This window comes from Pseudomonas sp. SST3, assembly GCF_003325755.1.
On sequence record NZ_QORI02000028.1, the window covers coordinates 1 to 47,367 of the forward strand.

The window sequence follows — 47,367 nt, forward strand, 5'->3', positions numbered from 1 at the left end:
ATGCAGCACCGGCACCCCGCTCCAATCGCTCGGCCCGCTGACTGATACCGTCACGCGGTACGCAGCCAGCCCCGCGATTGCAGTTCCGAACGCATCGTGCGGCGCTTCCGAAAGGTCTGTGTAATCACGTACGTCGTTGTAGCAGGCGCGCGCAGGACTGCAGCCTGCATCTGGCTGCGAAGCGAATCCCTGGAGTTCGATCTCCTCCAGATACGCCTCAGCAATCGCCAGGCTCTGTTGGCGAAGCATGGGGTCGGCCGAGCGTCCAGTAATCGCAGCCATGGCCGAATAAAGCGCAGCTGCGGCGATACCGACGATAACGATGGTGATCACCAGCTCGACCAGCGTCATGCCGCGCTGACGCTTCATTGCACCAGTCCGGTTTCGGCGGTCACGCTGAAGCTGAACGCGCCAATGGTGGCGCTCGCCGCGCTGGACGGTCGGCCCAGCGAGTCGAACACCACGGGAAATTGGATCGCCGACACTGACACACCCGCAGGCACGTCGGTATTGGCAAAGGGAATTTGGCCGTCCGGCCCCTGCACTTCGGCGCTATACGCACCGGAGACGCAATTGGCCGCCCGACGCAGGCGATAACCGCCGGCGTCGAGGCTGACCTGGGTCAGGCAGCCGCTGGCCAGGGCCAGCTTCTGCGCGTAACGCACGGCCGAGACCGTTTCCTCGAAGAACAGACGTTCATCGAATACCTGCCGCTCGAAGAATCGCGGCCCCACCACAGCGGCGAGGATGCCGATGATGACGAGGGTCATGATCAGCTCGACGAGAGTGAAGCCGCGTATACGGATCATGGCTGGCTCACACCCAACATTAGTGCTACGTCAGCCGGCACTGCGCTAACCTTCCCAGATGGCGAAATCAAGTTCACAGTTAGCCGTCGCAACCATCAGTCTCAATTTCAACATCATGCGCTGCGGCAGCCACTACAGGCGGACCGGCATCCGCAACTACGGCCGGGGTGTAGGTCACGAAACAATCTGCTCCAGTGAAGCCATTTGGCGTAAAGACTGCCACTCCTCCCGTATAGTCAGTATCAAAACCATCAAGCTGAATGGCCGCGCCAATTCCATCGGCATCAGCAGTCGGATAGCCTCCTACCATCGTCACACCGCCGGCGCCCTCCAGGTCGACAGCAGCATTGTGAACCCCGCCCGCTGCTAGCTGCGCCGAGTGTGCAATTGCTGCAGCGGAACGAACTGTTCCTCCTAACGCGTTGATCGTCGAAGCCCTAGCGTCGCCGCCCAAGTTCGCAAACCTCGGCAAAGCAAAAGCCGCCAGAATCCCCAAAATCACAATCACCATGATCAGTTCAATCATGGTGAAACCGCTTTGTTGTTTCTTCATTTCTATGCCCCCAAGGCAGTTGGTGTTACGGATTGAAGGTGGTAACGACAGTACCCAACGCCGAGTCGTAAACGATCCGGTCGTTGTTACCTTGTCCTTGGTAGGTGTAAGTGCAGGCCTGGCCGGCGGAGCCGGTCAGTGTGGCCTCATAGTCCGGGTTGGTTCCGGTGATGGTCGGTGCGGAGCCTTGCAGCAGGTTGGTCCAGAGCGCCTGGCAGTCGGCAACCGAGCCAAGTGTGTTACCGCCATCGATACCTACCGGCCAACCACTGGTATTAACGTCGACGTTTCCAGCGCCAAAGCCCACGACGTTATCGTTCGACGTTATGCCCTTGCCCCGGTTAACTTCCCACTGTGCACGTGCGAGCATGACTGCGGACGCAAGCGCACCGCCGACGCCCCGCACGGAAGCCTCATGAGCATCATCTGCAACATCAATAAAACGCGGTAACGCGACCGCCGCCAGGATGCCGAGGATGGCAATCACCACCACCAGCTCGATCATTGTGAATCCATTTTGCCTGTTCATTTCCGCTCCTCATTTTCACGGTCATGCAGCCGTTCCATAGCCGAACCGTTTATTAAACCGACGTGCCTTCCGTGGTTCGTCAGTAATCTGTTAAGCCTGTTGTGGACGCTGGCACAGCGACTCAACGCCGATAAGTTGGCGTTTCTTTGTGGCCGAGTATCCACGGCGCGCTTCTAGCCAAAAGCACCTCACCCTCTCCCCTGCGCCGCGCTACCCAGTTCCCACATCGGCAAAAACACACCCAACGCCAGAATCAGCACCATCACGCCCATGCAGACGATAAGAATCGGTTCGATGGCGTCGGCCAGTTGCTTGAGGTCGTAGTCGACCTCCTGTTCGTAGAAATCAGCCACTTCGATGAAAAGGTCGTCCAGCGCACCGGTTTCTTCACCCACGGCCATCATCTGCAGCACTAATGGGGTAAACAGGCCGGAGTTGTGGGCCGAGCGGGTCAGCGCTTCGCCGCGTTCGACGCTCTCGCGGATGCCGAGAATGGCCTCGCCGATGTGCCGGTTGCCGACGCTGGCGCTGTTGATCGACAGGGTGTGCAACAACGGCACGCCGGCGCGGTACATCATCGCGAAGGTACGGGTGAAGCGCGCCAGGGCGATGCGTTCGAAGATGCCGCCGACAATGGGCAGGCGCAGCTTGATGCGGTCCCACTTGAGTCGACCGGCATCGGTCTCGATCCACTTGAAAAAACCGTAGAGCCCGCCGACGATGCCGAGCAGCAGCAACCACCACCAGTCGCGCATGAAGTTCGAGGTGCCGATCAGCACGCGGGTAGCCCAGGGCAACTGTGCGTGGAACTGGGCGAATACCTTTGCGAAAGCCGGAATCACCAGCAGGTTGATCACCGCGAGCGCGACACCCATCGCGACCAGGACGAAGATGGGATAACGGGTCGCCTGCTTGATGCGCTTGCGGGTTTCGCGCTCCAGTTCGAGGTAGGCCGACAGCTGTTTAAAGGCTTGATCGAGCTGACCGGTGTTTTCACCGACGCTGACCATGCTGACGAACAGGTCGTTGAACACTTTTGGGTGCGCGTTCAGCGCGACAGCCATCGACTGCCCGCTCTCGAGACTGGCGCGCACGTCCTGAAGAATTTGCCGGAAATACAGGTTTCGATTGGATTCGGCCAGGCCGCCGATGGCGCGAATGATCGGTACACCCGCCTTGCTCAGGCTGTACATCTGCCGGCTGAAGATGATCAGCTCGTCCAGGTCGACGCGTTTGCGTCGCAGCTTGTCGCGCAGCATGGCCAGCGCATCGCCACTGCCTGCCTGTGCCTCGTTGGCTTCGATGGTCAGCGGGGTGATCTGCCGAGAGAGCAATTCGCCTGCCACCGAGTCAACGCTGGCGCCTTCTAGCGCGCCGCTGACCTTGACGCCTTGGGCGTTTCGACCGGTATAGCGGAAGGCGGGCATCAGGCGCGCCCTCCAACTGTTTTTGAGGCCGACGGTTGCCGCCGTGCGCTATCCAGAAGCGCCCCTTCACCCCAACCCCCTCTCCGCAGGGGAGAGGGAGTTTCCGTGCTGACGTGGGGTTCAGTGATATCTGAGGGTTGCGAGCACGCCGTACCTACGTAGGGGCGAGCTTGCTCGCGAAAGCGACGCTCCGCCGGGCACTCTAGATTCGCCAGCAAGCTGGCTTGTATGTCGTAGAGTGATCGTTCCCATGCTTCGCGTGGGAACGCAGCCTGCAATGCTCCGCGTCGCTGGGATGCAGAGCGTCCCGCCCTGAGGTTCCACGCAGGAGTGTGGGAACCTTCAATGCGGCTCCCGTAGGAGCGAGCTTGCTCGCGAACACGCTTTTCCGTGCCGCTTTGGTTCGCGAGCAAGCTCGCTCCTACAAGAATGGGGTGACGGAGTCGCGAGGCAATCACGCCGTCACCTCATCATCCGCCAAGGTCGCGCAAACCTTGAGGACTTCATCGACACTGGTGATGCCGGCGATGGCGTAATCCAACGCGCACTCGGCCAGCGGCCGGTAGTGCGGTTGTTGACGTGCGGCTTCGGCGAAGCCCTGTGGATCACCGCGACGCAGTGCGGCGACCATCGGCTCGTCGAGCTCAAGCAGCTCGTAGACGCCGATCCGTCCGCTGTAACCACTGTTGTGGCATTGGTGGCAGCCGCTGCCTCGGCGGAAGCGCTTGTCAGCCAGCGATCCGCCATGCAGCGTCTCCAACCAGGCCAGCTGGCGCGGATCGGGTTGATGGTCTTCCTGGCAGTTTTCACAGACGCGGCGGATCAAGCGCTGCGCCAGCACCGCGTTGAGCGCGGTGGCGACGAGGAAGGGCTCCACGCCCATGTCGATCAGGCGCATGGCGGAGGTCAGCGCATCATTGGTGTGCAACGTGGACAGCACCAAGTGACCCGTGAGCGCGGCGCGCAGGCCGATCTCGGCGGTCTCCTGATCGCGGATCTCACCGACCAGCACGATGTCCGGGTCCTGGCGGAGTGCGGCGCGCAGCACGCGGGCGAAGGTCAGTTCGATCTTGGCGTTGACCTGCACCTGGTTGACCCGCGGTAGGCGGTATTCGACCGGGTCTTCAACGGTGATGATCTTCTTTTCCGGACTGTTCAGCTCCGAAAGGCCGGCGTACAGCGTAGTGGTCTTGCCCGAACCAGTCGGGCCGGTGACCAGCACCATGCCATGCGGTCTTTGTAGCAGCCGGCGGAAGCGTTCGAGCATGGCTGGTGGCATGCCGGTCCCTTCGAGCTTGAACATCGCACCGCTCTGGTCGAGCAAACGCATCACTACCGACTCGCCAAACTGAACAGGCATGGTCGAGACACGCACATCGAGGTTGCGGTTCTTCACCCGAATATTGAAGCGGCCATCCTGCGGCAGGCGTTTTTCAGAGATATCGAGACCCGACATGATCTTCAGGCGCATGACCAGCGCCGAGGCGACGCGGTGTTCCTTCATCACCTGCTCGTTGAGCACACCATCGATACGTTGACGAATCCGTACCACACCTTCATCAGGCTCGATGTGAATGTCGGACGCCTTCATCTGCACGGCATCTTCGAACAGTGTTTGCAGCAGACGCACCACTGGCGCATCGCTGTTGCTGTCCGCGCCGAGGCGGGACAGGTCGAAATCGCTGTCCTGCAGTTCGCCTTCCAGCTCACCGGCCAGCGACGCGATCTCACTGGTGCGTCGGTAGAGCTGATCGAGCGCGCCCAGTAGCTCGCTCTCACGAACCACCGCAGGGAATACCCGCTTGCCCAGCAGGCGCTCCATCTCGTCCTGAGCGAACAAATCGAGCGGATCGGTCATGCCGACCAGCAAGCCACCTGCCTGGCGTGACAGCACAATGACACGAAAGCGCCGGGCCACCGACTCGGGCAAGCTCTGCGTCAGTTGATTGTCGAACTTGTAATGCTTGAGCTCGACGAAAGGGATCTTCAATTGCTCGGACAAGGCCTGAAGCAGGCGGCCCTCATCGATGAAGCCAAGGTCGAGAACCGTGCGGCCCAGCTTCGAGCCGGTACGTTTCTGATCCTGCAGGGCAAGTTGCAACTGGGCGTCGCTGATCAGCCCGGCCTGGACCAGAACGTCGCCGAGGCGAATCTTGCGCTGGCGAATGTCCTGAGTCATCTCGCTCCTCCCAGGGAACCGGCGCGTTCGATGGCGAACTGACGCGCGCTGTCGTCCAGATCCTGCCCCTGCAGGGCGAGGCGATAGTGCCGACCGGCCTGTGCCGGCTGATCGAGTTGTTCCAGCGCGATCGCTAAACCCAGTTGCCAAGCGGCCTGACTCGGCCGTATCGAAGTGAGCTGATGGTAGGTCGCAGCGCTGGCAGACCAGTCACCGACCTGCTGATAAAGCGCCGCGAGTACGGCGTGATAGCCAGTGTTGCGCTGCAGTTCGGGGGCGTTCTGCTGCAGCGTGGCGATGGCTGCAGTTTGATCACCCACCTGCAGCTGCCCGCGAGCAAGCAGCTCTCGGAGTTCTGCATCGAAGGGCCGCGCCTGCAACTGAGCCGGCAACCAGCTCAGCAGCGCAGCGGTGTCACCTGCGCCAAGATAAGCTCGGGCCAGCCAGCGACTGATCTCCGGGTCGTCTGGTTGACCTAGATGAAGCGCCTGCAACTGTTGGATAGCCGACAGGTGATTACCCCTAGTCAGGGCCTGGCGCGCGCTGGCAAGGGCATCGGGTTGATGAGCGCCAATGCTTAGGCGCTTAGCGGCAGCCACGGGACGAGCCAGAGCTTGCTGCGCTGGGGCCTCTTCTGCGCGGGCTGACACTGCGGCCGGTTCAGCCGGCTGGGCCTCGCGCATCACCCAATCCGGCAGCTGCGCCTCGTCCAGATCAACCGACTCGGCCACCGGCATCGATATGGATTGCTCGTCATCCTCCGGTCCGCTCAGGGATATATCCAGCCACAGCTGCGAGCGACTACCCACTGACTCAAGCCGATCAGACACGTTCAGCCGATCACCAAAACCGACCACCAGTACGTTTATGCTGCCGCCCTGCGGCTCGACTCGCCAGGACAGGGTCTGGCCGTCTTTTTCGATGCGCCCCGTGCGCGTCTCGCCCGAGAACGCGACATCCTTAAGCTGAAAACTGACCGAGCCGGCGGTATCGATTCGCTGATAGCTGACGGGCCGATCCAGCAGAAGCTGCAGCACGAAGCGCCGACCATCGTTTTGCGGCAGTACGTCCAGCAGCTGCGTTTGGTTGAAAACCTCGGCGGTCGGCAAGGCCTGCTCGACCGTCTCTGGCGGAACCATTGCCGGTTCGGCACCGGCCCGCAGGCGATCGAATAGCAACACCAACGATATGGCCACCAGCACGGTTGCCGCGATTATCAACCACCCCCGGCGCAGACGCTTGGAACGCTTACGCCGACCCGCACCGGCTTCGTCCACCGCATGAATGCTACCCAGCTGCTGCCGCTCGGCCGGCGCGGCGCGGCGTGCTTCTAGATCACGCAGCATGTCGTTGACCAGGCTCACGGCAGCACCTCCGCGAGTTGCACCAACCAGGGCCAGGCGACTGCAATCAGCGCCAGCGATAGGCCGGTGCCGGTCAGGGTCCAGCCGAAGCGCCCCGTAAGGCTTAGCCAGAGAGGTCGGGCGCCTTCGGTGTCTTCCAGCGCACGGCGGACGTGAGGGACCAGGACCTGGCGCGTGCCCTCACCGAAGGCAACCATCAGGCACTTATTCGCCAGTATGTTCAGCAGGCGCGGAATACCGCCGCTGCCACGTACCAACAAACGTACCGCTGGAGCCTGGAACAGCGGTTCGCCACGGTAGCCTGCTACGGCGAGGCGCTCCTGCAGATACCGCGTGGCATCGCTGACATCCAGCGGCCGCAGGCTGTAGGAAAAGGTGATGCGTTGACGCAGCTGGCGGAAGTCCTCGCGTGCAAGTGTCGCGTCCAGTTCTGGCTGGCCGAACAGCACCACCTGCAGCAGCTTGCGGTGCTCGGTCTCCAGATTGGTCAACAGACGCAAGGCTTCCAGCGTTGCGGGCGGCAGCGCCTGCGCTTCGTCGATCAGCAGGACGGTGCTTTTGCCGTGCCCGGCCAGTTCGATCAGCCGCGCGTGCAGCGCAGTGAGCAAGCCGTGATTGTCCAGGTCCACCATGTTGGTGATATGTAACTCGTGCGCCAGCGCCTGGCGTAAGGCCATGGGCGTCAGCGTCGGATTGGGCAGCCACGCAACCTGATAGCGCTCGGTGTCCAGCTCGTTCAGCAAGGCGCGGCAAAGCAGCGTCTTCCCTGTGCCCACCTCGCCAGTGACCTTGATGAAGCCCTCACCCTCGCCCAGCGCCACGCGTAGCAGATTGAGGCAGGCCTGATAAGGCGCCAGCTGGACCAGAAAGCCGGTGTTCGGCGAAAGCGCGAACGGCTTTTCGCGTAGCCCAAAAAAAGCTTCGTACATGCCGGCCGTTACCTCGTCGACCGGAAGGATTCGGCGGACTTGCGCAGCTCATCCAGCCAGACCTGATCGTCCACCACTTGCGGCCGCATGAGGATGACCAGTTCGGTCTGCTGCAACGCCTTGCGCTGCTGCTGGAACAGCGTGCCTACCACTGGCAGCTTCGATGCCCAGGGAATGTTGGCATCGTTGTTGGTGCTGCGGTTTTCCAGCAGGCCGCCAATGACGACGACCTGGCCGCTACGAGCGCGCACGATCGAATCGGACTGGCGAGTGGTCGAGAGTGCCAACGGCAGATTGAAGACATTATCCGAGCCGCCCAGCTGGATGCTCTTGTTCTGGTCCTCCACGCGGCTCACGGTGGGCCGCACGTGCAGCGTGACCTGGCCGTTCTCGTCGATCTGCGGTGTAACGTCGAGAGAGATACCAGAGAAGAACGGCGTCAGAGTGATGTCCAGGTCCGGTGCGGTGGTGCCGCCCACGAGTGAAGTGGTGGTGGTCGATACATCGGTCACGAAGAACTCGTCGGTACCGACCTTGATGACTGCCTTCTGGTTGTTGAGAGTAGAGATCCGTGGGCTGGACAGCACGCGCACCTCGCCCTGAGTCTCCAACAGTTGCAGTACACCGGTGAAATCGCCGACCTGTACGGCAGCGCTGAACACGCCGCCGACATTGTTCGGGCCGCTCAAGGCATCGCCCTGCACGCCGAGACTGAAATCAGCGTTGCCCATGCTGCCGAGCTGCGCCCAGTTGATGCCGGACTGGAAGCCGTCGGATAGATTCACTTCGAGAATCTTCGTTTCGAGAATGACCTGACGCTGCAGATTACGCTGCGCCTGGGAGAGAAAGCGCTCCACCGCCTGCTGGTCTGCGCTGGCCGCACGTACCACGAGCAATCCGCTCTGCGGATTGACGACTACCTGATTACCCTCCTCGCCGCCGATCATCATCTCGATCACGGCGCGCACTTCGCTCCAGAAATCCACGTTACTGGTGGTCAGCAACTGGCTGGCATTGACGGTCGATGAGGTGCTACTGGTAGTGGTTCCGGCCGCGCCGACACCCGTGTTGTCGCTGCTGGTCACCTGACCCGAGCTGACCCGCGTGTCGGTCATGCCCTGGCGCTGAACGTTGAGATAATCCAGGTTGTAGGTTCGGGTGATCGCCTGATTCGGCTGGATCTGATAGCCATAAGCTGTGCGGCGGTAATCGTAGCCATAGCTGTCGCGAACAGCCGCCAGGGTTTCCTCCAGGGTCACGTTGCGCAGACTGAAGGTCACATTTCCGGTCACGTCAGGATGCACCAGCAGGTTCTCGCCGGCGCTATCCATCAGACTCAGGAAAAACTCACGAGCGGGCATATCGCTGACGGCCACATCAAAACGTGGTCCCGTCATGATGCGGCTGTCGCCCATCGTCAACGGTGGAATCAGGCCTGCCTGAACCGAGGCCGGCGGCGCGACCTTTCGCTGGCTCTGTTCCAGGCTTTCCTCGAAGAGGCGATTGCTCTGCTCGTACAGGCGTTTGTCACCGTCTTCAAAGGTTTGGCAAGCGGAAAGCAGGCAGAACAGGCTCAACACGCCGAAGCGAGACATCAGGGTCGGCATCATGGCTGGGTACGGCTCGATTGAATGATGGGGGCGCTCAGGCGCAGCTCTTGCTGCTGGCCGTGGCGATCAATGACGACGGAATGCGGGCGGATCGCGGAAATGCGGGCGTCGCCGAGGTGATCGCCTACCTTCAGGGTCTGCCCGTCGACCACCGCGTGAGCGCGACCTCCGCTGCGCAGAATGGCCTGCAAGCGCAACGCCGAGGTCACCTTGGCTTGCGCGTCGCTGGCGACTCGTCCGGCGGGCGGCTGGGTCGGGTCTAGTGCGAACACAGGTGCGGCGGCGACCACCAGCGACGCCAGGCCGAGGATCTTGACGGCAAACTTAAACACCAACCCACCCCGCATCGCGACTCAATGTATGTAGATCGAGGATGACGCGTGCTCGGCTGGCACCATCCTCGCCCACTTCGTAATGCAAACTGTCCCAATGCAAACGCCAGCCGCTGGCCTGGATCGCGTTGAGGTAGGTGAGCAGATCGAAATAGCCGCCCTCAAGCGTCAGGCGCAGGCCGTGGCGATAGAACACCACCGGCGGCGCTTTTTCGTTCGGTTCGGACACTGCAGATGTAGGCAGGGCGAGCGGTGCAGACGAGCTTTCAAGGGCAACCAGCTTGAGCTTCGCCTGATTGCGCAACAGATCCTGCAACAAGGCCTTCATCTTTGCCGGCGACACCAGCGTGCTGGTTTCCAAGTCGATGCGCTGCAGCAATTGGTCATGGTTGGCCTGTGCTGTCGCCAATGCCTGCTGGTAGCTCAGATTGGGATCGGTGGCGAGCTTGGCCTGGATCTCCAGCACGTAGTTCTCGGCCGTGATCTGGCGGGCATGTGCCTCCGTTTGCCGATTGATTTCAGCGGTAATTCGCAAACCCAATGGCTCGGCAACCAGCAGCAGGTAGAGCATGATGAGCAGAGCCAGACCCACACCGAACGTCAGCCATTGCTCGCGTGGCGCCAGGCTCTGCCAGTGGCGTGTGAGCTTATTCATCGCCCTGCTCCACTGCCTGTGAGGACAACCGGAAACGCAGCAGATCCTGCCCGTCTCGCTGAAGATCGAAATGAGCAAAGTCCCGGCCACGGAAGGCCGTACTCTGGCCGAGGCTTTGCAGATAAAGCGGCAGAAGCTCCTGGTCCTGGGTCAACCCCTGAAGCGCCAGATCGTCACCGCCAGCATGTAGGCGAATCTGCGTCAGCCAGAGTCCTTGTGGTGGGTGTCGATCAGCCAATCCTTGTAACAGAGCGGCAAAACCGCTGCTGCGCTGCGCATCCAGCGCTTTCAGATGATCGGCCAATCGTTGCAATTCACGATTCTCCGCCTCGCGCTCGGCCAGTTGCTGAGGTAACCGTGGATCGAGCGTAGGCTCACGAAAGTCAGCCTTGATCGCTTCGAGCGTGGCTTCGGCCTGCACAGCCTGTTGTTCGGCCAGCGTGGCGACACCTCGAGCCACATGCAGCTGCCAACCCTGCCAGACGCCATGGATGCTCAGCGCGGCGACAAGAAACGCTGCTCCAAGCCGCATCTGACGCGGCCGTGGTCCACCGCCCCGCCGGCGTTCGCGTTGATACAGATTGATGTTCTGCATCAACTCGCGTCCTGACGTAGGGCAGCGCCAACCGCGCCAATACAGAAGGCCTGGCTCGACTCGGGAAGATCGCTCGCCGGCTGGCCGGGAAATAGGTCACGCAGGTCCAGCCGCTGTAGATTGACCGCAAGTCCGGCGGCAAGGGCTTGATGCGTGCGTTCGCCATCCTGCTTCATGGGCAGTAGCAGCAGGCGGCTTATATAGCCCTTGCCCAACTGGCTTTCGTAGTAATCCAGTGAACGCTGTATTTCCAGCGTTACGCCGGACAGATCCTGTTCGGCCCGTGCCAGTCCGTGTTCCATGCGCCGCGCCATATAGAGCTCAGCGCTGTTCTGAACAGTGATGAGACCTTCACTGGTACGCAGGCGCAGCAGTGCCAAGTTCATCGCGTCCGCGCCAGCCAGCAGCCCCAGGTTGCGAAAGGCCATTTCGGTGATGTCGATGCTCGCCAGGGTCAACCCGGCGTGACGCACCAGCGAACGAACGTCGTTCATCCCGGATTTGCTCAGCACAACGCAGTACACCATGCGCGTGCGACCTCGATAGGCATCTTCGGGCAGGCTGAAACAGTCAAGAACAACGTCTTCCAGGGGCTCGCTGATCAGATCCTTGACACGCCAGCGCATCGCGTCACGCAGCTCATCGGCGGGAACTTCGGGCGCTTCCAGCAGGAACATTTGATAAGCGGAAGGATGCAGCAGGACGTTGACGGGCATGCCATTCAAGCCATGATCGGCAACGGCTTGTTTAAGCCGCTCGGCTTGAACCTCAGGCTTTCCTTCCAAATAGACGCAACGCTGCAACCGCGGCGCCTCACCATGAGCGCGCTGAATTTGTGCAAGCGCGATGCCTTGCGGCCCAGGCTCGATGCCTAGCAGACTGCCAGCAGCAGCTTTGCGACGCTTGAAAAACAAATCCATTGGCAAAGACACTCCAGGCACGACGCGGTGGTTCGGGTACGCGTAAGCAAGCGGTTCTTTGGCTAGCTTTCTGAGCTGATATCAAATAGCCATCGCCCAGCGAGCGAGACTCTAACAAAATGCATCGGCGAGTCCAAATAATGTCGCGCGCCAGATTCAGCGGCTGTTACGTCAAAAAATCAGCGTAACTGGCTGATATGCCGCCGGAACGATATCCACGGCTAACATTCGTCGCTCTGCAGCTAAAAGATTCGGTAGCCCATTGAGCGGCAAGGAATACGACGTCCGCTCCATTCGCGCCGCTTGGCGCGGCGCATAACAAGCGTGGGCATAGGTAGACGGAGCAGTAGCGGAAACGACCGGGGTGTCTAAAACAGCCGTAGCTGCTCGAACCCGCCGCGCAGATCGATCAGCCGCACGCCGACACCGATCAGCCGCACCGGGCGCTTGCCTCGCGCGAAAGCGCCGGCGAGCAAATCGGCGTAATCCTCAAGTTCGAGGCCAGCCCCCGACTGCTCCAGTGTCGTCTGGGTGAAGTCGTGAAATTTGAGTTTTACGAAGGGCTTGCCCGGCCGATAACCGCTATCGAGCCGCGCCATCCTCTTGGAGAGCTGTTCGAGCAGCTCCGGCAATCGCTCGAGGCAGGCAGCGAGATCCGGCAGATCGCGATCATAGGTATTTTCGACACTGACTGACTGGCGACGGCTTTCAACCTGAACCACCCGCTCGTCGATCCCATGTGCCAGTCCCCACAGCCTTTCGCCGAACGAGCCGAAATCCCGGACCAGATCCAGGCGCTTCCAGGTACGCAGATCGGCGCAGGTATGGATGCCCAGTCGCTTCAGCTTTTCCGCCGTGACCCGGCCAACCCCATGCAGCTTGTTGACCGGCAACGCCAGCACGAACTCATCGACCTGATTCGGTGTGATTACACACAGTCCGTCCGGCTTGTTCCAATCACTGGCGATTTTGGCAAGAAACTTGTTCGGCGCAACGCCTGCGGAAACCGTGATGCGCAGCTGCTGCCAGACCCGCCGGCGGATGTCTTGGGCAATGCGGGTGGCGCTGCCGGCAAAATGCTCGCAACCCGTCACGTCTAGATAGGCCTCATCGAGTGACAGAGGCTCGATCAGATCGGTGTAGGTCCGAAAGATCCCCTGTATTTCACGCGATGCTTCCCGGTAGGCATCCATACGGGGCCGAAGGATCAGCAGATCCGGACAGAGCTTCAGCGCATGCCCGGATGCCATCGCCGAGCGCACACCATACGCACGCGCTTCGTAATTGCAGGTGGCAATCACGCCACGACGATCTGCCAGCCCACCTACCGCAATTGGCCGGTTTGCGAGACTGGGGTCGTCACGCATTTCGATGGCTGCATAGAAGCAGTCGCAATCGACATGGATGATTTTTCGGGTCGGATTAACGGCGGGAAACTCGTAGCTGCACCAATGAACGCCCTCATCGCGCAGATGACTTGCAGCGGACGGGGACGGGCCGGCGAACATTATCGCTGATCCATTGCTCGACGAGGACACCGCTGGATCACTCGAACCGAAGCGGGCGAACAATCCTTCAGACACCGAGTCGGAATTAGAGAGTACGACCTAACATTCCACTACCGGAGGATTTTCTATGAAAAGCATTCCCCTGGCCGCGGCAATCTTCACCAGCCTTGTAGCCACCGGCGCGCTGGCCAATCAGGACGATACGCATGACGGCGCGCACGGCACCACCGGCGATACTCACGGCAGTGCCATGAGCGAGAACCATCAGCGCGCCAACACCGCTGACGTCGGGAAAGACGGCAAAACCATGGATCAGAAGATGAAAAACGAGGTGCAGGATGATTGGCGCGAAGACGCCGAAGAGCGCCGCGACGCCGATACCAGCAAGCCGGAACAGCGCTAAGGTCCGGCCTGGGCCGGTTAAAGCTCGAGGGGATAAGGCTGGATTAATGCCTTGCCGTACCCCTCGACAAACTCCGCCGGCATTCGCTTGGGCTTTCCGTTCGATAGCTGGATGCAAACGAAGGTAGTCTGGGCACGCAGCAAGGTTGCGCCATCAGCGGGCCTGATCAGCTGAAAGTTGCGCTTCATTTTCAATCGCTGATCCGAATCGACGATCCAGGTTGCCAGCTGCAGGCGATCACCCTGATAGGCCGCGGCCAGGTAATCAATTTCATGCCTGAGCACCGCCATTGCACGATCCAGCCGACGATAGTCCTCCAGCCCCAGCCCTAGGTTCTGCGAGTGCTGCCACGCGCACCGCTCCAGCCAGGACACGTACACCGCGTTATTGGCATGACCCAGCTCATCGATATGTTCGGCCTCGACGGAGAAGTCGATGATGAACGCGTCGGTTTGATCCCAGATCATGCATACCCCTCGCTGTGCTGTGCGCCGTCGGATCGCGGCCATGCCTATTGGAAGCCAGACGCTCATGAATGTCACGCAGGCGGTCATCTTCTGATGACGGGCCATTCAGCGCCTTTTATCGTTTCAGGCTGATGAAAGCGGCTATCAGCAGCGTCACTGATCAAATCGCGCCCAAAACAAAAAGGGCCACTTCGTTAGAAATGACCCTTTGATGCCCAAAACGGGCAAAAAAAATGGCGTCCCCTAGGGGACTCGAACCCCTGTTACCGCCGTGAAAGGGCGGTGTCCTAGGCCACTAGACGAAGGGGACGAAACCTTCGATGAACAGATCGCGAAACCGCTACGACCTGTCGTGGATTGGTGGAGCTAGACGGGATCGAACCGTCGACCTCTTGCATGCCATGCAAGCGCTCTCCCAGCTGAGCTATAGCCCCGGATTTAACGTCTCCCGACTCGCGCCGCTTACGCTTCGCGTTCTGAATAATGGCGTCCCCTAGGGGACTCGAACCCCTGTTACCGCCGTGAAAGGGCGGTGTCCTAGGCCACTAGACGAAGGGGACGCAAAGCCCTTCAAAGGCAACCGATCAAACCAACCGGTGCGGCAATCGAGATTGGTGGAGCTAGACGGGATCGAACCGTCGACCTCTTGCATGCCATGCAAGCGCTCTCCCAGCTGAGCTATAGCCCCATCTCGAGGACGGGGCGCATATTAGGTGCGGGCCTGCACAGTGTCAACGATATTTTTGCCTCGGCCCGAAGATTTTCTGGCATCAGAACAAATACTTACCGCCGACGAGTGGCAACAGCCAAACCTTGCGAAGCAGCATCAAGTGGCATGCCGCTCCACTCACATGCCGGTCAGGCCATCGATGCGTACAGCTTTTCCCATTCTTTGACTTCCTTCTTCGATGCGCCACCCAGCAGTTCCAGCGCTTGTCGCAGACGGAAGCGGGTCAGGTCAGGCCCAATGATCTCCATCGCATCGAGCACCGACACCGAACTGGCCTGGCCGGTGATCGAGGCGAACATCAGCGGCATCACATCACGCAGCTTCAGCTCGAGATGCGCAGCGACGGCCTGAATGCAATCGGTGATGCGCTCTTTGTCCCACTGCCGCAGCGCTTCCAGTTTCCACAGGGTCAGCTGCAGCACCTGGCGCACCTGGGTAGGATCGAGCCTTTTGTGTTCGAACAACGCAGGATCCAGGCTCAGCGCGCCAGAGAAGAAGAACCCGGCGAGTGGCGCGATCTGGCTGAAGGTCTCTACGCGCTGTTGCACGTGCGGCGCGATCCGCATCATGTAGTCGGGATTGAATGCCCATCTCTGCACGGCGTCGGCGAACTGCTCGACCGACAGTTCGCGCAACCACTGGCCGTTGAGCCAGGACAGCTTCTCGACATCGAAGATAGGTCCACCCAGCGACACGCGATTGATGTCGAAGTGCTCGATCATTTCCGTCAGGGTGAATTTTTCGCGCTCATCAGGCATGGACCAGCCCATGCGCCCCAGATAGTTGAGCATCGCCTCAGGCATGAAGCCCATGCGCTCATAGAAGGTCACTGATGTCGGGTTCTTGCGCTTGGACAGCTTGCTCTTGTCCGGATTACGCAGCAGCGGCATATAGCACAGCTGTGGCTGCTCCCAGCCGAAGTACTCATAAAGCTTGATCAGCTTCGGTGCGGACGGCAGCCACTCCTCGCCGCGCAATACGTGAGTGATGCCCATCAGATGGTCATCGACGACGTTGGCGAGGAAGTAGGTTGGCAATCCGTCGGCCTTCATCAGGACCTGCATGTCCATGCGATCCCAGCCGATCTCAACCGTGCCACGGAGCATGTCCTGCACTTGGCAGACACCCTCGGTCGGTACTTTCATGCGGATCACATGGGACTCGCCCGCCGCGATACGCTGCTGAGCGGTATCGGCGCCGATGTGCATGCAATGGCCGTCGTAGCGCGGCGTTTCCTTGTTGGCCATCTGCTCGGCACGTACCTGGTCCAGACGCTCTGCGCTGCAGAAACACGGGAAGGCATGACCCTTGGCGACCAGCTCGTCCGAGTATTTCTTGTAGATCTCGCCACGCTCGCTCTGGCGATACGGGCCATGTGGGCCGCCCACGTCCGGCCCCTCGTCCCACTCGATACCCAGCCAGCGCAGCGCGTCGTATATCTGCTGCTCGGACTCGCGGGTCGAACGCAGCTGGTCGGTGTCCTCGATGCGCAGGACGAACTGGCCGCCATGCTGGCGAGCGAAGCAAAGGTTGAACAGCGCGATATACGCGGTGCCGACGTGGGGATCGCCGGTGGGAGATGGCGCGATACGGGTGCGAACGGTGGTCATGATGTTCTCGAATCGGGAGCACAAGAAAGATACAGCGGCTGGCGACGTCCATGCTCATCGCCGATCAGCGCTTGTAAAGGCGCGATGTTAACAGGCGCACCTCTACCGGCTCCACCAGACGACATCCGTGACGGGCACTGACGCGCCCTCCTTCGAAACGCTGCGTGCGGCGGCTTCATTACGTGTGACCAAGCGATCAGATCTGCAGCAGGCGTTCGCGCAGCTTATGGATTTCGTCGCGAGTCTGCGCCGCGGCTTCGAACTCAAGGTCGCGTGCATAGGCCAGCATCTTCTCTTCCAGCTGACGAATCCGTTTGGTGATTTCGCTGGGTGAGCGCAGCTCGTTCTCGTAGCGGGCCGCCTCTTCGGCCGCCTTCGCCTCGCCGCGCCGCTTCTTGCTCCGCGAACCAGGCACGGTGGCACCTTCGAGAATGTCCTGAACATCCTTGAACACGCCCTGCGGAACGATCCCATTGGCCTCGTTGAACGCGATCTGCTTGTTGCGCCGGCGCTCGGTCTCGCCAATGGCGCGCTCCATTGATCCGGTCATATTGTCGGCGTAGAGGATCGCCCGACCATTGAGGTTGCGCGCGGCACGGCCGATGGTCTGGATCAGCGAGCGCTCGGAGCGCAGGAAGCCTTCCTTGTCCGCATCAAGGATTGCCACCAGCGATACCTCCGGCATGTCCAACCCCTCGCGCAGCAGGTTGATCCCTACCAGCACGTCGAATACGCCCAGGCGCAGATCACGGATGATCTCCACCCGCTCGACGGTATCGATATCCGAATGCAGATAACGCACCCGAACCCCGTGATCGCCGAGGTAGTCGGTCAGGTCTTCCGCCATTCGCTTGGTCAGGGTCGTCACCAGCACCCGCTCTTCCTTGGCCACGCATTTGGTAATTTCCGAGAGCAGGTCATCGACCTGAGTCAATGCCGGCCGCACCTCGATCTGCGGATCGACCAGGCCTGTCGGCCGTACCACCTGCTCGATTACCCGCCCGGCATGTTCTGCCTCGTAAGGCCCCGGGGTCGCCGAGACGAAGATGGTCTGCGGGCTGATGGCTTCCCATTCGTCGAAACGCATGGGCCGGTTATCCAACGCTGAAGGCAGGCGGAAACCGTACTCCACCAGGGTTTCCTTGCGCGAACGGTCGCCTTTGTACATCGCACCGACCTGCGGAACGCTGACGTGGGACTCGTCAATCACCAGCAGCGCATCGGCTGGTAGATAGTCATAGAGCGTCGGCGGCGCCTCGCCCGACGCGCGCCCTGACAGGTAACGCGAGTAGTTTTCGATGCCGTTGCAATAACCCAGCTCCATGATCATTTCCAGATCGAAACGGGTCCGCTGCTCCAACCGCTGCGCCTCCACCAGCTTATTGTTCGCTCGCAAATAATCGAGCCGATCCTTGAGCTCCACCTTGATGCTCTCAATGGCGTCCAGCAGCGTTTCGCGCGGCGTCACGTAATGGCTCTTGGGGTAGAAAGTGAAGCGCGGAAGTTTGCGGATCACCTCGCCGGTCAGCGGATCGAAGGCGGACAGGCTTTCCACCTCGTCGTCGAACAGCTCGATACGCACCGCCTCCAGATCGGATTCGGCGGGAAAGATATCAATGACATCGCCACGCACACGAAAGGTTGCGCGCGCAAAATCCATGTCGTTACGGGTGTATTGCAGGCCGGTCAGGCGACGCAGCAGCTCGCGCTGATCGAGGCGATCACCCCGATCGACGTGCAGCACCATTTTCAGATACGACTGCGGATCACCCAGGCCATAGATGCAAGAGACGGTGGTCACGATGATCGCGTCCTTCCGCTCCAGTAACGCCTTGGTCGCTGACAGCCGCATCTGTTCGATATGGTCGTTGATCGAGGCATCCTTCTCGATGAAGGTGTCGGACGACGGCACGTAGGCTTCCGGCTGGTAATAGTCGTAGTAGGAAACGAAGTATTCCACCGCATTGTTCGGAAAGAATGCCTTGAACTCGCCATAAAGCTGCGCGGCCAGCGTCTTGTTCGGCGCCAGCACCAGCGTCGGCCGTTGTACGTGAGCAATGACGTTGGCAATGCTGAAGGTCTTGCCGGAGCCCGTCACGCCCAGCAAGGTCTGATGCGACAACCCGGCCTCGATGCCTTCGATCATCTGCCGAATGGCTTCAGGCTGGTCACCGGCGGGTTTGAAACGCGTGACCAATTCGAACTGCGACATATCGACCTCTTATGATTGCGAGCCGCCCGAACACCGAGCGATCTGACGCTTCTGCAGCCCAAGGTGCTGCCACGATGCGCTGCAGGACAAACACGACCGACCATTCAATGCGGCCAGCGCCGAGATATCAAGTGCGCCGCCTGTCAGCACAGCGCGAGCGAGACAATGAGGCAATGAGGCAATGAGGCAATGAGGCAATGAGGCAATTAAAACAGCCTCGCCTCATCAGAAAAACCGCCCCAGCATATCGCGACGAAGGGCCAGGGCCGTTATACTCTTGCCCCGTTTGCGCACGCCCCTCCGCGCCGAAGCGAGGGTGCTGTTTCATTCACCTCCTTCTCTTCGAGCCTCCCCACCATGAGTTTGTTCTCCGCTGTCGAAATGGCGCCGCGCGACCCGATCCTCGGCCTCAATGAAGCCTTCAATGCCGACACGCGGCCGAACAAGGTCAACCTGGGCGTTGGCGTCTACTACAACGAAGAAGGTCGAATTCCGTTGCTGCGTGCCGTGGCTGCCGCCGAGATGGCACGCCTGGAGCTGAACGCACCTCGTGGCTATCTGCCGATCGAAGGCATCGCCAGCTATGACATGGCCGTTCAGGGCCTTCTGTTCGGTGCCGACTCCGCACTGGTAGCAGACGGTCGCGTGGTGACCACTCAGGCATTGGGCGGCACCGGCGCGCTGAAAATCGGTGCGGACTTTCTCAAGCGCATGCTGCCGGACGCGGTCGTTGCCATCACCAACCCTAGTTGGGAAAACCATCGCGCCCTGTTCGAGTCCGCTGGCTTCCCCGTGCAGAACTATAGCTACTATGACGCCGCCAGCCACGGCATCGACCGCGCCGGCATGCTGGAAGACCTGAAGAACCTGCCAGCCCGTTCGATCGTCGTGCTGCACGCGTGCTGCCACAACCCGACCGGCGTCGATCTGCAGCCGGAGGATTGGAAGCAGATCCTCGAAGTGCTGCGCGCCAATGACCACGTGCCATTCATCGACATCGCCTACCAAGGCTTCGGCGACAACATCGAAGAAGACGCCGCCGCCGTGCGACTGTTCGCCGACTCAGGCATGAGCTTCTTCGTTTCCAGCTCCTTCTCCAAGTCGTTCTCGCTGTACGGCGAACGTGTCGGCGCCCTGTCGATGGTGACTCAGAGCCGTGACGAATCGGCACGCGTGCTCTCGCAGATCAAGCGTGTCATCCGCACCAACTATTCCAACCCACCCACCCACGGCGCCACCGTGGTCTCCGCCGTTCTCAACAGCCCGGAACTACGTGCTATGTGGGAAACCGAGCTGGGCGAGATGCGCACCCGTATTCGAGACATGCGCTTGACGATGGTCCGCCAACTGGCCGAGAAAGGTGCCAAGCAGGATTTCAGCTTCGTTGCCAAGCAGCGCGGCATGTTCTCCTACTCCGGTCTTACCGCGGCCCAGGTCGAGCGTCTACGCGCCGAGTTCGGCGTTTACGCCATCGGCACGGGCCGCATCTGCGCAGCGGCGTTGAACCACAAAAATCTGGACCACGTGACCGACGCCATCGTGCAGGTTCTGTGACCGGCAAGGGGTTGACTTCCCCTTAGTTATCATTAGGATACGCACCGCTGTTCCGCGATAGCTCAGTCGGTAGAGCAAATGACTGTTAATCATTGGGTCCCTGGTTCGAGTCCAGGTCGCGGAGCCAATTCCAAAGCCTCAGGTGAAAACCTGGGGCTTTTTTGTATCCGTTGGAGTCTCCCCAGGGACTTCGTCCCAGGTTATTCGGCAAGCCTCACCCCTTCGGGGCCGCGCTGAAGCGCGTTCTGCTGCGCAGTCGAGTCCAGGTCGCGGAGCCAACTTCAAAGCCCCAGGTGAAAACCTGGGGCTTTTTGTATCCGCCAGGCTCTCACGACCTGCAGGAGCCGGCTTGCCCGCGCCCGGTCGCCGTTCCGAGCCTGCATATCCCATTGTTCGCGAGCAAGCTCGCTCCTACACGAAGAGCATGGCGGGTCGGTGTTCTGTGGTCGAGCAGGTATTCGCGCGACATTGTAGGAGCCAGCTTGCTGGCGAACCGCGCTAAGCCGCTGCTCCGAGCCCGCACGCCCCATTGTTCGCGAGCAAGCTCGCTCCTACAAAGAGCATCGCCAGCCGAAGGATTCGCGGCAGATATCCCGGTAACCCTGCAGGAGCCAGCTTGCTGGCGAACCGCGCCAAGCCGCTGATCCGGGCCCGCATTATTCATTATTCGCGAGCAAGCTCGCTCCTACGAAAATCCTGACGTGCAAAGGTCCGCACAAAGCTTTTATCTCGAGAAACGAAAACGCCCCGCATCGGCGCGTTTGTTATACGGCGGTGCTTATTGCGCCTCGGCGTTCTCAGCCGATTCGCCAACTTCGGCCTCGGACTCAGCGGCCGGAGCGGCTTCGTTCTCGTCGCCTTTTATGCCCAGCAGCTCAAGGTCGAAGACCAGCACCGAGTTGGCCGGGATCAGCGGGCTCGGGCTTTGCTCGCCATAGGCAAGCTCGCTCGGGATGTACAGTTTGTACTTCTCACCCACATGCATCAGCTGCAGACCTTCGACCCAACCCGGAATCACACCACCGACAGGCAGATCGATCGGCGTGCCGCGCTTGATCGAGCTATCGAAAACGGTGCCATCGGTCAAACTGCCTTCATAGTGAACGGTAACGATGTCATTCGGACCCGGCTGAGGGCCTTCGGCTTCTTTGATCACTTCGTACTGCAGACCGGATTCGGTGGTCTTCACGCCTTCACGCTTGGCGTTTTCTTCAAGGAATTTCTTCCCGGCCGCAACGGCCTCCTTGTTCATTTCGACCATGCGCTCTTCGGCGCGCGTCTGCAGATAGGCGAAGGCTTCCATCAGCTCTTCATCCGTCAGCTTCTGCTCTTTCTTGCCGATGGCATCGTCGATGCCCTGCGCAACCGCATTCGAGTCCAGATCAGCCATGCCTTCCTGAGCCAGGCTCTTACCCATGTTCAGGCCGATACCATAGGAGGCTTTCTGCGCCGGAGTCTCCAGCTTGGCGCTGGTTTCTGAATCACAGCCCGCCAGGACCAGGCCAACCAGGGCTATCGCAGACGCCAAACGTTGATGTCTCATTCTGTTTCCTTAAATACGCGTGAAGGGGTGAAGCAAATCGATTGCCGGAGCTTAACAGTCGCCCACTAACAGTGGCTACCGAGCGTACCGACGTAATACGTAAAGACAATGCAAAGTAAGGAAGTGCCGCACGAAACGCACAAACAGATGAGAAACCCAAAACGAAGGCGAAAAAAAAGCGACCCTAAGGTCGCTTTCTTTCGAGCTATCAAGGCGTTCAGCGGTCCTTGATGGCAAATATGGCGCAGCGGACGGGACTCGAACCCGCGACCCCCGGCGTGACAGGCCGGTATTCTAACCGACTGAACTACCGCTGCGCTAAACCTCGAGTGGTGGGTGATGACGGGATCGAACCGCCGACCCTCTGCTTGTAAGGCAGATGCTCTCCCAGCTGAGCTAATCACCCGTTTGCTCTCGAAGTGGGGCGCATTCTAGAGAGGGTTCCGAACCTTGGCAACCCCCTTTTGAAAAAAAAATTGAAGAACTTACAAAGACTTAGGGAACCCACTGTTTATGCCCGTTTTTGCGGTTTCCATCGGCATCGCGAGTTTTCAGGGTTGGCCTGCGTTACAGGGAGGGGAATAATGCGCGCTTTGCTTTTACCGGAGTTTCAATCGCCATGTGGTTTCGCAACCTGCTCGTCTACCGTCTCACTCAGAACGTCCCTTTCGATGTCGAGACACTTGAAACCGCACTGGCCGCCAAGCCCGCTCGACCCTGCGCCAGCCAGGAGCTGAGCACTTACGGTTTCGTCGCGCCCTTCGGAAAAGGCGAAGACGCACCTTTAGTGCATGCCAGCCAAGGCTTTCTGCTGATCTCTACGCGCAAGGAAGAGCGCATCCTGCCCGGCAGCGTGGTCAAGGACGCGCTGAAGGATAAGGTGGACGAGATCGAAAACGAGCAGATGCGCAAGGTCTACAAGAAAGAGCGCGATCAGCTCAAGGACGACATCATCCAGTCTTTCCTGCCCCGGGCCTTCATTCGCAAGTCCGGCACCTTCGCCGCCATCGCACCAGAGCAGGGCCTGATTCTGGTCGACGCGTCCAGCCCCAAGCGCGCCGAAGACCTGCTTTCGACCCTGCGCGAAGCCATCGGCTCGCTGCCGGTGCGCCCGTTGACTGTAAAGATCGCGCCCTCGGCAACCATGACTGACTGGGTCAAGACCCAGAAAGCTGCGGAGGACTTCTTCGTGCTCGACGAGTGCGAGCTGCGCGATACCCATGAAGATGGCGGTGTAGTGCGCTGCAAGCGCCAGGACCTGACCAGTGACGAAATCCAGCAGCATCTGGGAGTCGGCAAGCAGGTCACCCAGCTCTCGCTGGGCTGGCAGGACAAGTTGTCCTTCGTGCTCGACGATAAATTAGTGATCAAGCGTCTGCGCTTCGAGGAATTGCTTCAGGATCAGGCTGAGCAGGACGGCGGTGACGACGACCTCGGTCAGCAGGACGCCAGCTTCCTGTTGATGATGCTGACCTTCAAGGAATTCCTCCCCGCGCTGTTCGAAGCCCTGGGTGGTGAGGAGATTCCGCAGGGCATCTAAACTGCCTTGCACGCCGTCAGCACGCTGACGGCGTTCCCTCCATAACTACAAGGTAAGCCCGATGCGTGCCCTCGCCGCCCTCAGCCGCTTTGTCGGCAACACCTTCGCCCTCTGGGTCCTGCTGTTCGCCGTTCTCGCGTTCTTCCAGCCCAGCTGGTTCCGTCCTGCCACCGCCTGGATCGTCCCGCTATTGGGGTTGATCATGTTCGGCATGGGCTTGACCCTGAAAGCAGCCGACTTCGCCGAGGTGGCTCGCCGTCCGCTGTGGGTGGCGCTGGGGGTCGGAGCACAATTCCTGATCATGCCGGCGCTGGCGTGGTTGCTGTGCCAGGTGCTGGGCCTGCCGGCAGAGATAGCCGTCGGAGTCATCCTGGTCGGCTGCTGTCCGGGCGGCACCGCCTCCAACGTGATCGCCTGGTTTTCCCGGGGGGACGTGGCGCTCTCGGTCTCGATTACCGCAGTGACCACCCTGCTCGCGCCGCTGGTGACACCTGCGTTGATCTGGCTACTGGCTTCGGCCTGGTTGCCAGTCAACTTCGGCGCGCTGTTCATCTCCATCGTACAGATCGTGCTGCTGCCGATTGCCCTAGGCCTGGTTGCGCGCCGCCTGCTGGGTAACCGGGTGCATCAGGTAGTCGAGGTGCTGCCGCTGGTTTCGGTGGTCAGCATCGTGATCATCGTCGCGGCAGTCGTTGCAGCCAGCCAGGCGAAGATCGCCGAATCCGGTCTGCTGATCATGGCGGTAGTGTTTCTGCATAACAGCCTTGGGCTCGGCATTGGCTATTTTGTCGGGCGCCTTTTCGGCCTGCCGCTGGCACAACGCAAGACGCTATCGATCGAAGTCGGCATGCAGAACTCTGGATTGGGTGCCGCCCTGGCCAGCGCCCATTTCTCGCCACTGGCAGCGGTGCCCAGCGCGCTGTTCAGCGTCTGGCACAACCTCTCCGGCGCGCTACTGGCAACCTTCTACCGTCGAATGAAGGATGACGAACGGCAGGTTCGCTGATCGTCGAGGCGCCATAGGTCCGGGCTACTTGCCCGGACTTCGTAGGTGTGCAAAATAGCGTCTGCTGAGGACGACCTCAGGCTGTACAGACTCACCGGGGACGGCCCCACCCAATCACCGTCCTGTCGAGGTGCGTATGTCCTGGATAATTCTGTTTCTTGCCGGTCTGTTCGAGATCGGCTGGGCCGTTGGCCTGAAGTTCACCGAGGGCTTCACCCGCCCATTCCCTACCGTTCTAACGATCACTGCCATGGCGGCCAGCCTGGGTCTACTGGGTCTGGCGATGAAGGAGTTGCCGCTAGGCACCGCCTACGCCGTCTGGACCGGCGTGGGTGCGGTGGGCACCGTAATCGCCGGAATCATTTTGTTCGGCGAATCGATGAGCCTGTTCCGCTTGGGCAGCGTATTGCTCATCTGCATGGGCTTGCTCGGTCTAAAACTCAGCCACTGAGGCGTGGTAAGAACGGCAGCCGGTGAAGCGCCGGCTGCCGTGTCATCAGCCGTGCAGCGCAGGCTCGCGATAGTGTCGTGTGCAGGCTTCGCCATCAGCGCGAAACAGATGGCATTTGTTAGCCAGCAGGCCGATAGCGAATTCCTGGCCTTCTGCGACACGACGATTACCATCGCTGGCCACCGCCACCATCGCTTCAACGCCCTCTAGATTCAGGTGCAGCAAGTTGTGATCGCCAAGCCGCTCAGCCACCGCAATCTCGCCGTTGAAGACGAAATCCGCCTGCTCAGGATCGACGAAATGCTCAGGCCGAACACCGAGCGTCAACGCATCACCCGGTTTGATCTGCCTACCATCCACCGCTACCCGCATGGCGCTGCCGCCAGGCATCTCGACCTCGACCGAGTCGGCATCCGCACCTAACACGCGAACCGGCAGAAAATTCATTTGCGGCGAGCCGATAAAGCCGGCCACGAACTGGTTCGTCGGGTAGTGATACAGCTCCAGCGGCGGCCCGATCTGGGCGATGCGCCCAGCATTGAGCACGACGATCTTGTCGGCCAGGGTCATGGCCTCGACCTGATCATGGGTCACGTAGATCATGGTCGCCTTGAGGCGCTGATGCAGGCGCGAGATTTCGATGCGCATCTGCACGCGGAGAAAGGCATCGAGGTTCGACAATGGCTCGTCGAAGAGAAACACCTTGGGTTCGCGCACCATGGTCCGGCCGATCGCCACGCGCTGGCGCTGCCCACCGGAGAGATCCTTGGGCTTGCGGTCGAGCATTTGGTCGAGCTGCAGGATCTTCGCCACCGAGTCCACTCGGCGACGAAATCTCGCCTTTGTCGATTTTCGCCAGCTTCAGGCCGAACGCCATGTTTTCCGCGACACTCATATGCGGATAAAGCGCGTAGGACTGAAACACCATCCCCACCGAGCGATCCATCGGCGGCAGTTCGTTGACCCGTTCGCCGTCGATCTGCAGCTCGCCGTCAGTGACGTCCTCGAGGCCGGCAATCAGCCGCAGCAGGGTCGACTTGCCGCAGCCGGACGGGCCGACGAACACCACGAACTCACCATCAGCGATATCCAGATCGATACCGCAGGTGATGGGCACCTCGTCGTAGCTCTTGCAGATATTCCGCAGGGTTACGCTGGCCATTGTTGTTGTTCTCCTTCAAGCAACCGCCGCGACGACGCGCGGCGGGGTCCGCGGGGTCATCCGAGCCGACGAGCGAATCCGAATCCATGAGCGGGCAAGTGTACGCCGTGACCGTCAAAAACCGCGGTCGCCGAGGGCACATCGAGCCCTTCGACCGGTGCCGACAGATCAAAGTGCCGCGCGCTATCGCCCATATTGAACAGGCATACCCATACCTCGTCATCCAGCCGACGCTCGTACACCAGTAGCGCCTCATCATCGTAGACGGTGCGCATGCTACCTTCGATCAGCAGGCGTTGATCCTGACGCCAGGCGAGGAAACGTCGATATATGTTGAGCATGGAGTCCGGCTCCGGCTCTTGTGCAGCTACCGACAGCGGCAGGTGCTGATCGGCCAATGGTAACCAGGGCTGCTCGCGGCTGAAGCCACCGTGCTGGTCCTGGTCGTGCCAGGGCATCGGCGTGCGGCAACCATCGCGACCTTTGAACTCGGGCCAGAAGCGGATGCCGTAGGGGTCGACCAATTGCTCGAATTGCAACTCGGCTTCATCCAGACCCAGCTCTTCGCCCTGATAGAGGCAGACACTGCCGCGCATGCTCAGCAGCATCGCCATGAACATCCGTCCGCGGGCATGATCCGGCTGATTGGCCAGCGCCCAACGGCTCATGACCCGGACCACATCGTGGTTGCCGATCGACCAGCACGGCCAACCATCCACCAGCTCGCGCTCCACACTGTCGATGGTGTGGCGCAGAAAGCCCGGACTGCACTGCTCGGTAAGCAGATCGAACGAATAGGCCATATGCAGCGTATCGCTGCCGCCGGTGTACGCCGCCATGGTGCGCAACGAATGGTCACAGCCAATCTCAGCCACAGTCGCACTGCCCGGGTAGCGCTCGAGCAACTGCCGAATGCGGCGCAGAAAGTCGAGGTTCTCTGGCTGGGTCTTGTCGTAGATGTGCTTCTGAAACGCGTAGGGATTATCGGCGCGCACACCAATGCTGCCTTCGCGAATGTCATGGTTCGGCGGGTTGTCACGCAACTCGCGGTCGTGGAAATAGAAGTTCGCCGCGTCCAGGCGGAAGCCGTCGACACCCAGCTTGAGCCAGAACTCCATGTCGTCGAGCAGCTGCTGCTGCACCGCTTCGCAGTGGAAGTTGAGGTCAGGCTGGCTGGAGAGAAAATTGTGCAGGTAATACTGCTTGCGGCGGCTGTCCCAGGTCCAGGCCGGCCCGCCGAACACGGAAAGCCAGTTATTGGGCGCAGTGCCGTCATCTTTCGCATCGGCCCAGACGTACCAGTCCGCCTTGGGGTTGTCGCGACTGGAACGGCTTTCCTTGAACCAGGCGTGCTGGTCCGAGGAGTGGTTGAGCACCTGGTCGATGAGGATGCGAATGCCGCGCGCATGGGCCACGTCGATGACCTGTTTGAAGTCTTCCAGCGTGCCAAACAACGGGTCCACGCCACGGTAGTCGGAGACGTCGTAACCGAAGTCTTTCATGGGCGAGGTGAAGAACGGCGATAGCCAGATGGCGTCGACGTTCAGGCTGGCGATGTAGTCGATCTTCTCGACCACACCGAGCAGATCGCCAACTCCGTCGCCATTGCTGTCATAGAAGCTGCGCGGGTAAACCTGATAAATGACGCCGCCGCGCCACCAGTCATTGCGATTCATACAACCAACCTTCGATGTTTGGGGGGAACACGCCGCCACTCTAGGTGCGTCAACCCGCCGCAACATCCTCCCGACCATGGATTACCGAGGCGTAAGGACCGGGCGTAGAGACGGGCCGAACGGGGGGCGTAGTGCCGCCAACTGGCTAGTCGAGGCCCGCCACCCGATCGCTGTTGGCATGCCGCCTTTCGCCATAAAACCGTCAATCAACAAGCGAATCGACACTTATCTGTCACGAGGAAGTTATAGGATCGGTTCAGTTCCAGGACTGACACTGCAGTAGCTGCTGCGCTGAGCAGGCTTCCCGCGCCGCCGCACCAGTCAGGAGCGACACGCATCCACCCTTCATGGAGAGACCTCATGTTCAAGTGCAAGCCCCTCGCAGCCGCCATCATTGCGATCCTGGCCACTCAGGCCTACGCCGACGACAACAGCGCAGAACAGAACCAGTCCGGTGCCGATAACATTGCCGAAGTCACCCAGACCGGCGGTCAGGACAACCTGTCCTATCAGTCGCAGATCGGCGACAACAACGATGCTATGGTCACCCAGAATCAGGCCACGCTGTCGGATGCCGTCCAGACCCAGACTGGCACTCTGAACCGTGCAGACATCGTGCAGAACTCGACCGAGCAGAGCGAAGCGATCCAGCTGCAAGACGGCGACAACCATGACGCGAGCATCGTCCAGAACGATTCCTTCGGTGCCAGCGCTCGCCAGTACCAGGCAGGCAGCTACAACACCGCCATCACCGAACAGACCGCCGCTGATCTGAGCACTGCCGTGACTGATCAGGAAGGCAACGACAACTTTGCCGAAACCATCCAGAGCAACACTGAATCGAGCGTTTCGGAGCAGCGTCAGGTCGGCAACGACAACATCTCGCTGGTGTGGCAGGAAGGCGGCGCGGGCAATGACGCGATCGTCACTCAGGAAGGTAACGGTAATGACGCGGCCGTTTACCAGGTCAATGCTTTCGATTCGAGCGCCGAAATCAATCAGCAAGGGGATTTGCAGGTTGCATCAGTGAGCCAGGAAGGATCGGACCACTCGGCCAGCATCCAGTCCATCGGCATGATGAACGAGGCCTACATCGACCAGAGCGGTTCGCTGCAGACCGCCTCGATCTACCAGGACGGCGTATCCAACAGCGCGGATATCTTTCAGGCTGGCGAAAGCAACAGCGCCACCACCGAACAGACCGGCGACAACAACTACATCACCGTCGACCAACTCGATGGCAGCTTCCAGACGGCTTCGCTGCAGCAGACTGGTGAGTACAACGAAGCCTACGTCACCCAGCAAGGCGCTGATCATCTGATCGACTTTGCTCAGGATGGCACCGACAACCTGCTCACCGCCAGCCAGACCGGCAATGGCAACGAGCTGACAGGTTCGAGCTATGGCGACAACAACCGCGTGGATGTGGTGCAGGACGGCGACCTCAACGTCGCCGACATCCAGCAGATCTACGGCTCGGACAACGAAGTCAGCCTGACGCAGACCGGCGAAGGTCATCTGGCTCAAGTGCTGCAGGGTGGCACTGCCAACCAGGCGATCCTCGACCAGAGCGGCATGGGCAACGCTGCGATGGTGTCGCAGATGGGCTCGGGCAACATGGCCATCGTCACCCAGCAGTAAGCGGTACCGGCGGCCGGCCTAGCGCCGGCTGCCACTCCTCCTGCCGCTATCGGCGGCTACGGGCCGGATTACCCACCACGGTCGCACCCGCCGCAACATCTCGAGTCACCACACTGCCCGCCCCGATCACAGCGTCGTCGCCGATGGTCACGCCCGGCAGGATAATGGCACCCCCACCAATCCAGACGTGCTCACCGATCACCACCGGACGCCCGAATTCGAGGCCGCTACGGCGCTCTTGTGCATCACGCGGATGGTCGGCGGCGTAGATCTGCACGGCTGGCCCGATCTGCGTGCCGGTACCGATGCGTACCTCAGCCACGTCCAGAATCACGCAGTTAAAGTTGAAAAACACATCGTCACCCAAGTGGATGTTGTAGCCGTAATCACAGTGAAACGGCGGCCGCACCACTGCGCCCTCTCCTACGCTTCCCAGCAGTTCCTTCAGCAAGGCCCGGCGCAGCGCCGGTGTTTCGGCGAGCGCTGCGTTATAGCGCACCATCCAGGCTTTGGCCGCGGCCTGATCGGCTTGCAACTCGGGGTCGCCTGGCCGGTACAGTTCGCCGGTCAGCATCTTCTGTTTTTCAGTCATCGGCATGTCTGGCTCCCGCGGGACATAAAAAGCATCCGGCCGTGGACCTGCCGGATGCGCAATCGCTCAGGCAATACGCTCCGCTATTCGCCCTGGATCTTGCTCAACAGGCTGCGCGCCAACTGCACGGCCTCGTTGCGATGGGTGATGTTGAGCTTCTGATACAGGCTGCGGATATGCGTCTTGATGGTGGTCGGCGCGACGTTGAGGTGTTCGGCGATCTGCTCGTTGGATTGTCCGGCATGGATCAGGCTGAGCACCTGCCATTCGCGCCGTGTCAGTGGCGAATGCCGGATCAGCTCGGGCACATCGGGGCGATTGATGATGTCCTGAATCACCGCTTCGTCGAGGGTGATGCGGATCGCCCGGCTGAAATCGCGCTGCTGCTGCGCCAGTTGGATCACGCGATCGGCGCGCTGGGCCTCGAGTTCGTCGAGCGGGCGCTCATGCTGCAATGCCTTGAGCATGACGATGATCAGCTTGCCGATGCGCAGGAAGCTGCCGATGGCGCCCGTGCTGCTGGCCAGTGTCAGCGCCAACTGCAGATGGTCCAGCGCCTGTTGGCGCTCCTCGCGCTGCCAATGCAGCTGCGCGAGAAGAATGTGGTTGCGGTTCAGATCCATGATCAGGCCGTGCTGCTCCGCCTCGATCTGCAGCTGCCTGAGGATCGGCAGCGCCTTGTCCGCCTGCTTCAAGGACAGATACGCACGCGCGTGATTACGGCCGTTGTACTGGGCGAAGTGGTTGAGGCCGCGTTCGAGAGCCGGTGCGGTGAGCAACCACTGCTGGATGGCCGTCTTGTCCTGGGTCGAATCCCAGTAGCTGAGCATGACCGCATGAGCATTGGCCAGCCAATCGACGTGATAGTTATCACCGGCAAGCATGCTCTGGATTTTGCCGATGTAATCGGCGCACGCGCTCTGCTGGCCACGTGCATGGGCGACGCCGGCGAGCAGCGCGTAGCATTGCAGCAGCCAGCGATCCCCTACGTCTTCCAGAATCTGAATGCCTTGCAAGGCACATTGCTCGGCTGCATCCAGGTGGTGCCATTCGAGCAATACCTGGCCGCGCACCCGGTAGATGAATTCCATGATCGGCGTGGCCTGGAGGTCGGCCTGCTCGACGTACTGAATCGCCCGTTCCTGGAGCGAATAGGCCTTCTGCAGATAGCCTTGAGCGATGGCGATTTCCGACAACTGCCCAAGGTTCCAGACCACCAGATGCGAGGCGCGAATGTCCCGGGCGCGGCGCTCTGCCTCCTCGTACTGCTGTTGCGCCTGGGGCAACAGCCCTTGGACGAAGTGCGCTTCAGCCAGACCCGACAGTGCCGCCACCTTGGAGGTGCGCATGATCAAGGGCTCGCGGATCAGCGCTTCACGGGCCAGGGCGATCGCCTGCTGTTCATCGCCACGGTTCATCGCCACCTGCGCGCGCACGGCATTGAATTCACCGACGATGCGCGCCCACTCCTCGTCCGAACAGCTGTGCTGCAACGCCTGCTCGCCGGCCTTGAACCACCGCTCGACCTGATCGAACTGATAAGAGTTCTGCGACACCCAGGCCTGCAACAGGGTGAACAGCGGCGACCCGGCGATGACCTGGTCCGGCAGTGTTTCCAGGCACTGCTGCAACAGCCCCAGCCGACCCTGACGGTAGAACTGCCGACCATGGCGCTCCAGCACCTCGCCGACCCGTATCGGGCACCCCGCCTGCACGGCATGCCGTGCGGCCTCTTCTGGCATGCTCTCGGCCATCAGCGCCTCGGCGGCGCGTAGATGAAGATCCGACATTCGCTGCGGCTGGTGAGTGCTCAGTTCGCCCTGGAGGAAAATCGCAAACAGCGGATGGTAGGCGTACCACTGCCGCAGACTGTCGAGCGGCTGGACGAACAAGCCACTGCGCTCGAGCTGCTCGAGCATGTCGCGGGCATTGCTGCCCTGGGTGAGCCGATTGGCCAAAGGCGCGTTGAAGCGATCCAGCAGACAGGTGGCCTGGAGGAACGCGAGCGTCGCCGAGCCCAGCTGGCTCATCACCTGTTCGCGCATATAGTCGCGGATATAGGGATGACCGAGCTGCAGGTTCTCCAGAAACAGGTCCATGCCACGGCCGGTCTGCACTTCCTGCAGGGCCAGCTGCAGTGCACAGGGCCAGCCACCGATACGCCGGTTGAGGCGTTCGACTTGTTCGCGGTTGACGGTCACCGGCAGGCCCAGATTGAGCAGGGCCTCCACTTCGTCGGTTTCGAACGCCAGATGCGGCGCATCCACCGTCAGCAATTGATGTTTGACGCGCAGATCGGCCACCCCGAGCTCGGGCAGGCCGCGACTACAGACAAGAAGGGTCAACCAGGCCGGCATGTTCCGCAGGAAGAATCGCAGCGCCGCGATGACCTCCGCGTTGTTCAACGTTTCGAAATCGTCCAGTACCAGCAGCAAGGGTTCGTGGTCCGCCGGCAGCTCCGCCAGCAGGTAGGTGAGCAGGGTGTCGAATGCCTCACCGCCCTGCTTCGCCAGCAACAAACTGCGCGGGCAACCCGCTTCCAGCTGCGCATCGATGACATGCAGCAGGTAGCGACCGAGCTGACGGGCATCGTTATCGCCAGGGTGAAGCTGCAACCAGGCGACCCGGCCGTCAAAGGCGCGCGCCCATTGACAGGCCAGCGTGGTCTTGCCAAAGCCACTGGGTGCGTGCAGCACCGCCAGACGCACGTCGCCGAGGCGCTGGAACCACTCATCCAGCCGTAGGCGCACCAGCAAACCGCTTGGCATCGGCGGCATGCTCAGCTTTGCCGGTATCAGCGGCAAAGGCTCAGGTATTGCGGCGTTCATGGTCGTCTCCCGTGGTCCATTCCCTGTTCCGGTGTCGTGACGCATCTTGGCGACGCGACGACGCGCTAACCCTTCACCCCACCGGCGGTCAAACCGCCCACAATCCACTTCTGGCAATACAGGAACACCACGGTTATCGGCAGGCCGGAGAGCACCGCCGCGGCCGCGAAGTCGCCCCAGAGGTAGTTCTGGTCGTAAAGGTATTGCTGGGCACCGACCGATAGCGTGAGTTTGTCCACGTCCATCAACAGCACCGACGCAATCGGGTACTCGGTGATGCTGGTGATGAACGCGAGGATAAACACCACCGCCAGGATCGGCACGCTCATCGGCAGCAGGATGTACACGAACGCCTGCCAGGTGGTGGCGCCGTCGACGATGGCAGCCTCTTCCAGCGAGCCGTCGATGCTTTCGAAGTAGCCCTTGATGGTCCAGATATGCAGCGCCATGCCACCCAACGAGGCGATGATCACCGCGCCGTGGGTATTCACGCCGAGCCAGCTGACGTGCTCGCCAAGCTGATCGAACAAGGCGTAGATGGCCACCAGCGTGAGCACCGGTGGGAACATCTGGAAGATCAGCATGCCCTTGAGGATCGGCCCCTTGCCGCCGAAACGCAGCCGGGCGAAGGCATAGGCGCTGGTGGTCGAGAGCATGAGAATCAGCAACGAACTGATCAGGGCGATCTTCACCGAGTTCCACAGCCATGTAAGCACCGGGAATGGCGGGTTGCTGACGGCCCCGTTCTCATGGACGTAGGGAATGCCCAGCGCCAGCGACCAGTGCTCCAGCGTCGGACTTTCCGGAAACAGGCTGCCGGTGGCGAAGTTGCCCTCGCGGAAGGAGATCGACACCACCATCAGCAGCGGGAACACGATCAGCGCGACAAAGCCGAGCAGCGCCGCATGGGTCATCCAGATGCGGTATTTGACGGATTTCGGTTGAACCATGGCCATACGGATATTCCTCAGACCTTGACCTTGGAAAGCTTCAGGTTCAGCCAGGCCATGGCGCCAACGACGATGAAGATCAGCGTGGCAATGGCGGCAGCCAGGGCGAAGTTCTGCCCCGAGTCCTGAAAAGCGATGCGGTAGGTGTAGCTGACGAGCAGATCGGTCGTCCCTGCTGGCGTGGTGGTGCCGAGGATGTCGGGACCGCCGCGGGTGAGCAGCGTGATCAGCACGAAGTTGTTGAAGTTGAACGCGAAGCTCGCAATCAGCAGCGGTGCCAGCGGCTTGATCAGCAGCGGCAGGGTGATTTTCAGCAGATTGTCCAGCGGCGTCGCGCCGTCCATTGCCGAGGCTTCGTAGAGATCACGTGGAATCGCCTGCAAAAGGCCCATGCACAACAGCAGCATGTAGGGGTAACCGAGCCAGGTGTTCACCAGCAGGATCATGCTGCGCGCCAGGGTCGGATCGCTGAACCAGGCCGGACGCATGCCGAACAGGCTGTCGAGCATCAGATTGATCTCGCCGAAGCTCTGGTTGAACAAGCCTTTGAACACCAGGATCGAGATGAACGCCGGCACCGCGTACGGCAGAATCAGCATCAGCCGGTAGAACGCCTTGCCGCGCACCATCTCCCATTGCAGCAAACTGGCCAGGACCAGCCCTACTGCGAGCGTGAAGACCACTGTCAACGCGGCGAAACACACCGTCCAGACGAAGATCTGCAGGAACGGCCCGCGGATCTTCGGATCGGTCAGTACCTTGGCGAAATTGCTCCCGCCGGCATACACCGTATAGCCCGGCGCGACCCGCTGGCCCTCCGCGTCGACATAAAAGCCGATCTCGTCGTTCGCGATCAGGTGCTCGCCAGTCTGGTTGTTGATGAGCGAGCCATCTTCCTGCCGGCGATACAAGGGTTCGACCGCTGCCACTTCGCGCAGGCCATACAGACGCAGCAACTGGCCGTCGTTGCCGCGCAACACCCATTGTTCGAGCTGGTTGCGCAGACGGATCACCTCGCGCAGCGGCAAGGCCTTGCCCAGGTCAGCCACCTCACCGACCGGGCTCAGATCCAGTGGCTCGTCTGGCTGCGGCTCGCCTTGCAGCGGCGCGGACACCCAGACACCCTGCTCGCCCTTGTCGACGCTCAAGCGCATTTCGCCGTCAGCATTCTGATGCAGGCTGAAGCCGAAGCGTTCGCCCGCCAGATAGGTCTGGCTGAGGTGATAATGCTGCGCCTGCTCGAAGCTCAGCAGGTTAGTGCCGCTGTAGTTGGTAAAGCCGATCCCTACGGTGTACAGCAGCGGGAAGATGACGAAAATCAGCATCCCGGCCACGGCCGGAAAGATGTAGCGATGGGCGTAGGCGCGGCGATTGACGAAGACGAAACTGGCGATCCCGGCAATCACCAGTCCGAGCAGGGCGAACACGGTTTGACCCTGGGCGTAGAGCGCAACGATCAGGTACAGCGCGAAGGCATTGCAGACCAACCATATCCCCCAGCGCATCGCGGCTGGCAACCTGGGGATGGACAGCTTCGGCACGGCGCGACGGGGCATTTCGACGGGAACATTCACGGCAGACATCGGGATCTGGGCCTCAAGGCGCGCAGCCGAAGACGCAGGCGTCCCCGGCTGCGGCTGCGGGTTGTCGTTACTTGACGATGCGTTTGGCGGCGTCATCCAGGGCGGCATCCACGTTTTGGCGACCGGACGTAATGTTCGTCAGGGCAGGCTCCATGGCCGACCAGAACACGCCCATCTGCGGAATGTTCGGCATCGGACGGCCCTGCTCGGCGCTTTCGAACGTGGCCTTGATCAGCGGATCGTCGGACAGCTCGGCCATGAATTCTTTGTTCACCACCGCGCCCAGCGGCACGTCGGCGTTCACGGCTTTCAGCCCCTCGACCTGAAGCAGATAGTTCTCCAGGAATTCGACCGCCAGCGCCTGATTCGGGCTGGCCGCGTTGAGGGTCGCCGCCATCACGCCGGAGAAAGGCTTACTCGGGCTTTCACCCACCGCAGGGATCGGCGCCACGCCGAAGTCGATGCCGCTCTTGCGGATGTTCGACCAGGCCCAGGGTCCGCTGATGAACATCGCCGATTCGCCCTTGTTGAAGGCCGCTTCGGCGGCGCTGTAATCGGCGCCCTTGGGCATCACGCCCTGGTCGATCAGCTCCTTGAGCACCATGGCGCCCTGCTTGGCGCCCTCGTTGTTGACGCCGGTCTGGCTGACGTCATACCCCGAGCCGGTATCAGCGAAAGCAAAGCCGCCATTGGCCGCCAGCAAGGCCCAGGTGAAGTAGGTGTTGTTGTAATCCCAGAGAATCGCGCGCTTGCCGTTGGCGGCGAGGTCCTTGTGGATCGTCAAGACATCGTCGAAGGTCTTCGGTGGGGTCGGCACAAGTGCCTTGTTGTAGATCAGCGCGGGCGCTTCCACGGCCATGGGATAACCCCACTGCTTGCCGTTGTAGCTCACTGCTTCCCAGGCAAAATCGGCCACTTCGGCTTGGGTCTTGCTGCTAGGGGTGACTGGAGAAATCAGCCCACTCTGCGCCCACTCGCCAAGGCGATCATGGGCCCAAATGAAAATGTCCGGCCCGTTGCCGGTGGCCGCCGCCTGTTGAAACTTATCAGTGGCGGCGTCTGGATGGGCGACTTCAACTGGAATGCCGGTCTCTTCGGTGAATTTCTCGCCGACTTTGGCCAGTCCCTTGTAGCCCTTGTCACCGTTTATCCAGACGACCAGCTTGCCTTCTTCGATGGCGGCCTGGACGGACAGCGGCAGGCTCAAGGTTGCGGATAGACCGATCGCGGCCGCTGCAAACAGCTTTTTATTCATCTTGGTATTTCCTCGTGGCTTCTTATTTTTGATCCACAACGTTCTGCTTGCCGTCGGGCGGTCTCGCAGAGCATTCATACTCGCCCTGCCCGTGGCCTAAAACATCCTCCTCCGGGGGAGGAAGAGGGGCGTAGAAGCAGGGCGTAGTTTTGTCTTCGCGCTGTGTTCGCGCAGCGCTCGAATCGCCCTTTCTCAGCCTGCACGACGCGGTGAAAACAGGCTTGAATAGCGCCATCTTCCCCGCCTAGCCGGAGCCGGACATGCGCCCTCTGCCGCCCCTTAGTCCATCTATCCTAGCCCTTTGTTTCGGTCTGCTCGCACCCGTTGTGCAAGCAGAACCACAAGTCCCTATCCGACTTGACGGTCAGCTGCTGCAGCCGGCCTGGAAAACCCTGGCTGATGATCGCTTCGCGGCCGAGCTGGAGCTGCCGACAGGCATCTTGCAGTTAGGCGATGACGCGGCTGAACGTGAGCCACTCAAACCCTTCCAGCGGCACGAACTGAAGCCCGGCAGCCGCCTGGATTTCAAGGTGGTGAAACCGGGCCGCTACCGCCTGCTGGTGCAAACCGGCGACGACGCCAATCTGCGACTGGTTCCGATCCGCCAGACCAATGAGCCCCCGGAACAGGCCTGTCGTCCATGGAACGGCAACGCCGTACAGGTCCCGGTTGCCGGTGTGTTCGAGAACGGCCAGCAGTTGCGCGACGCCTACAGCGGCAACACGGCCATCGTGCAGCACGGCAAGGTCGAACTGACGCCGGCACCGGACAGCAACGGCTTGCTGTTGCTCGAAGCGGCTGACGCGCCATCAGAGCAGCCTCGCGACTGGCGCAACGCGACCGTCTATTTCGCCCTCACCGACCGTTTTGCCAACGGCGACCCGAGCAACGACCGCAGCTATGGCCGGGCGCCTGACGGCGCGCAAGAGATCGGCACCTTCCACGGGGGCGATCTCAAAGGCCTGACCGGCAAGCTCGACTATCTCGCCAAGCTGGGCGTCGATGCGCTGTGGATTAGCGCACCCTACGAACAGATCCATGGTTGGGTCGGTGGCGGCGACAAAGGCGACTTCCGTCACTACGCCTACCACGGCTATTACGCGCTGGATTACACCCAGCTGGACGCCAACATGGGCAGCGAGGCCGACCTGCGCGAACTCATCGCCGGCGCCCATGCGCGGGGGATTCGCGTGTTGTTCGATGTGGTGCTCAACCACGCCGGCTATTCGACCCTGGCCGATATGCAAGGCTACGGGTTCGGCGCATTGCGCGAAGGCATGGCGCAATACCTGCCCGAACGCTGGACGGCCTGGCAGCCGGAGCCGTACGAAAACCTGCACGCCTACCACAACCTGATCGACTACGATCACCCCGCCTGGTCCCGCTGGTGGGGCAAGGATTGGGTACGCGCGGGCATCGCCGACTACCCTGCTCCGCCGAGCGTACTGGTGGATCCGCTGAAGGGCTCATTGGCTTTCTTGCCAGACTTTCGCACCGAGGCAGACACGCCGGTCGGCCTGCCGGAATTTCTTCGCCATAAGCAGCCGACCCGCGCCGTCGAGCGTGACAACTACCGGGTGCGCGATTACCTCACTGAATGGTTGACCAACTGGGTGCGCGAATTCGGCGTCGACGGCTTTCGTGCCGACACTGTCATGCATGTCGAACCGGAAGCCTGGGCACAGCTGCGGCAGCAGGCCGACCAGGCGCGCAGAGATTGGGCAAAAGCCAATCCGGATGACCCGATGGCGAGCGAGCCGTTTTGGATGGTGGGTGAAGTATTCGGTCACGGGCCGGAGACCAGCGACTATCAGGCCAACGGCTTCGATGCGCTGATCAACTTTGCCTTCCAGCAGGAGGTTGCCGGCGTGGCCAGTGATTGCCTGCGCCGCGCGGAGAAGAGCTACCTGCACTACGCCAAGCTGTTGGCTGACAATCCGGGGCACAACTTCATGAGCTACGCGTCCTCCCACGACACATCACTGTTCACAGCGCAGCACGACGGCGATCTGCTACGCCAGCATGGCCTCGCCAGCGTCTTGCTGCTGAGCCCCGGCGCGGTGCAGATCTACTATGGCGACGAAAGCGCGCGGGCCTTCGGCCCTACCGGTTCCGACCCCTATCAGGGCACGCGTTCGGACATGAACTGGGACGATCACGCCAGACCGGAGATCACCGCGTTGATCGAGCACTGGCAGCGTCTCGGCCAATTCCGTGCCCGCCATCCGGCCGTAGGCGCGGGGAGTCATCGGCAACTGTCCGAATCGCCTTACGCCTTCGTTCGCCAGCATGGCGACGACCGGATCATCGTCGTACAGGCCCGCTGAGCCGCCAATCGTTGAGGATTCGCCATGACACCTGAACAACATCGCCACGCCGCGCAGCTGGCTTTCGTCGCCAGCGGTGCGGAACTGGAAATCGGCACACCTGACGATTGCCCTTTTCCGCTGGATCAGCTTGTTTCCACGCAGGGTGACGAGCCTTACGTGCGCGAGCGTTTCAGCGCGGGGCTGACCGCACACGTTTATCGCCTCCATGCGGGCGGACAGGACTGGACCCTCAAGCGTGCCCGCGCCCAATGCAAGGTGCAGAACGTCGATGGGCAGACCAGTTTTCTCAACGAAATTCAGCGGCGCGCCGATCTACGCGAGCTCAAGCGCGACCCGCTGCTTGGCGAGCGGCTGAGCGCCATCGTCGACACCCGCTATGCCAGCTTTCGCCACGGCGTGCTGCTCTCTCCCTGGATCGAAGGTACGCCCATCCAGGCCTGGGACGAGCGCCAGCTCGTGCAACTGTTCGATACGCTGGTGGCGTTACTGCTAGGCGGCCTGTTCGAGTGGGACCTGTGCCCGGGCAACACCCTCGACGATGGCCAGGTGCGACTGTTCGACTTCGGCTATATGTACCGCTTCGACCCGCTGCGCGAGTTCAACAGCAACGGCACCTCGATGCCACAATTCCACGCCGCAGAACGCTTCGAGACCCGCCAGTATTTCGGCCATTTACTGGAGCTGGAACAGCATGGTGACCAGCTTGCGCTCAATGCTTTTGCGTCGGAGAAGCGCATCGCCATCGATGCCTACCAACGTTTGCGCGCAGAACTCGCAAGCCGCGGCGCCACGTCTGCTGTGCTCGACTGGCTGGACGGCATCATCGCCACCTGGCGGCACGCCTTGGTCAGCTGTCCCGAACAGCTGTACCTGCAGGAAGCCTGGCGGTCGCATTGGCTAGACCTGCACGACGACCTCAGCGGTCAGACCTGTACGCCCTCGACGCTGGCGCGTATCGGCTGGCTGGAACGCACGGTGCGCGAGCGTCATTCGGACCTGCAGAGCCTGGTCGCAGTCCCCGCCCGAAACCCCTTATTGCACCAACTAAGGGAGGCTCGCCACCTGGCTCAGCGCTGGCAGGTGGTTTGATACCCGACGCCCCTGTCCCGCTGCTAACAAACGGAACCGGGCCCGAACGGGCCCGGCAAGCCAAGCCCCGCTAGAAGCTGCCGACGGTGGTTACGCCCGATGCGCTGGTCAGGCTGTTGTTGCCACCCGGTTGCCAGCTCTTGACCTGGGTCGGATCAGCTTCGCTGCGCACGATGCACTTCCACTCCACGGCTCGCCCGGCCGGCAGACTGATCGAGCCTTTCCAGGTCGGGTAATTGCTGACGTCAGTCAGTCGCACGGCATTCGCCGGGCTCCAGCTGCCGAGCTGGGCCAGGCTGCCCACTGCATAGACGCTATCGCCAGGCTGGGTGATGCCGTTGTCGCAGCGGAAGTTGACGCTGACCATGGTGCCATCGCCACCGCCGTCGCCTTCATCGCCACCGGTGCTGCCGGTGGTCCAGATGCGCAGCTGGCCGTCCTGATTCAACGCCTGGCTGAAGCTGCCGCTGCTGACCTCGGCAGGGCTGCTCAGATTCGAACCCAAGGCCATGACCAGAGTCTGCGCTGTGCCCCGTACGGTCGCCACGAGGCCGGAATAGCCACTGTGAAACTCGATCGCCGAATCAGCCCGCACACCCGCAGCACGACGGATCTGGATCAGCTGACGAATCAGCGGACCGTGCCCCCAGTCGTACATGTGCGACCAGTACACGACGGGTGTACCGGGGCTCGCGAGTATGTAGGCGTAGGCTTGACGCACCAGATCGTCACGCAGCGCCCAGTGATGCTGGCCTCCGTTCTGGCCGGGTGAATAGCCGGTATCGTGATTGTCGACAAAGGTCACCGCCACCTCGCGCCAGCGCGGATCGGGGTTGCCGTTGAGGCCGTTCTTCCAGTCGGCGATGGAGCCGTTCTGCATGCGCTCCTTCAGCGCGAAGTCGAACACCGGGCACTTGGCGCGATCGGACCAATCCTTGATCACCTGCTGCCAACTGGCCGTATTGCGCCAATCCCAGCTCGGGTATTCGGCCGGTGCCTTCCAGAGCTCGCCCACGCAAAAGGCGTTGTCATGCGCCGCTCCCATCCAGCTGTCGACCCGCTCACCGGCGTAACCGCGGACGAAATCGAAGCGGAAACCGCCGGCACCGTAGTTGCTGCGCAGGTTGGCGAACTCGTCGCGGAACATCCCGTAGACCTGCGGGTTGGCGGTGTTGAGGTCGGCATCGCCACCCATAAAACGGTCGCCATCGTCGCAATCGTTGGGGTAATTGCCGGGATCGGCGCAATCGTTGCGCCAGAATCCCTGCCCGGCCGGCAGATTGATTTCCTTGTCCGGGTAACCTCGGTTCATGTGGTTGGGTACCGCGTCGTAGAGCACCTTCACCTGGGCGTTGTTGAGCGCCCCGGCCGCCTGTTTGAGCTGAGTATCACTGCCGTAGCGGCCATTCTTATTGAAGTCGTGCCAGAAGTAGCCCTCCCCGCCGCCGGAGTTGGCGCCGTCGCTCCAGCTGGAAAAATCGCGCCAGGGTACCGGCATCCAGATCGCGCTGAAGCCATCAGCAGCAATGGTTGGCGCCATGTCGCGCAGGGTGTTGTACCAGTTGTTGGGCGATTCGCGGATCACGTTCCAGTGGAAACCCTGGAGGATGATTTCGTCACCCCCGTGGTAACGAACACCGCCCGGACTCTTGCCGGCGAGATCGGCTGCGTGAACGCCACTAAGCGTCAGCAGCAAGGAGGACACCGCCAAGGCCAGGCGGGCAGGAAGCAAGGGATGTTTCATCGAAGTAGCTCCACTTTTGTAATTGTTGTGAGCACCCGACAGCGGCCACCGGATTCCCGGTCGACCGGGCGCAGACAGTGACGCGAACGCCACCGCCCGGGCCAGACTGCCGCGTCATCCGGCCATGCCATACCTCCCCGAGGGGTTTTTCTCGGGCTTAGTGGCCAGGCGTAATGCGCACCGCCCCTTTCGCAGGCCGCCCTCCTCCCTCGCTACGCCCTGCCGCTCCGCCTCGAAAAAATCTTGCCGGGAGGATGTTGCGAACATCGCCGATCCGCAGGCTTTCGTTCAGCGCCAGCTCGATCCGCACTCCACCGGGCCGATGCAGGCGTCACGGCTCGCAGTACCTCGTCGGCCGTGCCTGACCGGCCGTACCGCGCCGGCCGCTCCCGACCAACAAAAAGAACAAAGGACTTTCGCGATGAACCGGCAACAATCCGTACGTCTTCTGCAACCCACCCTGCTCTGCGCTGCCCTGCTGGCGGCCATGCCGAGCCATGCGGTGGATTTTCATGGCTATATGCGCTCCGGCGTCGGTGCCACCGCCGGCGGCGGTGATCAGGCCTGCTTTCAGGCCGCGGGGGCGCCAGCCAAATATCGCCTCGGCAACGAGTGCGAAACCTATGCCGAGATCGGCCTGGGTCAGGAAGTGTGGAAGGAAGGCGAACAGAGCTTCTACGTCGACAGCATGATCGCCTACAACTCGCGTCAGGCTAACGACTGGGAAGCGACCCGCACCGATACCAACGGCGACGCCAACAACCCCTTCGATGAAGGCGGGGACGTCGCGATCCGTCAGTTCAACGTGGTCGGCCACAACCTGATCGCGAGCCTACCGGGCGCCGATATCTGGGCCGGAAAGCGCTACTACAAGCGTCACGACGTGCACATCAACGATTACTACTACTGGGACGTATCCGGTCCGGGCGCCGGCATCGAGGATATCGACCTGGGCTTCGCCAAGGCCAGCATCGCCTGGATCCGCAACACCGACGGTGATTGGACCTACCAGGGTTCGGGTACCGGGACCAACATCGCCAACGATACCCTCGACTTCCGTCTGGCCGAGATCGACGTCAACCCCAACGGAAAGCTCGAGATCGGCTACGACTACGGGAAGGCCAACCTCACCGACGAGCAGGAAAGCGACCCGGGCTACACCGATCAGAAAGGTCACCTGGTCACCCTCGAACACACCCAGGCCAGCTGGTTCGGCGGCTACAACAAGTTGGCGGTTCAGTACGGCACCGACGGCATCATCGGCAGCAGCGGTCGAAACAGCACCGGTAACAGCGATGGCGACATGCTCCGCCTGGTCAACCAGGGCGTCGTCGGCATCACCGACACCATCGAGATGATGTACGTGCAGATCTATGAAGATCGCGATTTCGACAACGATTCCGGCCAGAAATGGCTCTCCTTCGGCGTGCGCCCGGTCTACAAGTGGACCGACACCATGAGCACCGCGCTGGAGTTCGGCTACGACCGCGTCGACCCGCAGGCCGACGGCGAGCGCAGCCGTGATCTGAAGAAGCTCACCCTCGCTCAGCAGTGGTCAGCCGGTCGCAGCTTCTGGGCACGCCCACAGATTCGTGTATTTGCCACCTACGCCCAGTGGGACGGTGGCCGCTACCAGGCTGCCAGCGAATCCATCGACGCCGGCGACGACGACGGCCTGACCTTCGGCGTGCAGGCCGAGGCCTGGTGGTAGCGCCTGAGACCGGCGTGGCGCGGTAATCCTCCGCTGCGCCCGTCGACTGCACTGCTCGACTTCCGCTCCCACCGTTCCGGCGGTGTTTTTACCCCGACCGTGGCTGGTCGGGGTCTTTTTTCGATTGGCGACTGGAGTTGCCCTTATGAGCAATCTGAGACTTCCCCTGCTTGGCCTCGCCGTGCTGCTGACTGCCGGCTGCGGCAGTGATCCCCTGCGCCGGGTCGATGCCCTGGCGCATACGCCCGCGCCGCTGGAGCAATCGGTAACCAGCGCGCATCAGGCATTGGCAGATGCATCGATCTGCTGCGACGCGATCGCTGACTTTCCGTTCCAGCCGATTCCCGTGACCTTCAGCGGTGACGTGACGCTGGATGCCACGGCCCCGGCCTACCGCTTCGACAGCGGCAAGAGCTTCTTCCGGGCCTTCGCCCTACCCAAGGGCAGCAAGTCTTTCGAGATTCGCCTCTACAGCCAGGCCGGCAAGACGGTGCTGGCCCCCAGCGCCATGCTGCTCGACAGCAACTTGCGCCCCACGCGCATCCTCGATGCCGACGACTTCATCTATGCTCCCGCCGCCGGCCTGAAGGGCGACAGCCTGGATGCGCGCCTACGCGTCGATCGCACCTACCTGGATAACCCCGGCAACGAGTATTACCTGGTGCTCTATGCCAACGAAGGCCAGCTATCGGGCCAGACCACCCTGGAACACCCCGCCAAGGCATATGCCAAGGCGCTGGGCAACGAGCCGCCGAGTCTGCCCGACCCGGTTGCGCAGCATTCACCCACCGGTGTGATCAAGATGGTGTTGATCGAAGACAAGGCCGCGGGGCAGCAGGCCAACACCTACGTACCCGCATATAGCACCGGTCGCGAAATGGGTAACGATCTGCCTTCCGTGCCCGCCCCTGCGGTGCTGCCGGAAACCCAGGCCTACTACCGCCAGGGCATCGATGCGGCTTTGGCCAGCAAAGACTTGGAACGTGCCTTACGCCTGGCCGACGAAGCCGCACGGATCGGTGACGCCAGCGCCAAGGCGTATTTGCTGGAACGCATCGAGATCAAGTAGAGGCGACGTGGCGACCTGCGCTTAGCGGCGGTCGCCACGCAGCAGACTGACCTGCGCCTGCAGCTGCTGACGATTGGCCTCGTTCGCGGCGACGGGGGCGCTGGCGATCAGGTCGACCCGGGACCAGATCCGGCGGAAGAAGCCTTTGTTCGGATCGCGACTGAAAAAACTTCCCCATAAACCGCGCAGCGCCATGGGCACCACCGGCACCGGATTCGCCTCAAGAATGCGCTCGACCCCAGCCTTGAACTCGTTCATCTCGCCATCGGTGGTGAGCTTGCCTTCAGGAAAGATGCACACCACTTCGCCGTTGCTCAGGTAGCGACCGATGCGCTCGAACGCCTCGCTGTAGATGGTTTCGTCTTCATGTCGAGCAGCGATAGGCACCGCGCCCGCGGTCCGAAAGATAAAGTTCAGTACCGGGATACGGAAGATCTTGTAGTACATAACGAAACGCACGGGCCGGCGCACGGCACCGGCGATCAGCAGCGCATCAACGAAGGACACATGGTTGCAGACCAGCACTGCTGGGCCTTCCTCGGGGATCGCGTCGAGGCCCTGCTGGCGTACCCGATACATCGAATGGCCGAGCAGCCAGACCAGAAACCGCATGCTGAATTCGGGAACGATGCTGAAGATGTAGGCGCTTACCGCCACGTTCATCAGCGATACCACGAGGAACAGCTGGGGAATCGACAGCCCGGCGACGCTCAACAGCAAGATGGCGACCAGCGCCGAGGCGACCATCAGCAGCGCATTGAGAATGTTGTTTGCCGCCACCACCCGCGCCCGCTCTTGCTCCGCCGTGCGCGACTGAATCAGCGCATACAGCGGCACGATGTAGAACCCACCGAACACACCGATCCCCAGCACCGACCCGAGGATCCACCAGGCCTGACCGAACCCCAGCAATCCCAACCAGTCATGCGGCATCGCGCCCTGCGGAAAGCCACCGGAATGCCACCACAACAATAGGCCGAACAGCGTCAGGCCGAAGGAGCCGAACGGCACCAGCCCGATTTCCACCTTGTGCCCGGAGAGCCGCTCGCAGAGCAGCGAACCAAGGGCGATACCCACCGAAAAGACCGTCAAGATCAGCGTGACGACGGTTTCATCGCCGTGCAGCAGATCTTTCGAATAGGCCGGAATCTGGGTCAGGTAGGTCGCGCCGAGAAACCAGAACCACGAGTTACCGATCAGCGAGCGCGACACCGAAAGGCGCTGCCCCAGCCCCAGGCGCAAGATCGCACCGGTCTGACGAAACAGGTTCCAGTCCATCTGCAGGGATGGCAAAGAGGCGCCCGTCGCGGGCACTCCGCGGCTGGCGAGATAACCGGCGATGGCCACCAGCACCACGCTGGCAGCGATCAGCTGAGCATAGCCCTCGCTGGCCATCATCACCCCGGCGGTAATGGTCCCGGCGAGAATCGCCAGAAAGGTGCCCATTTCCACCAGCGCGTTACCACCGACCAGCTCGTGATCCTCGAGCAGCTTGGGCAGCACCGAATATTTGACCGGACCGAACAGCGCCGATTGGGTGCCCATGCAGAACAGCACGGCCAGCAGCAAGGGCAGGTTGCCCAACAGCATGCCCGCCCCGCCGGCAAGCATGATGAAGATCTCGCCGGCCTTGATCGCGCGGATCAACCGCTCTTTGGGATATTTCTCGCCCAGTTGCCCACCGAACGCGGAGAACAGAAAGAACGGCAGGATGAACAACAGCGCGCACAGATTGATCAGCAAGCTGGCATCGGCATTCGAGCCGATCTTGTAAAGGATCGCCAGGATCAACGCTTGCTTGAACAGATTGTCGTTGAAGGCACCTGACAGCTGGGTCAGGAAGAACGGCAGGAAACGCCGCTTGCCGAACAGGGTGAACTGCGAGTGGGGCTTGGTCATCGATCCGGTTCCATGGAGAGGACGTTGTTTGTTGGAGCGTGGCAGGCCACGGAAGGACACATCATGGTCGCTGTCGAGTGGCCTGCTGGGCGGTCCGTCACACTGGCAGCTGCCCGAACGCCCAGCGCAAGAGAAAGAAACACAACAACCCGCCGGCGATGGTCGCCAATAGGTTGCGGGTAACCGCCGCGATGAGAATCGCGAACAGCCCTCCAAGCAGGTAGGCGTTTTGCCAATCCAGCGCCCAGTGCCCTTCGGGCATCAGCATGCCGGGCACCACGATGGCGGTCAGCACGGCGACCGGCACGTAGTGCAACCCCTGCTCCACCAGTCGCGGGAAGCGCAGGTCAGGCCAGGCGAAAAAGCTGTAGCGAATCATGAAGGTGATCGCCAGCATGCCGAAAATTAGCAGCCAGGTTTGCATTGGCTCGCCTCCCCCTGACGACGCTCGGCCCGTTGCTCGAGCCAGACGCCAACGATGATGCCGGCCAGCGCCGCGGCGATCAGGCCCAGCTTGTACGGCAATTCCCAGGTCAGCAACGCCACAGCCGCGGCGACCAGGGCCGAAGCCACCTGCGGCCGGGTGCGCATCATCGGTACGGCGATGCCGACGAAGGTTGCGATCATGGCGAAATCCAGGCCCCAGCTGGCGATGTTCGGTACCGCCTGGCCAAACGCAATACCCGCCAGGGTTGCCAGTTGCCAGCTCAGGTACATCGTCAGCGCCGCCCCGAAGAAGAACCAATGCTTGTACGGCGAGGCATCGTCGCGGGCGTAGCGATGCTGGATGACAGCGAATGCCTCATCGGTCAGCCAAAAGGCCAAGGGCACTCGCCAGCGGCTCGACAGATGACGCACGAACGGCTGCAGCGCCGCGCTGTAGMGCTGTAGAGCGCATGGCGCAGGTTGACG

38 protein-coding genes, 7 tRNA genes and 1 pseudogene are annotated in these 47,367 nt (G+C 61.3%); 11 read left to right on the forward strand and 35 right to left on the reverse strand.

The features are described 5' to 3' along the window. The 14 genes from DQ405_RS20440 to dinB all read right to left on the reverse strand — a co-directional run. Positions 1-369: type IV pilus modification PilV family protein (locus tag DQ405_RS20440; RefSeq protein ID WP_168425878.1), on the reverse strand; the 369-nt coding region annotated here is incomplete at its 3' end. Beyond that, positions 366-809, reverse strand: coding sequence for a pilus assembly FimT family protein (locus tag DQ405_RS20445; RefSeq protein WP_168425879.1), 444 nt, complete (start codon positions 807-809; stop codon positions 366-368). The genes DQ405_RS20445 and DQ405_RS20440, both read right to left, overlap by 4 nt. A 79-nt stretch (positions 810-888) precedes the next feature. Beyond that, a complete protein-coding gene (locus DQ405_RS20450; RefSeq protein WP_168425880.1) occupies positions 889-1,362 on the reverse strand; it encodes a type II secretion system protein in 474 nt (157 codons plus the stop codon). 25 nt (positions 1,363-1,387) lie between these two features. Continuing rightward, on the reverse strand, positions 1,388-1,891 hold the full coding sequence (locus DQ405_RS28135; protein ID WP_168425881.1) for a type II secretion system protein: 504 nt from the start codon (positions 1,889-1,891) through the stop codon (positions 1,388-1,390). Between the two features lie 188 nt (positions 1,892-2,079). Beyond that, positions 2,080-3,318, reverse strand: a complete 1,239-nt coding sequence (locus DQ405_RS20460; RefSeq protein WP_168425882.1) for a type II secretion system F family protein — start codon at positions 3,316-3,318, stop codon at positions 2,080-2,082. A 454-nt stretch (positions 3,319-3,772) separates the two neighbouring features. After that, positions 3,773-5,497 carry a GspE/PulE family protein gene (locus tag DQ405_RS20465; protein WP_168425883.1) on the reverse strand — a complete coding sequence of 575 codons (1,725 nt, stop codon included), beginning with the start codon at positions 5,495-5,497 and terminating at the stop codon, positions 3,773-3,775. Next, positions 5,494-6,861 carry a hypothetical protein gene (locus DQ405_RS20470; RefSeq protein WP_168425884.1) on the reverse strand — a complete coding sequence of 456 codons (1,368 nt, stop codon included), beginning with the start codon at positions 6,859-6,861 and terminating at the stop codon, positions 5,494-5,496. The genes DQ405_RS20465 and DQ405_RS20470 overlap by 4 nt, the downstream gene beginning before the upstream one ends. Continuing rightward, positions 6,858-7,790, reverse strand: coding sequence for an ExeA family protein (locus DQ405_RS20475; RefSeq protein WP_168425885.1), 933 nt, complete (start codon positions 7,788-7,790; stop codon positions 6,858-6,860). Before DQ405_RS20475 ends, DQ405_RS20470 begins: the two co-directional genes overlap by 4 nt. Positions 7,791-7,798: 8 nt before the next feature. Beyond that, positions 7,799-9,400, reverse strand: a complete 1,602-nt coding sequence (gene mshL / locus DQ405_RS20480) for a pilus (MSHA type) biogenesis protein MshL (protein ID WP_168425886.1) — start codon at positions 9,398-9,400, stop codon at positions 7,799-7,801. After that, complete coding sequence (locus tag DQ405_RS20485) at positions 9,397-9,732, reverse strand: Type II secretory pathway component (protein ID WP_342030435.1); 336 nt, start codon at positions 9,730-9,732, stop codon at positions 9,397-9,399. The genes mshL and DQ405_RS20485 overlap by 4 nt, the downstream gene beginning before the upstream one ends. Next, positions 9,725-10,387 (reverse strand): type II secretion system protein GspM, encoded by a 663-nt coding sequence (gene gspM / locus DQ405_RS20490; protein ID WP_168425887.1) that lies wholly within the window; start codon positions 10,385-10,387, stop codon positions 9,725-9,727. The genes DQ405_RS20485 and gspM overlap by 8 nt, the downstream gene beginning before the upstream one ends. Beyond that, the gene (locus tag DQ405_RS20495) at positions 10,380-10,982 is read right to left on the reverse strand and encodes a PilN domain-containing protein (protein ID WP_168425888.1); all 603 of its coding nucleotides are present in this window, start codon (positions 10,980-10,982) and stop codon (positions 10,380-10,382) included. The genes gspM and DQ405_RS20495 overlap by 8 nt, the downstream gene beginning before the upstream one ends. Next, positions 10,982-11,902, reverse strand: coding sequence for an MSHA biogenesis protein MshI (locus tag DQ405_RS20500; protein WP_168425889.1), 921 nt, complete (start codon positions 11,900-11,902; stop codon positions 10,982-10,984). Before DQ405_RS20500 ends, DQ405_RS20495 begins: the two co-directional genes overlap by 1 nt. Positions 11,903-12,270: 368 nt before the next feature. Further along, on the reverse strand, positions 12,271-13,410 hold the full coding sequence (gene dinB, locus DQ405_RS20505; RefSeq protein WP_168425890.1) for a DNA polymerase IV: 1,140 nt from the start codon (positions 13,408-13,410) through the stop codon (positions 12,271-12,273). A 127-nt stretch (positions 13,411-13,537) separates the two neighbouring features. On the opposite strand from dinB, the gene DQ405_RS20510 reads away from it, so the two are divergent. After that, a complete protein-coding gene (locus tag DQ405_RS20510) occupies positions 13,538-13,813 on the forward strand; it encodes a hypothetical protein (RefSeq protein ID WP_168425877.1) in 276 nt (91 codons plus the stop codon). A gap of 17 nt (positions 13,814-13,830) precedes the next feature. On the opposite strand, the gene DQ405_RS20515 is transcribed toward DQ405_RS20510, so the two are convergent. The 7 genes from DQ405_RS20515 to uvrB form a co-directional block, all read right to left on the reverse strand. Beyond that, positions 13,831-14,280 carry an acyl-CoA thioesterase gene (locus tag DQ405_RS20515; protein WP_168425891.1) on the reverse strand — a complete coding sequence of 150 codons (450 nt, stop codon included), beginning with the start codon at positions 14,278-14,280 and terminating at the stop codon, positions 13,831-13,833. 234 nt (positions 14,281-14,514) lie between these two features. Continuing rightward, positions 14,515-14,590: transfer RNA gene (locus DQ405_RS20520), tRNA-Glu, on the reverse strand. 48 nt (positions 14,591-14,638) lie between these two features. After that, positions 14,639-14,714, reverse strand: a tRNA-Ala gene (locus tag DQ405_RS20525). Positions 14,715-14,764: 50 nt separating this feature from the next. Next, a tRNA-Glu gene (locus DQ405_RS20530) sits at positions 14,765-14,840 on the reverse strand. A gap of 52 nt (positions 14,841-14,892) precedes the next feature. Next, positions 14,893-14,968 (reverse strand) — tRNA-Ala (locus DQ405_RS20535). Positions 14,969-15,138: 170 nt separating this feature from the next. After that, the gene (gene gltX / locus DQ405_RS20540) at positions 15,139-16,620 is read right to left on the reverse strand and encodes a glutamate--tRNA ligase (RefSeq protein ID WP_168425892.1); all 1,482 of its coding nucleotides are present in this window, start codon (positions 16,618-16,620) and stop codon (positions 15,139-15,141) included. 196 nt (positions 16,621-16,816) lie between these two features. Continuing rightward, complete coding sequence (uvrB, locus tag DQ405_RS20545) at positions 16,817-18,832, reverse strand: excinuclease ABC subunit UvrB (protein WP_168425893.1); 2,016 nt, start codon at positions 18,830-18,832, stop codon at positions 16,817-16,819. 357 nt (positions 18,833-19,189) lie between these two features. On the opposite strand from uvrB, the gene DQ405_RS20550 reads away from it, so the two are divergent. Together DQ405_RS20550 and DQ405_RS20555 are read left to right on the forward strand one after the other, a co-directional pair. Continuing rightward, positions 19,190-20,386 (forward strand): amino acid aminotransferase, encoded by a 1,197-nt coding sequence (locus tag DQ405_RS20550; protein WP_168425894.1) that lies wholly within the window; start codon positions 19,190-19,192, stop codon positions 20,384-20,386. 51 nt (positions 20,387-20,437) lie between these two features. Further along, positions 20,438-20,513 (forward strand) — tRNA-Asn (locus DQ405_RS20555). Positions 20,514-21,164: 651 nt separating this feature from the next. Here DQ405_RS20555 and DQ405_RS20560 read toward each other — a convergent pair. From DQ405_RS20560 to DQ405_RS20570, 3 genes are all read right to left on the reverse strand, one after another. Continuing rightward, positions 21,165-21,929, reverse strand: coding sequence for an FKBP-type peptidyl-prolyl cis-trans isomerase (locus DQ405_RS20560; protein WP_168425895.1), 765 nt, complete (start codon positions 21,927-21,929; stop codon positions 21,165-21,167). 240 nt (positions 21,930-22,169) lie between these two features. Next, positions 22,170-22,246 (reverse strand) — tRNA-Asp (locus DQ405_RS20565). A gap of 13 nt (positions 22,247-22,259) precedes the next feature. Then, a tRNA-Val gene (locus tag DQ405_RS20570) sits at positions 22,260-22,335 on the reverse strand. A gap of 213 nt (positions 22,336-22,548) precedes the next feature. Here DQ405_RS20570 and rdgC point away from each other — a divergent pair. The 3 genes from rdgC (at position 22,549) to sugE (ending at position 24,926) form a co-directional block, all read left to right on the forward strand. Then, positions 22,549-23,469, forward strand: coding sequence for a recombination-associated protein RdgC (rdgC, locus tag DQ405_RS20575; protein ID WP_168425896.1), 921 nt, complete (start codon positions 22,549-22,551; stop codon positions 23,467-23,469). Between the two features lie 61 nt (positions 23,470-23,530). Next, positions 23,531-24,475, forward strand: coding sequence for a bile acid:sodium symporter family protein (locus tag DQ405_RS20580; protein WP_168425897.1), 945 nt, complete (start codon positions 23,531-23,533; stop codon positions 24,473-24,475). Positions 24,476-24,611: 136 nt separating this feature from the next. Then, positions 24,612-24,926 (forward strand): quaternary ammonium compound efflux SMR transporter SugE, encoded by a 315-nt coding sequence (gene sugE, locus DQ405_RS20585; protein ID WP_168425898.1) that lies wholly within the window; start codon positions 24,612-24,614, stop codon positions 24,924-24,926. Between the two features lie 45 nt (positions 24,927-24,971). Here sugE and malK read toward each other — a convergent pair. Continuing rightward, positions 24,972-26,088: pseudogene (gene malK / locus DQ405_RS20590) on the reverse strand (maltose/maltodextrin ABC transporter ATP-binding protein MalK). A gap of 56 nt (positions 26,089-26,144) precedes the next feature. Then, the gene (locus tag DQ405_RS20595; RefSeq protein ID WP_168425899.1) at positions 26,145-27,764 is read right to left on the reverse strand and encodes an alpha-glucosidase; all 1,620 of its coding nucleotides are present in this window, start codon (positions 27,762-27,764) and stop codon (positions 26,145-26,147) included. Positions 27,765-28,124: 360 nt separating this feature from the next. Between DQ405_RS20595 and DQ405_RS20600 the strand changes: the two genes are divergently transcribed. Continuing rightward, positions 28,125-29,405, forward strand: a complete 1,281-nt coding sequence (locus DQ405_RS20600) for a hypothetical protein (RefSeq protein WP_168425900.1) — start codon at positions 28,125-28,127, stop codon at positions 29,403-29,405. A gap of 46 nt (positions 29,406-29,451) precedes the next feature. Here the strand turns inward: DQ405_RS20600 and DQ405_RS20605 are convergent, their stop codons facing one another. The 5 genes from DQ405_RS20605 to malE form a co-directional block, all read right to left on the reverse strand. Then, the gene (locus tag DQ405_RS20605) at positions 29,452-30,003 is read right to left on the reverse strand and encodes a sugar O-acetyltransferase (RefSeq protein ID WP_168425901.1); all 552 of its coding nucleotides are present in this window, start codon (positions 30,001-30,003) and stop codon (positions 29,452-29,454) included. 77 nt (positions 30,004-30,080) lie between these two features. Next, positions 30,081-32,825: an HTH-type transcriptional regulator MalT gene (gene malT / locus DQ405_RS20610; protein ID WP_168425902.1), complete on the reverse strand. Its 2,745-nt coding sequence runs from the start codon at positions 32,823-32,825 to the stop codon at positions 30,081-30,083. A gap of 65 nt (positions 32,826-32,890) precedes the next feature. Beyond that, positions 32,891-33,781, reverse strand: coding sequence for a maltose ABC transporter permease MalG (malG, locus tag DQ405_RS20615; RefSeq protein ID WP_168425903.1), 891 nt, complete (start codon positions 33,779-33,781; stop codon positions 32,891-32,893). A gap of 11 nt (positions 33,782-33,792) precedes the next feature. Further along, positions 33,793-35,331 carry a maltose ABC transporter permease MalF gene (gene malF / locus DQ405_RS20620; protein ID WP_446730902.1) on the reverse strand — a complete coding sequence of 513 codons (1,539 nt, stop codon included), beginning with the start codon at positions 35,329-35,331 and terminating at the stop codon, positions 33,793-33,795. A gap of 94 nt (positions 35,332-35,425) precedes the next feature. Beyond that, positions 35,426-36,613, reverse strand: coding sequence for a maltose/maltodextrin ABC transporter substrate-binding protein MalE (gene malE / locus DQ405_RS20625; RefSeq protein WP_168425905.1), 1,188 nt, complete (start codon positions 36,611-36,613; stop codon positions 35,426-35,428). A gap of 260 nt (positions 36,614-36,873) precedes the next feature. Between malE and DQ405_RS20630 the strand changes: the two genes are divergently transcribed. Together DQ405_RS20630 and DQ405_RS20635 are read left to right on the forward strand one after the other, a co-directional pair. After that, on the forward strand, positions 36,874-38,940 hold the full coding sequence (locus tag DQ405_RS20630) for an alpha-amylase (protein WP_168425906.1): 2,067 nt from the start codon (positions 36,874-36,876) through the stop codon (positions 38,938-38,940). 24 nt (positions 38,941-38,964) lie between these two features. After that, entirely contained in the window at positions 38,965-40,032 is a 1,068-nt protein-coding gene (locus DQ405_RS20635) for a hypothetical protein (RefSeq protein ID WP_168425907.1), read from the forward strand. A 70-nt stretch (positions 40,033-40,102) separates the two neighbouring features. Here DQ405_RS20635 and DQ405_RS20640 read toward each other — a convergent pair whose 3' ends face one another. Beyond that, positions 40,103-41,776: a glucan 1,4-alpha-maltotetraohydrolase domain-containing protein gene (locus tag DQ405_RS20640; protein ID WP_168425908.1), complete on the reverse strand. Its 1,674-nt coding sequence runs from the start codon at positions 41,774-41,776 to the stop codon at positions 40,103-40,105. A gap of 421 nt (positions 41,777-42,197) precedes the next feature. Here DQ405_RS20640 and DQ405_RS20645 point away from each other — a divergent pair, with 421 nt between their 5' ends. Both DQ405_RS20645 and DQ405_RS20650 read left to right on the forward strand, forming a co-directional pair. After that, a complete protein-coding gene (locus DQ405_RS20645) occupies positions 42,198-43,487 on the forward strand; it encodes a maltoporin (RefSeq protein ID WP_168425909.1) in 1,290 nt (429 codons plus the stop codon). A gap of 145 nt (positions 43,488-43,632) precedes the next feature. Beyond that, positions 43,633-44,556, forward strand: coding sequence for a MalM family protein (locus DQ405_RS20650; RefSeq protein ID WP_168425910.1), 924 nt, complete (start codon positions 43,633-43,635; stop codon positions 44,554-44,556). 21 nt (positions 44,557-44,577) lie between these two features. Here DQ405_RS20650 and DQ405_RS20655 read toward each other — a convergent pair whose 3' ends face one another. The 3 genes from DQ405_RS20655 to DQ405_RS20665 all read right to left on the reverse strand — a co-directional run. Next, positions 44,578-46,455, reverse strand: a complete 1,878-nt coding sequence (locus tag DQ405_RS20655) for an MFS transporter (RefSeq protein ID WP_168425911.1) — start codon at positions 46,453-46,455, stop codon at positions 44,578-44,580. A gap of 97 nt (positions 46,456-46,552) precedes the next feature. Continuing rightward, positions 46,553-46,879, reverse strand: coding sequence for an AzlD domain-containing protein (locus tag DQ405_RS20660; protein WP_168425912.1), 327 nt, complete (start codon positions 46,877-46,879; stop codon positions 46,553-46,555). Next, a partial coding sequence (locus DQ405_RS20665) for an AzlC family ABC transporter permease (protein ID WP_446730901.1) occupies positions 46,861-47,367 on the reverse strand: 507 nt, incomplete at its 5' end. The genes DQ405_RS20660 and DQ405_RS20665, both read right to left, overlap by 19 nt.

Coding starts and splice junctions, on each gene's coding strand:
- DQ405_RS20445 (WP_168425879.1), bottom strand. CDS start 809: ATGATCCGTATACGCGGCTTCACTCTCGTCGAGCTGATCATGACCCTC.
- DQ405_RS20450 (WP_168425880.1), bottom strand. CDS start 1,362: ATGAAGAAACAACAAAGCGGTTTCACCATGATTGAACTGATCATGGTG.
- DQ405_RS28135 (WP_168425881.1), bottom strand. CDS start 1,891: ATGAACAGGCAAAATGGATTCACAATGATCGAGCTGGTGGTGGTGATT.
- DQ405_RS20460 (WP_168425882.1), bottom strand. CDS start 3,318: ATGCCCGCCTTCCGCTATACCGGTCGAAACGCCCAAGGCGTCAAGGTC.
- DQ405_RS20465 (WP_168425883.1), bottom strand. CDS start 5,497: ATGACTCAGGACATTCGCCAGCGCAAGATTCGCCTCGGCGACGTTCTG.
- DQ405_RS20475 (WP_168425885.1), bottom strand. CDS start 7,790: ATGTACGAAGCTTTTTTTGGGCTACGCGAAAAGCCGTTCGCGCTTTCG.
- mshL (WP_168425886.1), bottom strand. CDS start 9,400: ATGATGCCGACCCTGATGTCTCGCTTCGGCGTGTTGAGCCTGTTCTGC.
- gspM (WP_168425887.1), bottom strand. CDS start 10,387: ATGAATAAGCTCACACGCCACTGGCAGAGCCTGGCGCCACGCGAGCAA.
- DQ405_RS20495 (WP_168425888.1), bottom strand. CDS start 10,982: ATGCAGAACATCAATCTGTATCAACGCGAACGCCGGCGGGGCGGTGGA.
- DQ405_RS20500 (WP_168425889.1), bottom strand. CDS start 11,902: ATGGATTTGTTTTTCAAGCGTCGCAAAGCTGCTGCTGGCAGTCTGCTA.
- dinB (WP_168425890.1), bottom strand. CDS start 13,410: ATGTTCGCCGGCCCGTCCCCGTCCGCTGCAAGTCATCTGCGCGATGAG.
- DQ405_RS20510 (WP_168425877.1), top strand. CDS start 13,538: ATGAAAAGCATTCCCCTGGCCGCGGCAATCTTCACCAGCCTTGTAGCC.
- DQ405_RS20515 (WP_168425891.1), bottom strand. CDS start 14,280: ATGATCTGGGATCAAACCGACGCGTTCATCATCGACTTCTCCGTCGAG.
- gltX (WP_168425892.1), bottom strand. CDS start 16,620: ATGACCACCGTTCGCACCCGTATCGCGCCATCTCCCACCGGCGATCCC.
- uvrB (WP_168425893.1), bottom strand. CDS start 18,832: ATGTCGCAGTTCGAATTGGTCACGCGTTTCAAACCCGCCGGTGACCAG.
- DQ405_RS20550 (WP_168425894.1), top strand. CDS start 19,190: ATGAGTTTGTTCTCCGCTGTCGAAATGGCGCCGCGCGACCCGATCCTC.
- DQ405_RS20560 (WP_168425895.1), bottom strand. CDS start 21,929: ATGAGACATCAACGTTTGGCGTCTGCGATAGCCCTGGTTGGCCTGGTC.
- rdgC (WP_168425896.1), top strand. CDS start 22,549: ATGTGGTTTCGCAACCTGCTCGTCTACCGTCTCACTCAGAACGTCCCT.
- DQ405_RS20580 (WP_168425897.1), top strand. CDS start 23,531: ATGCGTGCCCTCGCCGCCCTCAGCCGCTTTGTCGGCAACACCTTCGCC.
- sugE (WP_168425898.1), top strand. CDS start 24,612: ATGTCCTGGATAATTCTGTTTCTTGCCGGTCTGTTCGAGATCGGCTGG.
- DQ405_RS20595 (WP_168425899.1), bottom strand. CDS start 27,764: ATGAATCGCAATGACTGGTGGCGCGGCGGCGTCATTTATCAGGTTTAC.
- DQ405_RS20600 (WP_168425900.1), top strand. CDS start 28,125: ATGTTCAAGTGCAAGCCCCTCGCAGCCGCCATCATTGCGATCCTGGCC.
- DQ405_RS20605 (WP_168425901.1), bottom strand. CDS start 30,003: ATGCCGATGACTGAAAAACAGAAGATGCTGACCGGCGAACTGTACCGG.
- malT (WP_168425902.1), bottom strand. CDS start 32,825: ATGAACGCCGCAATACCTGAGCCTTTGCCGCTGATACCGGCAAAGCTG.
- malG (WP_168425903.1), bottom strand. CDS start 33,781: ATGGCCATGGTTCAACCGAAATCCGTCAAATACCGCATCTGGATGACC.
- malF (WP_446730902.1), bottom strand. CDS start 35,331: ATGCCCCGTCGCGCCGTGCCGAAGCTGTCCATCCCCAGGTTGCCAGCC.
- malE (WP_168425905.1), bottom strand. CDS start 36,613: ATGAATAAAAAGCTGTTTGCAGCGGCCGCGATCGGTCTATCCGCAACC.
- DQ405_RS20630 (WP_168425906.1), top strand. CDS start 36,874: ATGCGCCCTCTGCCGCCCCTTAGTCCATCTATCCTAGCCCTTTGTTTC.
- DQ405_RS20635 (WP_168425907.1), top strand. CDS start 38,965: ATGACACCTGAACAACATCGCCACGCCGCGCAGCTGGCTTTCGTCGCC.
- DQ405_RS20640 (WP_168425908.1), bottom strand. CDS start 41,776: ATGAAACATCCCTTGCTTCCTGCCCGCCTGGCCTTGGCGGTGTCCTCC.
- DQ405_RS20645 (WP_168425909.1), top strand. CDS start 42,198: ATGAACCGGCAACAATCCGTACGTCTTCTGCAACCCACCCTGCTCTGC.
- DQ405_RS20650 (WP_168425910.1), top strand. CDS start 43,633: ATGAGCAATCTGAGACTTCCCCTGCTTGGCCTCGCCGTGCTGCTGACT.
- DQ405_RS20655 (WP_168425911.1), bottom strand. CDS start 46,455: ATGACCAAGCCCCACTCGCAGTTCACCCTGTTCGGCAAGCGGCGTTTC.
- DQ405_RS20660 (WP_168425912.1), bottom strand. CDS start 46,879: ATGCAAACCTGGCTGCTAATTTTCGGCATGCTGGCGATCACCTTCATG.